This window comes from Sphingobacterium sp. CZ-UAM (assembly GCF_002000245.1).
Taxonomy (GTDB): Bacteria; Bacteroidota; Bacteroidia; order Sphingobacteriales; family Sphingobacteriaceae; genus Sphingobacterium.
Genome location: NZ_MTCM01000003.1, coordinates 403,700 through 461,370, shown reverse-complemented (window position 1 = coordinate 461,370; position 57,671 = coordinate 403,700). Strand labels below are relative to the sequence as shown.

Genomic DNA, 57,671 nt, shown 5'->3' with positions numbered 1-57,671 from the left:
TTCATTGGGTGTTCATCTTACTGAACTCGGCCATGAAGTGATTGGAGCAGATAGAAGTTTAAATATAGTGGAACAGCTCAAAGATAAAATCACGCATACCGTATGTTTGGATACAACTGATCGGGAGGCTGTATCTTCACTGCCCTTGAAAGATGCGCATGCTGTCATTGTCGCTATTGGGGAAGATGAGGGGGCTTCTCTTATGACTGTTGCACTTTTAAAGCAATTAAAAGTAAAGCGTATAATTGGTCGTATTGTCTCCGATTTGCAAAAAACGGTTCTGGAAGCCATGGAGATCAATGAGTATATTATGCCGGAAGAAGAGGCGGCTGAGCGCTTGGCGATGCGATTGGACAATATTGATATCGTTGACTCCTTTAAGGTTTCAGATCGATATTCAATTGTCGAAACAAAGGTTCCACAGCGTTATATTGGTATGACGCTGCGTGAGGCTAATCTGACGAATCTTTATAAAATTATTGTACTGACGACAGTAAAAATTACAGAAACGAAAAAAGACGGAATCACCAAGGAACAAAAAGAAGCATCTGGTATTGCCACATCTGAAACAGTAATGGCGGAAGGGGATATTTTAGTTGTTTTTGGCGAATTATCCGATATCAATAAGTTAATTCAAAAAGGAGAATAAAATTATGTTATTAACAACAACAAGTGTTATCGAGGGACACCAGATCGATCGTTATCTAGGGATTGTTTCTTCAGAGGTCGTTTTGGGGGCGAATGCCATTAAAGATATGATGGCTGGCTTTAGAGATTTTTTTGGTGGTCGATCCAATTCCTATGAACGTGCCTTTCAGGAGACTCGTGAGGCAGCATTACGTGAGTTAGAAGATCGGGCGAAGGCTTTGGGAGCAGATGCGGTCGTTGGCGTGAGATTGGATTTCCAGACCGTTGGAACCGGGGGGATGATGATGGTAGGTGCAACAGGAACTGCCGTAAAAATGAAATAACGGAAAGTGAAAGCCCTAAATATTTAGGGCTTTTATTTTCGCTAAGAATGTATGGGACCTTGCCAAAGGTTATATTCGAGGTATTTGTGATTCGGAGCATATCCTAGATCTTGAAATTTCTATGATCGTTCCTCTCGTGATCCAGAAGTGGTACCTTGAAATAGATTGCGTATAATTATAATTGTATATAAAAACAAATTTATCTAAGTTTGGCTTTTAAGACTTTTAAACAACCTAAGAGGATAAATGAAAAATTGGTTTAAGGCGAATTCAGCACATTTGATCGTTATTGCGGTATTTATTGCGCTCGTATTTTTTTATTTCACACCTGTTTGGCAGGGAAAGACACTTGCCCAATCGGATGTAGTACAGGCGCAAGCTGGACAAAAGGAATTATTTGATTATAAAGCCAAGGATGGCAAGGCGCCTTTATGGACGAATTCCATGTTTGGAGGAATGCCGACCTATCAGATCTGGCAGGCGAACGAAAATAACATTGGTACCTATGTGCTAAAAGCTGTCAAATTTGTTTTTCCGAGCCCGATGGATACGGTATTGTTTTATCTTCTGGGCGCCTACTTTCTTTTTAGCGTATTACGCATCAAACCCTGGCTTGCAGCAGTGGGTGCGGTTGCGATCGCATTTACCTCATATAACTTTATTTATATAGAGGCAGGACATATCACGAGAGCAAATGCGATCGCCTTTATACCACCTGTTATTGCTGCGGTGGTCATGTGTTATCGGGGGAGCAGGTTGTGGGGGCCAGTGCTACTGGCGTTATTCCTTTCCCTGGAAATTCGTGTCAACCACTTACAAACGACCTATTACTTGTTAATGGCGTTGATGGTATACGTTATTTTTATCTTGGTTGATGCAGTCAAACAAAAACAATTAAAGGAGTTTTTTGTCGCGTCAGGCAGACAGGTGATTGCAGTTATCATTGCTTTGATGGTAAACGCCTCTATTTTATTACCTACCTGGGAGTACAGTAAGTTGAGTACCCGAGGGCATGCTAATATTACGAAAGTTGATAATAATAGTACAAAGGAAAAAGGGCTTGATAAGGAGTATGCCTATGAATGGAGCCAAGGTATTGGCGAGACCATGACCTTCATGATCCCTAATGCTTATGGCGGGGCCAGTGGCGGACAGTTGGGCGAAAAGTCTCATGTGGCGAAATTCTTTATGGAAAAAGGAGGGGCGTCTGAAATTCAGGCTGGACAGATGGCGCAAGGCATGCCAACCTATTGGGGAGACAAACGCTTTACATCGGGGCCATGGTATTTTGGGGCCGGTGTTTTTTTCTTGTTTATATTAGGACTTGTCATTGTTAAAAACCGTTTTAAATGGTGGATATTAACGACTACAATATTAGCATTGCTTTTGTCTTTTGGAAAGAATTTCACGTTGGTCTCTGATTTATTCTTTGATTATTTCCCAATGTACAATAAATTTAGGGCTGTTGAATCCATCCTGGTTCTTGTTTCAATCACGGTTCCAATGATGGCTATTCTGACGGTAAACGAATTGTTGACACGGGCTAAAGAAAATCCAAATCTAGAGAAGAAAGTGCTCTATACTTTTGCAGGTGTGGGCGGCGTCTGTCTATTAATCGGCGTAATGCCGGATCTGTTCTTAAACTTCAGAAATGCTGGTCATAATAATTTAATAGAGTCATTCACCCAACAGATTGGCGACAAGTCTTTTGCTACAGAGCTGGCCAACCAATTGGTTTTGGATCGTAAGGATATCGCAAGTAAAGATGCTTACCGCTCCTTTGTGATTATTTTGCTTACATTCGGACTTGTTTGGTTTTACCTTAAGAAAAAGCTTAATGAAGGTGTTTTATTGGGTACCCTGCTTATCTTGTTCTTATTCGATTTGTGGAGCGTAGATAAACGCTTTTTGAATGATAAATCCTTTATGGAGAAAGGCGCGACTGCACAGCAGGTGTTTCAGCAACGCGAAGTTGATCAATTGATCTTGATGGATAAAGATCTGAGTTATCGCGTCCTTGATTTGACGACTGATCCATTTTCTGATGCCCGCCCTTCGTATTTCCATAAATCGTTAGGAGGCTACCATGCGGCTAAATTAATGCGTTTTCAGGAAATCTTGGAGAACCAATTCAATGGAGCGCTCAATGAAGATGTGCTGGATATGTTCAATGTACGTTATTTGATCACAACAGATCCTCAGAATCAATCGCAACGTATTGTGCGACGGAGCACTGCAGCTGGAAATGCTTGGTTTGTAGACAAGGTGACTTTTGTAAAAGGAAATGCGGAGGAAATGCAAGCGATCAGCTCTTTTGATCCACGTAAAGAAGCTTTTGTGAATCAACAATACCAGAATGAAATCAAAGCAAAAACTTCGAGCGCGGCTACAACAGGGGAAATTAAACTGACATCGTATCATCCTGATAAAATGCAGTATGAATATACGGCTACCAATGACGCATTTGCGGTATTCTCTGAAGTGTTTTATGATAAAGGATGGAAGGCTTATGTCGATGGAAAGGAAATTCCAATTATCCGGGCAGATTATTTGTTGAGAGCCTTACAGTTGCCATCAGGAACACATAAAGTCGAATTTATCTTTGATCCAGAATCACATAAAATGGGTAATCTTTTGACTCTAATATCGTCGATTATCCTTGGATTAGGAGTAGCAGCAGCAGCGTATTTCTCACTACGGGAGACAAAAAAATAAACAGCTGCATAGCAAGCTGTTTATTTTAAAGGTTGAAGCTTTAGAATAATTTGAGCTGTGGATCAGTTATTCTAAAGCTTTTTCTATGGTGCGGTGTTGAACCATACTCGAGGACTGCAGTCCGATGCTTTACAGTCGGATAACCTTTATTGTTGAGCCAATCATAAGCCGGGTAATCCGAAGCAAGGTTGTCCATATATTCGTCACGGTAGGTTTTTGCCAGAATGGAAGCTGCTGCAATAGATAGATATTTTCCGTCCCCTTTGATAATGCAGGAATGCGGAATGGCCTGATAAGGAATAAATCTGTTCCCGTCCACAATGATATATTCCGCTTTTATTTGTAGCATATCCAGCGCTTTGTGCATGGCAAGATAACTGGCATTGTGAATGTTGATGCGGTCAATTTCTTCCGCTGAGACACTAGCTACCGCATAGGCAAGTGCTTCTCGTTCAATAATTGGGCGTAATGCCATCCGTTTTTTTTCGCTTAATTTTTTCGAATCGTTGAGCAGCTCATGATGGTAATCAGCAGGGAAAATTACCGCTGCGGCAAAGACTGGTCCTGCCAAACAACCTCTGCCTGCCTCGTCACATCCAGCTTCGACCTGTCGATTTTGATAATAGGATAGTAGCATCTTCTAGTTCTGTAAATGAACGAAAGTACAAATAAAATTAGAGTTATGCATTGTAACTTCTGTGTGAATAATGCCCTTTTACATTAATTAACACTAATAATATCTTCTTTTGTAAAGATTTAGGATGTGCTCGTGTGTACATGGTGAAAGCGTGGAATGGGTTAAACGAAAACGAGATCATTCGGTCAAATAATTTGTCAATTATAGAAATATAAAAATAGATGTTATGAGAGGCTATATGCTTTTTTTGTTGAGTATGTTAACTGGATGGACTGTATATGGCCAGACGAGAAGCGTACAAGGAATGTTAAAAGATGATAAAAACCGCGTTATTGCAGGAGCGACTGTTAAGTTGACTTCAAAACTGGATTCCATGGTTGCGGGTTCAAATATGGCTGGGGTTTTTATATTCGATAAGATCAAGGCGGATACGTTTAAGATTACTGTTTCTAATTTAGGATTTGAACGTTTTGAAAAGGAGTTTGGCTTTCCAAAGGGGGAGACAAAATACATTATTCCGAGCCTGACTTTACAGCAGAATTCTCAGATGCTTGAAGAGGTCGTTGTGGATGGCGTGCCGACAGTGGTCGTGAAAAGTGATACGCTGGAGTACACGATGAAGGATCTGAAGTTGCGCGAAGGATCCGTTGCGGAAGATGCATTAAAAAAATTGCAGGGCGTGGAAGTTGATAAAGATGGGAATGTTACCGCACAAGGAGAATCCGTAAAACGGGTACGTATCAATGGAAAAGATTTTTTTGGTGGCGATGTAAAAACAGCCACGCAAAATCTCCCGGCTAATATTATCCAAAAAATGCAAATCATTGACGATTATGGTGATATGGCTAATGTAACGGGGAATAAGAACGGAGATTCCGAAAAGGTTCTGAATATTCAGATTGACCCCAAATATAATCAGGGGCATATGACAACGCTTCGTGCCGGTTATGGTACTGAAGACCGTTATCAGGCAACAGGAATGTGGATGGGGATGCGTGAAGGGGAGCAGATTTCTGTGCTCGGAAATTTAAACAATACCAATGCACCCCTGTTTGATTTCAACACAACAGGCGGTGGAGCTCGTCGAGGTCAAGGCGGTGGAGGACGTCGTGGCGGTGGTATGTTTGGTGGCTCTGATGGTCTTACAAAAATAGGCTCTATTGGATTGAATTTTCGCAAAGATTTTTCAGATAAGCTGACCGCGTACGGAAGTTATAGTTATAGCCATAGCAATAACACGACGCTTTCACAAAGATATATCGTGAATGCAACACCGGGCCGATCGCAAGCCGACAGCGCGGATGCAAATTCCAATACGATTGGGGGGAACCATCGTTTTGAGGCTAACGTGGAGTGGAAACCGACTGCGAAAGACTATATTAAGATTGTGCCGCAATTTGGTTATGATGAGGGAGATAATAATGCGATAACCAATTCCATTACTTATTTAAGTAATGTTTTGGATAATAAGCAAGAACTAACAACTGGAACAAACTCCACCGCGCCAAGGTTTGGGATCAGTGGTTTATATAACCGTAAATTGAACGATAATGGACGCAATTTATTTTTCAATTTCAATTACAATAATGCCAAAACAGATAAAGACGTAAATCAGATACTCGATAGGTACATTTCTGATCCGTCCAATATCAACCAACCCATGAGTAACATTTACCAACGTACGGTTCAGGATGCGATAAATAAGAGCTGGAATGCAGGAGCTTCGGTAAATTATACTGAACCGCTATCCAAAAATGGAAAACTAGAGGTAACTTATGATTTTAACAAAAATAAATACGATAACAATATTACTCAAAAGGGATATGATAGAGATAACAATATTATTGAAAATGCATTTGAAAACGCAAAGTTAAATCTGGACTACAGCTATGATTATGCTTTTGTAACCCATAAGATTGGAGCCAACTATTTATTTAGCAATGATAAGCTGACCTACTCAGTCGGTGTGGCTGGGCAGCCCTCTCATTTAAATGGATCAGCGATTAACTCGGGAGAGATTATTCCGATTTCCCGTAATAATATGAACTGGATGCCAATTGCGCGTTTTGAATATAAATTCTCTCGTCAATCGAATCTAACAGTGAACTATTCTGGATCACCTACAGAACCCAGTGTATCGCAAATATTGCCTTATAATCTGAGTACAAGTTCGACCAATATCGTTTATGGAAACGCGAATCTAAACCCAGAATTTAATCATCAATTGAATTTAAGATTCCGTAAAAACGATTTTCAAAAGGGGAATAATTTCTTTGTATTCCTCAATGGCTCAATGGCGGATAATAAAATTGTTAGTTTAAACAAATCATACTATGGTCCTATCCAGAAGGATCCAACCACTGGAAAAATTGACTCGGCATTAATCTCAGAGACACGTTATCTGAATGAGACCGAAGATCGTCCGTATGCGATCAACTCATTTTACCATTATGGTAAATCGTGGAAGGAAAAAACGTTTAATGTCATGTTGATGGGAGGAATTTCGGTGAATAAAACCATTGGCTATTCTTCTATCGATGAGAATGATAATATCGGACAGAAAAATGTTGCCCGTAATTTTGTCCTGACCCAAGGACTAATGTTTCGTTACAACCCATCCGAGAATTTGGAAATTAATCCGGGTGTTCGTTACCAATTTACGCACACGCAAAATAGTTTATTACAGCGGAATAGCGATATTCAGACATGGACACCAACGTTGATCGGTTCATACAATATTTTGAAGAATACGATTTTTGGGGCCGATCTTTCTAAATCTTTCAATCAAGGTTATGGTCAAGGATTGTCTTCCAACCCGTTCATTATCAATACCTATGTGGAACAAAGATTTTTAAAAGATCAGCGCGGTACATTGCGCTTGCAAGCATTTGATTTATTAAACCAACAAACGAATCTGTCTCGTACTGTAGATGGCTTCTTAACGACGGATAGCCGCACCAACCGTTTGGGACGTTATTTTATGGTCTTGTTTACCTATAAATTCCAAAAATTTGCGATGGGCAATCCGCAAGGAGGGGATGATTTTCATGGTGGGATGAGAAGACCCCGGATGTAAGTAGAATAAAAGCTAACTAAAAAACGGTTATAGTGATTTCGCTATGACCGTTTTGCGTTTAAAAATCCCTAGTTTTGCTAAAATTGTAACAAGGGGTCAGTTTGACCAATAGTATAACTATACTAGGAAACTATTGTGGCAATAATGCGCGAATTGTAGCCCATATAGGATCTTTTTGCTAATTAACATAAACAGGAAAAGATTGGTCGGTCTGGGGGGTGGGAAATAAATGAGGATGAGCGATCAATGAGAGAAATTTCAAAAACTGAATGGAGTACGAAATCATCAGACTTTCAAATGGAATCCGTGCGGTATTCCAATATCAAAATTTGCCAGTGACGCATGTGTGCATGGTAATCAATGCAGGCTCCCGCGACGAATCGGAGGGCAAGTTCGGCGTTGCTCATTTTATTGAACATCTTTTATTTAAACGAACTGAGACGCGTTCAACGAAACAGATTATCGATCATCTGGAGTCTGTTGGCGGAGACCTGAATGCTTATACAACAAAAGAATATACCTGTGTCCATGCGTCTGTACTGCGACCGTATCTCAATCGAGCGCTGGATCTATTTGAGGATATTTTCTTCCATTCTACTTTTCCTGAAGTGGAGATGGATAAGGAAAAATCGGTAATTGTTGATGAAATGGCCTCTTATCTTGATAGTCCAGAAGAATCGATTGTCGATGATTTCGAAGATCTTGTGTTTAAGGGGTCGGGTTTAGGACATAATATATTGGGGCTTGAAGATCAGCTCCTGGCGTTACAGAAAAACGATATTACGGATTTTATGCGGTCCAACTATGACACACACGAGATGGTCATAGGAATCACGGGCAACTACAGTCTAAAGGAGGTTGAAAAGTTGCTACAGGAGACATTTGGAGGAATCGTGCAACATACTGTTTCTCGTTTCAGAAATGATGTAAAACCCCTTGTCGCTGAAGATATTGAAATTCCCAAACCCATTAATCAGGTGCACTATATGCTCGGATCATTGGCTTACGATTATCGTGATGAGCGTAAGACAGGGTTATTGCTCTTAAATAATATGCTAGGCGGTATGGGAATGGGGTCGGTCCTGAACCTCTCCATCCGAGAAAAATACGGAATTGCCTATACCATTGAATCCAATTACACAATCTTTTCGGATACTGGACTATTTAGCATCTATCTGGGGACCGATGAGGAAAAGGTTGAAAAGGCGAAAAAACTTGTTTTTAAAGAGCTTTACAAGATGTGTGAACAGCCACTTTCCGAAATCAAATTGAAGAAAGCTAAACAGAAATTTATTGGCCAAATTGCCCTGACAGAGGAAAATAGGATGAGTATGATTATTTCGGCGGCGAAGAATGTGATGGATTATGACCGCGTTATATTATTGGATGAGGTAATCGAGAAAATACAGCATTTAGATAACACTAGTCTTTTAGCCATTGCCCAGGATGTTTTTGACCCTCGGAAGATGCTGTCACTGAGTTTTGTCCCCGAAGATTAATATTTGATAGAATTCTATATATTTGCGGTTACGTAATTCTTAACTATGAAAACGGTCTTACGAGTTCTCATTCGCCATTAAAGAAAAAAATATAATAATGAAAACAGCATATGTATTTCCTGGTCAAGGAGCCCAATTTGTTGGGATGGGTCAAGACCTATATAATTTAAATGAAGAAACAAAAGCTTTGTTTGAGAAAGCCAACGATATTTTAGGTTTTCGTATCACGGATATTATGTTTTCCGGTACGGACGAAGAGTTGAAACAAACTAATGTAACGCAACCTGCAATTTTTCTGCATTCTGTTATTTTAGCCAAAGCTTTGGGAGACTCATTTCAGCCAGATATGGTGGCAGGACACTCCTTAGGTGAGTTTTCAGCATTGGTTGCAGCAGGAGCTTTGAGTTTCGAAGATGGATTGAAATTGGTATCCCAACGTGCGAATGCCATGCAAAAGGCCTGTGAACTGCAACCTTCAACAATGGCCGCAATTTTGGGCTTAGAAGATGCTGTTGTAGAAGAAATTTGCGCTAAAGTGGATGAAGTGGTTGTCGCGGCGAATTACAATTGTCCTGGACAATTGGTTATTTCGGGATCGATTGAAGGTGTAGATAAAGCCTGTGCCTTGTTGACCGAAGCTGGAGCAAAAAGAGCTTTAAAATTAAATGTTGGTGGTGCATTCCATTCGCCATTGATGGAATCAGCTAAAGTAGAGTTACAAGCTGCCATCGAAGCGACTGATATTTTATCTCCAAGATGTCCTATTTATCAAAATATTGATGCAAAGCCACAAACGGAACCTGCTATTATTAAACAAAATTTGATTGCGCAGTTGACAGGTGCTGTCCGTTGGACTCAAACGGTGCAGTATATGCTGGCGGATGGTGCTACTGCATTTGTGGAAGTTGGGCCGGGCAATGTTTTGCAAGGTTTAGTGAAGAAAGTCGATCGTCAGGTACAAACTTCGGCAGCTTCCGTAACAGCTTAAGAGTTATCCTAGCTAAAAGATATCAAGGGTCGATTATTCGGCCCTTTTTTATACTTAAAATTTTACCGTGTCTTCCTTACGAAATGCGAATTGAGGGCGGATAAATCTGGCCTTCTAACGGTGCTCGTTCGGTACTTCTTCGGTGATTGTACGTTGCTTGTTCGGTTGCTAGCGTGTAAAATCCGTTGTATTTCCGGCTAGTATCCATTGTTTACCCCAGTAAAGGCCAAACTTAATAGTCTATTATACCGACTATTTATCCTTAAACATGCTGTAATGATCTTTCATGACCTGTAAAACGAAATCATTAGGTGTCATTTTTTCGGGATGTTTAATTTCCATAACCGCTTCGAGACGTTGTACCAAGGCTGTCAGTATTCCTACATCTCTCCTGTCAAAAGCCGTCTGATAGACCTCTTTGATGATATTTGCATCTTTGTCGCTCAACTTAATTACCTGCGGGAATAAAATAGGATGATTTTCAAAGGTCTCTTCATAAATTGTATCACTGAGTTTCAAACTAGGTTTCAAACTGATGACGGATGTCTCTCCGGCAATGTCTCCAATCCGTTGACCATTTTTGGATAAGACAATAGCGGTAATTGCAACACCACCCATTGTCATCCATATATCTACTATTGATAATGTCCATCTTGATAGGTATTGATAAAAGTCGGCACGAGAACCATCGAGCTTCACCACTTTTATTTTCATGATCTTTTTACCGATGGTCTGTCCGCCGAAGGCTGTTTCGGCAATCAAGGTATAAAAAAACGCAGGTAAAGTCATTCCCATAATAATACCGTAGAAAAGATAGGGATCCCTACTCGTGATATCTAAGGCATCCAACAGAAACATACAGAAGAAGAAGTAACACACGATAATAAAATAGTCTATTGCAAATGCGATCATCCGCGAACCTAGACTAGCAAGATTATACTGGATTTTTACATTTTGTGCTGTGTTTATCTCAAGCTTATTCATATATTTGGTTTAGCCAGTTAAAAAAATTAATGAGAGAAGCATCATTTGTAGAACGAAATAAAGAAAAATGGACGTCAATTGAAAATAATTTGTCAACTAATATGCAGGTTGATCCAGATGAGCTGGCTTCAAATTATATTGAGTTGACAAATGATTTGGCTTACGCGCAGACATTTTATCCCGATAGTAAGGTTCGCAGTTACTTAAATGAACTAGCAGTAACAGCTCATCAGAAAATCTATAAAGACCGCAAAGCTTCTAACAATAGATTCAAATCTTTTATAAACGAAGAGATTCCGCAGGCAATTTGGTCAATCCGTCGGCCACTCCTTTATTCGCTTTTGATTTTTGTGTTCGCATCGGCGATAGGTTTTCTTTCAGCGGTGTATGATTTGGATTTCATTCGATTAATTTTAGGCGATGTTTATGTTGATTCGACGATAGAGAGCATTAAAGCTGGGGATCCTGCTGCGGTTTATGGAAAAGGAAGTAGTTTTGGCTCGGCGATCTGGATTACGATCAATAATGTTCGCGTGGCTTTTATGGCTTTTGCTTTTGGATTGTTTCTGAGTATTGGTACTGGCTATATATTGTTTAGCAATGGCATTATGTTGGGGGCGTTCCATCAAATGTTTTTCCAATATGGCGTGATGGGAAAGGCAATGTCAGCGATCTGGATCCATGGAACTATCGAGATCTCAGTGATCATTGTTGCAGGAGGTTGTGGACTGGCGATCGGAAATAGCATTTTGTTTCCCAAATCGTATACTCGGATGGCCTCTTTTGTTCAGACAGCAAAGATTGCCATGAAAGTACTGATTAGTACAATACCATTTTTTATTGTCGCGGGTACATTAGAGGGCTTTGTAACGAGATACTATGCTATTTCGATATGGCTCAGTTTATTCATCATACTTTTATCGTCGATCGCGATCTTATTCTTTTATGTTATTAACCCCTATCGATTAGCAAAACGGTTTCAATGGAAGTAGAATTTGAATTTCAGAAAGAACGAAAGATAGGCGATTTTGTCCAGAACTTTATAGACCTTTTTAAGTTGATCTATAAACATTTTGTGACAACAATATTTGGCCTATCTGCATTACCGTTAGCTGGCATAGCATTAGTATATTATTTTCTCTCTACAAAAGTTACCTTTTCTGCAAACAGTAGCTCATTCGAAGATATTGATGGGTTTACTTGGACCTCGTTACTGATTCTGGCATTAATCGGACTTGGCTTATATGTCTATGGAATTTCTATTGAATATTTTATTCTTCTGAAAGAACGTAAAAACACATTATTTACCGGCAAAGAGGTCTTGCAAAATTTTAGAGCAAATATAGGTCGGTATTTTATGTTCTTATTTGCGATGGTTTTGGCCTTGATCGTTGTTTCTATACCGCTCGCTATTGTTGCGGTCATCTCCGCTTTTATTCCTTTTATTGGGAGTTTTGCGATTGGTATATTGATGTCAATTGTGGGAATCTGGTTATTTAGCTCATTCTTATTTTATCGTGAGGGATATTCTGATCTGGGGGGCTGTTTCACTGATTCGTATGTTATGCTAAGTAAAAAGCTGATCCAATATGGGGTTGCAGCTTATATCGTCAATTTTATCTTCCAAATGGCCGTTATGATGATTTCTGTAATTCCCTTAATAATTATTTCCCTTATATCATATAATTTTTTAGGATTGGATGCAGCTTTTTTTGATTCATCCTGGGGCAAATTGTTGATGACTTTGGGTGGGATATTTATTACATTGTTTACTCTTTTCCTATATATGGCAGGTGTGTTGGCCAATGGTATAATTTATGAAACGGCAAAGGATCTTAAATTTAGCGAACGTATTTATGGTATGATTGATCGGATTGGAGGTAGTGATGAATAGAATAATAATTGTTGTTTCTTTTGTATTTATGCTATTGCTCGGTGCCTGCGACCCGAAACCGAAAGCGAAGGAATCAGAAATCGATACAGCGGACTCGGTTGCAGTTGATTCTATTTCCTCCCTGTTGGATTCTGCGAACATTGCCTTAGACTCCGCAGCGATGGATTCCGTAGCTGTAGCAAAAGCTGATAATAGTGACAGTACGCTTTGGGATCCTCAATTATTTGATTCTATTCCCAGATATAGTCATGATAGAGCGTTTAAGATGGATCCCTATCCAGAAATTATCAAGCGCTATGAACAGGACGATTTTGTTTATTCCGAGAATATTAAAGATAAAATAAGCCTATTGCAACGTATTTTATCCCGTATTTCTGAATGGTTGGGCGATATAATGCCCGATAATCGGTATAAATTTAACAAAGAATTTGGTTATGTCTTTGCTTTTTTAGCGTTAATCGCACTGGCTTTTATTCTCTATAAAGTGCTGTATAATAAAAATCAATATTTCATTAAGCATGAAAGAGAAGAAGATGCCTTAGATACATTGGCCTATGTAGAGCGAAATTTGATGAACAGCGATCTCAAAAAATATATTAAGGATGCTATTGAACAAAAAAATTATGCTTTGGGCATTCGCTATCTGCAATTATTGAATATTCAAAAGCTGGCACAAGCGGGTCACATTCAGTGGAAGCATAGTAAAACAAATGCTGAATTTGCTAATGAGATCCAGAACAATGCGCTACGCGGGGGATTTGAGGAATGTACCCGGATATTTGACTACGTCTGGTTTGGGCAATTTGAATTAAATACCTCAGATTTTAGTCAGTATGAACAACTGTTTAATCAATATCAAAATCAAATTAAATGAAGGGATCAGTAAAATTTGGATTGATATTATTGGGAGTCGTCCTGCTATTGATCGGTATCATAGACATGACGAGCAAGAAACCGATTATTTGGGATCGGACTTTCGATGCGAAAGATAAAAACCCTTTTGGGGCTTATGTGGTCAGAAATGAATTAAAACATATTATTGATCAGCATAATGAAGATATTAAGCGTCCATTGTATCAATATCTTGATAGTATGAAAGGAAGGGATAAGAACCTTTTATTTTATACTTCCTATTTTTCCTTAGGCGAAGCCGCGGAAAATAAATTACTTGACTATGTGTCCCGAGGAGGAAAAGCAATGATTATTGCTGAGGCGATTGATCATTATCTTTTGGACTCCTTGGACATTAAGGTGTTTGATTTCTACGGATATAAAAAGGGCGTTGATATTAAAAACCATTTAAGAGTCAAGCTGACTAACGATAATAGTAAAATTCATTATGCAAAATCAGATTTAAGTACTGTTTTTATTAAGCTACCCAAAAATGTGACCATTTTGGGAGGGATCAGTTATCAGGATTATTTGCTGCCTAATTTTGTTGAGGTGCAGATTGGCAAAGGCAAACTTTATTTGCACCTGACACCCGACTTGTTTGGAAATTATTATCTATTGAATTCAGCTTCTCAATATGCTTATGCCGCAAAATCATTATCTTATTTAAATGACAAACCGATTGCATGGTATGATTTTAAGGCGAATACGGCTCAGTACAGTACCCCATTACGGGTTTTGTTGACCAATGCAGGTTTAAGACAAGCGTGGTATGTACTTTTGGGGGGACTTGTTCTTTTGCTTGTGTTTAAAAGTAAAAGGGAGCAACGTGCAGTGGAAATTGCTAAACCGGAACCCAATCTTTCTAAAGAATTTTGTGAGACAATTGCAACATTATACTACGAAAATGGGACGCCAGGTAATATGGTTGATAAGAAAATAGACTATTTCTTACACGATATACGAAGCCGTTTTCATATGGACACCTTAGCGTTAAGAGAAGAAGGCTTTTCTGAAGAATTGGCAGAAAGATCGGGTGTCTCTTTGGCTGAAACACAGCAGCTGATCAGATTAATCATTCGAATGCAAGGGATACAGCAAAATAAAGTGGCCGGATTAAAACAGGTTAATGAAACAATAGAAGATTTTAAACATAAAGCAAAAATGATATGAGTGACTTCGATAAATATATATCTTTTGAAAACCGGATCGATATATCGGTTTTATATGATAAAATGGCTCAAGTAAAGTCGGAGGTAAAAAAGGTTATTGTTGGACAGGATCAATTAATTGATCTGTTACTGATTTCGATTTTAGCATCTGGACATTCGCTAATAGAAGGTTTACCTGGTGTTGCGAAGACTTTATCAGCAAAATTGATAGCCAAGACAATTAGTAGCGACTTTAAACGAATTCAGTTTACCCCAGATTTGATGCCTTCCGATGTGACGGGATCATCGATTTTGGATCTAAAAAGCAATGAATTTGAATTTCGAAAAGGGCCTATTTTTGCTAATATTGTTTTGATCGACGAGATTAATCGTGCTCCTGCAAAAACACAGGCTGCACTTTTCGAAAGTATGGCTGAACATCAGGTCTCCGTTGATGGAAATACCTATATTTTGCCGACTCCATTTATTGTATTTGCTACGCAGAACCCGATCGAACATGAAGGAACCTATCGATTGCCAGAAGCGCAGCTGGACCGTTTTCTTTTTAAGATCAATGTGAACTATCCGGAACTTGAGCAGGAGCTGGAGATCTTGAAAGAGCATCATGCGCAGAAAGCATCGAATAAAGAGGATCAAGTAAACAGTGTGGTTTCAGCGGAAGAAATTTTCTCATTTCAGCGGCTTATCAAATCAATTTTTGTACACGAAGAATTGTTAAGCTATATTGCTCAGGTGATTATAAAGACGCGTACTAATCCGAGTTTAACTTTAGGGGCGTCACCGCGGGCTTCTATTGCCTTATTGGAATCTGCCAAAGCTTCTGCAGCATTGAGTGGAAGAGATTTTGTAACGCCTGAAGATATTAGAAGGGTTGCATCCGCGGTCTTGGGGCATCGTGTGATGCTGACTCCTGAACGGGAAATGGAGGGTTTTACAACTTCTTATGTTATTGACCAAATCATTAATACGGTAGAAATTCCAAGATAATGAGGAAATTAAAGCAGCTTTTTCTAACCAATCAGTTTTTCTATTCTCTATTGGGGATAGCAACATTTTTTGCAGTTTCTTTTTTTATTAAGGGATTGTTTATTGTTGCATGGATTGTATTTTGGCTATGGTTGGCTGTGCTGATTTTTGATTTCGTTGTATTGTTTGCAGGTAAAGGGCGTATTGAAATCACTAGGATATATCCTGAGAAGTTATCCAATGGGGATGAAAATCCGATGAAGTTAATAGTCAATTCCTTCTATCCATTTCCTACTATTATTGAAATCTTAGAGGAATTTCCGATACAACTTCAAATTCGTAACAATGAATTTTCTACCCGTTTAACCGCACATCAAAGTTCTGAGATTTCTTATTTGATGCGGCCAACACAAAGGGGGGTATATCAGTTTGGACGATGTATGGCACTTGTGCAGCGGTTTGGATTTTTCAAACGGAGATTTGTGACCAATCAGGTTCAGGAAATTCCATGTTACCCTTCTTATATTCAATTAAGAAAGTATCAGCTCTTAGCAACAAGCAATAGGTTAAATGAATTGGGTATAAAACGGATCCGTCGTATTGGCTCTGCAATGGAGTTTGACCATGTTCGGGAATATGTCCAGGGCGATGATTATCGTCATATGAATTGGAAGGCTACAGCAAAAGCCAAAAAGCTAATGGTCAATCAGTATGAGGAGGAAAAGTCACAACCGGTCTATTCATTTATTGATTTGGGACGAGCAATGCGGATGCCTTTTGAAGGACTGACATTATTGGATTATGCAATCAATGCCTCCCTAGTTCTTTCAAACGCAACAATATTAAAGCAGGATCGTGCTGGATTATTGACCTTTTCGAAAGATGTGAATGTTTTTATTCCAGCTGAAAAAAGAAATAACCAGATGCTCAAAATTTCGGAAGCCTTATACCAGGTGGCTACAAAATTTGACGAGCCTGAGTTAGGCAAACTTTATAGTTATGCGAACGCACATATCAATAAACGTTCGCTTATCTTTCTTTATACAAATTTTGAAACACTGGACTCCCTGAGAAGGCAGATGAGTTATCTGTCGATGTTAAACCGGAGTCATATCATCGTTGTTATTGTCTTCAAAAATGTTGAAGTTGAAGATTTGGCTAAAAGCTCGCCTAAAAAGACTATTGAGATCTATAATCAAATTATTGCGGAGAAATTTATCTACGAGAAGCAACTTATTGTGCAGGAGCTGATCCGTAACGGATTTCAGACCATCTACACTGCACCAGAAAATTTGACAATAAATTCAATCAATAAGTATCTAGAAATAAAGGCACGTGGACTTATTTAATAATGGTTGTGTCTTTAACCATTACTTTGGTCCAAAAGTGCTTGTATTTTTCAATAGCTTTTAGATGAATTGGATGTGTTTCATAAATGCCAATATCTTTAAGATCTTTGAATGTGACAATCAATGTATAGTCAAAACTATTATCGACGACTGCTCGCTTATTTGTCGGTGCAGGAACACCATAGTTAAGTGTTTTGATTGTTTCAATTTTTCTAAGTTCTTCGAAAAATCCGACGAAATCCTTTTTATCTTTTTCACTGATATCTTCTTTCAGCCAAAAATTCACAACATGTATAATTGTGTTGGGGTGCAAGTCATGATCTGACTGCGTCGGATTTGCCCATGCGGGCGCGGTGACGAGCACCATAGGTGCAAGTAAAAAATTGCGTCTTTTCATTTATGATACGGTTTAGAGAGAGTAAGATACAAAAAAAGGGATACATTTGCTGTATCCCCATCATTATTTTGGTAGGTGAGTCCATTACAGACCAAATTCTTCTTTCACCTTCTCGATGTAATCTAACTTTTCCCAAGTGAATAACTCCACTTCGATTTGTTTCTTTTCTCCAGTAGAACTTTCGAATTCTTTAGTTACTTTTCTCGGTGTTCTTCCCATGTGACCATAAGCAGCGGTTTCAGAGTAGATAGGGTTTCTTAAACCAAGACGAGTTTCAATGCCATAAGGGGTCATATCAAACAATTGTGCTATTTTATCAGCAATCTGGCCATCTGTCAGGTTTACCTTGCTTGTTCCATAGGTATTTACATAAATTCCCATAGGGTCTTTGACACCAATTGCATAGGATATCTGAACGAGGATCTCGTCTGCCACCCCTGCAGCAACCAAGTTTTTGGCAATATGACGGGTGGCATAAGCAGCGGAACGATCCACTTTCGATGGATCTTTCCCAGAGAAAGCCCCTCCTCCATGTGCACCCTTACCTCCATAAGTATCTACGATGATCTTACGGCCGGTCAGCCCGGTATCTCCATGTGGACCACCGATAACAAATTTTCCGGTTGGATTAATATGGAATTTAATTTCATCATTAAATAACAATTGGAGTTCTGGTTTCAATTGTGCTTTAACACGTGGAATTAAAATTGTTTTTATATCCTGTGTGATTTTATCCAACATGACCGGCTCACTGTCGAAGTCATCATGCTGTGTCGAAATTACGATTGTATCAATTCTTTTTGGTTTATGATCATCACCATATTCCAACGTTACCTGTGATTTTGCATCCGGTCGTAGATACTTTATTTCGTTGTTTTCTCTACGCAACTCTGCCAGTTCATATAAAAGACGATGAGAAAGATCTAATGCCAGAGGCATGAAGTTTTCAGTTTCATTATTAGCATAGCCAAACATGATACCTTGGTCTCCAGCTCCTTGCTCTTGTCTTGTCTTGCGGTCTACACCTTGATTAATATCAGCAGATTGCTCATGGATTGCAGATAAAACACCACAGGAATTTGCTTCAAACATATATTCGGACTTGGTATAGCCAATTTTTTGGATAACAGAACGGGCTATTTTCTGGACATCTAAATATATGTTTGATTTAACCTCACCTGCGAGAACGACCTGACCAGTCGTTACTAAAGTCTCAATAGCAACACGAGAGTCTTCATCCCATGCTAAGAAATTGTCTATTAGTGCATCTGAAATTTGATCCGCAACTTTGTCTGGATGTCCTTCAGAAACAGATTCTGACGTAAATAAATAAGCCATGCTTTTACGTAATTTTAATATTGGATTTGCGCTTGAAATGAAATTACAGCAAAGTGATAAGAGCCGTGATAGCGAAGGGTTTTTAGCACTTTTTTACTGTGGTTGCAATCTCCTTGTCGTTGCTTTGTGTATGCAACAGCACGCAAATCAGTCCACATTCTATTTTTTGTTGCGACAAAGCTACGATACTTTGTGGGATATTTAAAATCAAATTTGTCTTTTAATTTTAAAAAGCGTAGAAAGCGAAGCTAAAACGGCATAAAGATTACATTATTTTAAGAAATTGGTAATTTCCGCTATCTTTGGATATGTCAGAACGTAAACAAATATTGTTTGTCATTAACCCTATTTCAGGAGGAAAACGTAAAACTTCCTTTAAAAAACAGGTATTGGATGTGCTGGATTTGCAGAAATTTGATCCTACTTTTCAGCAAACAGCGAGACCCAACCATGCCTATGAAATCGGATTGCAAGCTATTCAGGAGGGGTATGATGCGGTAATCGCCGTCGGCGGGGATGGGACGATCAATGAGTTGGGCTCTGCTTTGGTTGGTTCAGGGATACCATTGGGGATTATTCCGGAGGGCTCAGGTAATGGTCTGGCACTTTATTTAGGCATTCCAATGAATGAAGCTGCAGCTATTCGCCGTATCAATCGTTTTGAATCGATCGAAGTGGATTGTGGTGTCATTAACGACCGCCGTTTTTTTAATATCGCGGGACTGGGCTTCGATGCTTCTGTAAGTGAAAATTTTGCCAATGAAAACATCCGTGGCCCGCTGGGTTATATGAAATCAGTTTTTAATGTACTCAGTAAATATCAGCCAGCACATTATAAATTAACGATAGATGGGCAGGTGTATGAAAGACAGGCTTTTATGATCAGCGTAGCCAATTCTCCGCAGTACGGAAATAATGCTTATATCGCGCCACAAGCTTCAGTCAATGACGGTATATTGGATGTCTGCATTGTACATAAGTTCCCCTTGTATATCTTGCCTAAAATGATTTTTCATTTGTTTAATAAATCTGCGGACCAATCAAGCTATGTAGAAATTATACCTGGAAAGCATATCGAAATTGAGGTAGATTCAAGTTCACCGGTGCATGTAGACGGCGAACCTATTGAACTGGGGGATAAGCTTAATATTTCAATTATGCCGAAAGCGATAAAAATTATTTGTTAAAATCATGAGTAAAAATAAGAAACAGTCCTACGAAGGCGTTGTATATTCGACAGATGACAGTTATAACTATCAACTTGCGGATTCTTTGCAGGAAATGGAAACATTGCCCGTGAATCAGCAGAATCTTAAAGTACAACTCGACCGCAAAATGCGGAAAGGAAAGGTTGTTACTTTGGTAACTGGCTTTGTGGGACAAACGGCAGATCTTGAAGTTCTGGGTAAATTATTAAAACAAAAGTGCGGTGTAGGGGGAACGGTTAAAGATGGAGAAATTGTGATCCAAGGTGAATTTAAGCAAAAGATCTATGAGTTGTTACTTAAAGAGGGGTATCGCGTTAAATTGGTTGGTGGTTAAACAACTATATCTATACGAATCGTATTAAATCTAATGAATTGTTTATTAGGTAAATATGATCCGTAATAGAGGCGGGGAGGTTGTAAAAAACATGAGTAATCACTTACTTTTTGTCGCTTAAATTCCTCGTTTTTCTTGCATATCAAAAAAAAAATGGTTTTCATTGTAAAATAATTATTGCTACTAAGCGATTTAGCTGATAGTAATAAGGATTATATAACGGGAACTGCTGAGAAAAATGACACTAGAATGGTGTATTCAGTTTGAAAAAACAAATTTGATTTTTTTTATATATTTGAGATGAATATTTTAAATTTGACATTAAATATTAAATTTGCTTTGCAAAATTGATTTCAAAAGCGAATAAGAGTGCATATAATTTAAACAACATTATATATTTAAACAACAGTAAAAAACTAAAAATTAGAAAAATGGCAAACGCACCTAAAACTGCTGCAAAACAAGAGAGCAACAACGGAGGATCTTTCTTTGCTCAAGCTGCAATCATCATCTGTTTCATCGTGGGTTTCTGTGTATGGAAATTTGTGATGGGTAATCCAACTAACTTCGTTGACAACAACCCTGAAAATGCTCCTAATCCAGGTAACTACTTAGGAATGGTTTACCATGCTGGGGCTATCGTACCTGTTTTGCTTGGTTTATTCTTAATGGTTTGGGTTTTCTCAGTAGAACGTTTAATCGTTATCAACAAAGCTTCTGGTACTGGAAATGTAGGAAACTTTGTTAGAAAAATTCAATCTTTGATTAATGGTGGAAACATCGATTCAGCTATCGCTGAGTGTGACAAACAAAAAGGTTCAGTTGCAAACGTAGTAAAAGCTGGTTTATTGAAATACAAAGCAGTATCAGCTGACACGAATGTTGACACTGAAAAAGCTACTATCGCAATTCAAAAAGAAATCGAAGAAACTACAGCATTAGAAATGCCAATGTTAGAGAAAAACTTGAACGTAATCGCAACATTAGTTTCTATCGGTACATTATGTGGTCTATTAGGTACAGTAACAGGTATGATCAAAGCTTTCTCGGCGTTGGCAACCGGTGGCGCTCCAGATTCAGCTAAATTGGCGAACGGTATCTCTGAGGCCTTGATCAATACAGCTACAGGTATCGCGACTTCAACATTCGCTATCGTATTGTATAACATCTTTACTGCAAAAATCGATAAATTAACTTACTCTATCGACGAAGCTGGTTTCTCAATCGTACAAACATACGCTGCAAACCACAAATAAGAACTGTGATGAAAATTTTTGATTTTATTTTATGGAAATCAAAAATGTAAAGCATCATAGGATAGAAGATTGAGTTTTTAATTTAAAAAGAAGAATTTAAAATGGGTAAAGCAAAAGTAAAAAGAGCCAGTACGTCAATCGACATGACAGCGATGTGTGACGTATCGTTCTTGCTGCTTACGTTCTTCGTATTAACGGCGACAGCGCGCCAACCGGAAGCATTGACGGTGGATACCCCAGCATCAACTACGAAAGATAAATTACCTGACTCTAATGTGGGTATGATTACGATCGGTGATGGTGGAAAAGTTTTCTTCGGAACGACAGATCAACAAGTTCGTGTAAAAGCTTTAGAAAGAATGTCTGCAAAATATGGCATCGGCTTTTCGCAAGAGGACTATGATCATTTCAAACTGATGGAAAATTTCGGTGTACCAATGTCTAAGTTGAAAGGGTTATTGGCTCTGGATGGCAGCAAGCGCACTGAAAAAGGTGTACAGACTGGTATTCCAATTGACAGTACAGAGAATACTTCTAACGAGTTGTATTACTGGGTACAAAACACACGTTTAGCTGCTGAAGAAGTAAATAAAGAAAAGGAGTCTGCGGATAAGAACTTTGTTCACCCAGGGCCTTTGAAAATTGCTATCAAAGCTGATGCGAATGAGAAATATCCTTCTGTAAACCAGGTGATTGAAACATTGCGTAATCAAAAGCAAAACAAATTTAGTTTCATCACTGGCATGCGTGCTGAGGAAAAATAATTGACGATTTAATAAGAACAAAAAATGGCAGAATTAAATCAGGATAGTGGTAAAAAGGGCAAAGGCGGGAAAGTTCGGTCCAAGAAAAATGGTGGTAAGGTCGACCTTACAGCCATGGTGGATTTGGCCTTCCTATTGATTACCTTTTTCATGTTGACCACATCTTTAAATAAACCACAAGCGATGGACGTGGCGATGCCAGATAAAAATAAAGTTAAGGATGAGCCTCAGCCCGATTTGTTGACAGCTGACAACCGTTCATTAACAGTTTTATTGGGATCTGATAACAAAGTCTCTGTGATTTACGGACAAGTAAAAAATCCTATCGAAGGACCAACAACTGTTGGTTACGGAGCTGATGGCATTCGCAAGGTATTGATGGAGAAAAAAGCCTATGTACCACGCGTTGCTGGCGGTAAAGACTTGATCGTTATCATTAGACCGAGTGATAAGAGCACGCAACGTAACTTAGTTGATATTCTTGACGAAATGAAAATCGTTGATATCAAGCGTTACATGATTGCTAAGATCAGTCCAGAAGAAGTGGAGGTTTTAAAACGTGACAATATCTACAATGATTAATCATTATTAGGTAGCACGATAAAGTATAAAAATATGATAGGGTCAAAATTAGATATTTTTAAGAAAGAATGGCTTGAGGTCGTTTTTCAGGGACGAAACAAGGAGTATGGAGCTTACGAGCTACGTAAACTTGCCCCTAAAGCGACTAATAGAGGATTGCTCGTCGTTATCGGCGTGGTAGTTCTTGCAAGTCTTCTTCGTCTTTTCGGAGATAAAATTTTTCCGAAGAAAGCTGTTGAAGCACCTCCAGCGGTAACTGAAGTTACTTTGGAAGACCTTGAAGAGATCAAGCCACCTGAGCCGCCAGAAGAGGAGCCACTTCCGCAAGAACCGGAAGAAAAACCTCAGCAAGTGGCAATGGACGTGCCGAAAGAGGATTTGATTCGTTTTCCTGAGCCTAAAGTAGCTCCCGCTAATAAAGTTGTAGAGGAAGTTGCTTCTCAGGAGGAGCTGAAAGATCCAAATAAAACTCCAGCACGTATCACTTTGAAGGGTAGCCCAACAGGGACTTCAGTAGCACGTGGTGAGTTCGGTTCTAAGAAACAAGATGGCGGAATCACTGGTGTTTCAAAAGGTGATCCAAACGGTGATCCAAATGGAGATAAAATCTTTACAGCAGTAGAGGTTAATCCTGAGCCAATTGGCGGGATGGCAGCTTTTATGAAGTGGGTGTCTTCAAACTATGATTATCCGCAAGCGGCACAGGAAAGTGGAGTTAATGGTGTTGTGGAAGTTTCCTTCGTTGTGGAGAGAGACGGTAGTTTGACAGATATCAATGTAAAACGTGATTTGAAATACGGTACAGGAGATGCAGCTGTTAAGTTGTTAAAGAAAGCGAAGAAATGGAAACCAGGTATTCAAAATGGTCGTCCAGTTCGTGTAGCTTACACCTTACCAATTCGTTTGAATCTTCAGACACAATAGAATGACAGATTTTAATTCGAATAATAATTCTAATTATAGACAGAAATCGCCTTTAAAGCGATTTCTGTCCATTTTAGGACTATTTATGTTTGGTTTTTATTTTGTTTTGGGCCTCCTAATTATTTTTTGGGATAATTTTCCCATAGAGATCAATCCAACTTACAAAACAGTTTTCGGCGTTGTGTTGATTCTTTATTCTTTTATGCGATTTGTGAGGCTTTGGCAAAACAATTTTAATTAACCGCCAGTAGCTTTTTAAATTTCAAACAACTCTCTTCAAAAATTAAACTATTCTTTTATTTTAGTTGTCTTATTATATGATGTATCGTATGAGAAAATATAGTGTAATTCTTGTGATGCTAGGTTTTTGTATCGGAGCATTGGTTTCCTGCAAAGATGGAGCAAAGAGCAATAGAGGGAGTGAAGATATTCTTACCGGCAAATTGCCGGTCTTGGTTGATCAGACGTTGCTGCCGATCATCAAAGAGTCTGCTGATGTTTTTGAAAGCTCATATCCGAACTCCAGTCTTGAAATCATGGCGAGACCGGAGATCAAAGCTGTTAATGCTTTATTGTCGGACTCAGCTTATGTGGTTGTCTTGACTAGAAAATTAAATAGCCAAGAGGATGAATATTTTAAGAAGCGCGGTATCCAACCTAAAATATTCCAAATGGCTTCTGACGCTGTGGTATTAATTAATAATCGTAACAGTGCCGATACTATAATGTCCCAAAAGAGCGTTAAGTCTTTGTTGGAAGGTAATTTAGCTGGCCAGCGTCTGATTTTTGACAACGCAAATTCAAGCACTTTACGTTTTTTAAAGGACTATTACAAATTGCAAAAAATTGATCCGAAGGCTATTTCCGCGATGAAAGATAACGAGGAAGTGATAAAGTACATCAGCGAAAATACTAATGTCGTGGGGGTTATCGGTTATAACTGGTACTTGAAGGCAGTTGAAAAAAATTCGCAATTATTGGATAAAATTCGTACATTGAGCATCGAAAATGTTAGTGAGGAGGCGGACAAGGCACATTTTTATAAGCCATCACAGTCAACCATAGCCGACGGATTGTATCCGTTCATAAGACCGGTTTACATCATGAATTACCAACCTAATATGGGATTGGGGCTAGGGTTTAGCGCATTTTTGACGGGAGATCGCGGACAGCGCATTGTGCTAAAAGCAGGTTTGGTGCCTGCAACCATGCCGGGACGGGAGATCATTATTAGAGATGAGAGTTATATTAAATAGATAATAAATAGTACAAAAATAGATTATGACAAACAGTAAATTATTATTTAGTCTTTTATTGGCTGGATCTGTGGGCACAGTAAGTGCGCAAAGTTTGAAAGATGCTAGAGCAGCCATCGAGGCTGAAAACTATGGTAAGGCGAAAACTATTCTTCAACAGTTAGTGACTAAGCAGCCTAAGAATGGAGATAATTATTTCTATTTGGGTCAAGTTTATTTGGTAAACGACAGAGCTGACTCTGCCGCTGCGATTTTTAACCAAGGTTTGACTAATGATCCAAAAGCGACAATTAACAATGTAGGTTTGGGTTATGTTGACTTATTGAAGAAGGATAAAGCTAGCGCTGAATCCAAGTTTGCTTTGGCGACTGCAAAATTAGGTAAAAAGGATTACGAGCCATTATTGGAAATCGGTCGTGCATATATTAACACACCGGAGCCAGATTACGCAAAAGCTCTAGAATATTTAACTCAAGCAAAAGCAAAAAATACCAAAGATATTGCTATTCCTTTGGCATTGGGCGACGCTTACCGTGGTTTGAGAGAAGGTTCATTGGCTTATACCAGCTATGGTGACGCGATGGATATTGATGCAAATTCCGTTAAGGCGAAAGTTGGCCAAGCTATTATCGTTCGTGGGGCACAAGCTTATGACGAAGCTGTAACCCAATTGGAGGCGATAGCAGCCGAGACTCCAGCATATGCACCTACTTATCGTGAGTTGGCGGAGACATACTACCAATGGTCAAGAATGCCTGGAACTAGTGACGAGAAATATGTAGAGTTGAATAAAAAAGGTGTTGCGCAATACAAGAAATACCTAGAAACAGCAGGAGATAATTCGTTGGAGGCAAAAATTCGCTATGCCGACTTCTTGGTTTATTCTCGTCAATATGATGAATTACAGACTGTTTCAGAAGAATTGGCTAAAAATCCTTCGGTAGATCCAAAAATCTATCGTTATTTAGGATACATTGCTTTCCAAAAAACAAAAGATTATCCGAAAGCATTGGAATATTTGAACCAAATGTTCAGCAAAATGGAAAAGGACCGTGTGATTCCTTTGGATTACATGTACTTGGGAATGGCACAAATTGCTGCTAATAGTCCGAAACCTGCTGCTCCAGCTGCAGGCGCGGATAGCACTGCCACTGTTGCTGCTCCTGTTTTGACTCCTGAAAATACAGCTAATATCCAAAAAGGAATTGCAGATATTAAAAAAGCAATTGATGGTGATAAGGAATTGTTAGGTGAGGTTGCTGAATTGGCATTTGCTAAATATCAAGAACAAGAATTGCAGACTGCAGCCTCTTTATTTGAGTTAGTTGGTCAATATAAGGACAATCCAACTTACTTATATGATGCAAACTATTATGCAGGTGAGGCTTATTTCCAAATCGGATCTAAAGAAGAAGCTGCTAGTAAAAATGCAGAAGGTGCTATTGTTAATCAAGCGCAAAAAGATAAAGCAATTGCAACGCTGAATAAGGCGATCGGTTTCTTGACTGTTATTGAAAACACAGATAATAAAGAGGCACAAGATAAATATCTGGTCAATGCGCTTTATTATAAAGCTTTCTCTGCCTTAACTGCGGATAATTTGGAAAATCCAAAAGGTGATTTTGTGCCAATGTTCCAAAAATTAATTGATACAATCAACCAACGTGGTAGTCAAGAAAAGAATAAGACTTATTTGGTGGATGCTTATACTTATATCGGTCTTTTCCATTATATGAAACAAGATATGGTGAAAGCAAAGCAAAATTTACAAAAAGTGCTTGAGATAGATCCAGCAAATGAAGGCGCGAAAGCGTATTTGGACGCTATTAAGTAAGCTTAACTAAAATCATTCTAAATTAGGCGCAGATCGTATGATCTGCGCCTTTTTTGTTTTGAATTTAGTCTTGGAATTTCTATATTTAGAGACAGTTACCAATATAAATTCTGATTGAGATGGAGCACGCCAATAGTATGCCGATAGACTATTTACCTATATTCATACAGCTGATTGTAGCCGTAGGATTCGGAGTAGGTACCATAATTATTACCCACCTTATAGGTCCTAAAGTTAGGACGGAAAATAAGCTCGGAGCATTTGAGTCCGGTATTGAAGTCGTAGGGAACGCTAGGCAGCCTTTTTCAATTAAATATTTTCTGGTAGCAATCTTGTTTGTCATTTTTGATGTTGAGGTTATTTTTATGTATCCATGGGCCGTCAACTTTAGAGAAATGGGCTTTCAGGGCTTGATCGAGATGTTTATTTTCATGGGGATGCTCTTGTTGGGCTTTATCTATGTCATTAAGAAAAAAGCATTAAACTGGGACTAAGTTGTCCTGTAACATTGGCGTAGTAGCCGATTGTACTTAAACCTTATAAATCGTCTTTTCATGAGTGATATAAAATTGGCAGAAGCTCCTCCGGGAGTAGAAGGCGCAGGATTCTTTGCGACTAGCTTGGATAAAGCTATAGGGCTGGCGCGCGCAAATTCGTTGTGGCCCTTGCCTTTTGCGACATCCTGTTGTGGTATTGAATTTATGGCTACGATGGGTTCTACCTACGACCTGGCTAGATTCGGCGCCGAGCGACCAAGCTTTTCTCCGCGGCAGGCGGATATGTTGCTGGTCATGGGGACCATAGCAAAGAAAATGGCTCCTGTCCTGAGGCAGGTCTATGTGCAAATGGCAGAGCCGCGTTGGGTGATTGCGGTCGGTGCCTGTGCTTCTAGTGGGGGGATCTTCGATACCTATTCTGTGTTGCAGGGTATTGATGAAGTGATTCCGGTGGATGTGTATGTCCCGGGCTGCCCTCCGCGTCCCGAGGCGATTCTAGATGGTGTTTTGCGTTTGCAGGACATCGTCAAAAACGAGTCGTTAAATAGACGAAATACACCTGAATATAAAGCGCTTTTGGAAAAATACGGTATACATACTAATAAATAGGAGATGGAGAATAGCTTTTTATTGGAGAAACTCCAGGAAAATTTTCCTGATAAGATCGTAGAAATTCCCGATGCACATCATCTCTTGACGGTCCTTGTGGATGTAGAAGATGTCATCGATATATTGCGCTTTCTGAAGGGCAGTAATGAGTTACAGTTTATTCATTTAACGGATATTACTGCTGCGCATTATCCTCATCTCGAGAAAGAATTTGCTATTGTATACCATATCCATAGTCTGGTCCACAATATCCGTATACGCGTAAAGGTGTTTTTGGATGGACCAAACCCGGAAATACCAACGGCTACAGTTGTTTGGAAAGGGGCAAATTGGATGGAACGTGAAACCTATGATTTTTTTGGAGTAAACTTTTTAGGACATCCGGATTTGAGAAGAATCCTGAATGTTGACGATATGGATGTGTTTCCGATGCGAAAGGAATATCCCTTGGAAGACCCAAACCGAGTAGATAAGAAGGATTTGTATTTCGGCCGTTAATTTTATATGATATGAGCGAGTTTATAAGCAAGATGACATCTAATCAACCTGTTTTCGATGATAATGACCCACAGGATGAGTTGATCACCCTGAATATTGGCCCCACACACCCAGCTACGCATGGTGTATTCCAGAATGTAGTGCAGATAGATGGGGAGCGTATTGTGAGTGGTGTTTCCACCATTGGCTATATTCATCGTGCTTTTGAGAAAATTGCCGAACACAGACCTTTTTATCAGATCACTCCGCTGACGGACCGTTTAAATTATTGTTCGGCGCCCATCAATAACATGGGTTGGCATATGACAGTTGAAAAACTGTTAAAAATCGAAATTCCGAAGCGCGTACAATATATGCGGGTTATTGTGATGGAACTTGCGCGTATAGCAGATCATATCATTTGTAATGGAATCCTAGGTGTTGATACAGGTGCATTTTCAGGATTCTTGTACGTGATGCAGGAACGCGAGTTTATCTATGAGATTTTCGAAGAGATCTGTGGTGCGCGTTTGACAACAAATATTGGGCGTATCGGTGGATTTGAACGAGACTTTAATGCTATTGCTTTTGAGAAAATCCGTGAATTTTTGAATCGTTATCCGCCCGTATTGAAAGAGTTTGAAGAGATGTTTGTGCGTAATCGGATTTTTATAGAACGAACTTCGGGCGTTGCTGCCGTTACTCCGGAGGAGGCATTGGATTATAGTTGGTCTGGCCCTATTTTAAGGGCTACTGGTGTAGATTATGACGTTCGGGTACAAAATCCATATTGCTCCTATGAGGAGTTTGACTTTGAAGTGCCCGTGGGTACAACAGGCGATGTATATGATCGGTTTATGGTCAGGAATGAGGAAATGTGGCAGTCCCTTCGCATTATTGAGCAGGCATTGGAAAAAATTGAGAAGGAACCTAAAGGGGTATTTCATGCCGAAGTCCCAGATTTCTATTTGCCACCAAAGGAGCAGGTCTATACTAATATGGAGGCGCTGATATATCATTTTAAAATCGTCATGGGTGAAGTGGATACGCCTAAAGCTGAAGTGTATCATGCCGTGGAAGGCGCAAATGGTGAACTTGGTTTTTATTTAATCCATGATGGAGGTCGTTCACCTTATCGTCTCCATTTTAGGCGTCCATCGTTCGTCAATTATCAGATGTTTGCGCCAATGAGTGCAGGTATGTTGATTTCTGACGCAATTATTAACATGAGTAGTCTTAACGTTATAGCAGGAGAATTAGATGCTTAGTGTAAAACAACATAATGAAAATGTAACGTTTTCTCCCGAATTGCTAGCCAAGTTTGGGGAAGTGGTAAGCCGTTATCCCGAGGGGAAGCAGAAATCAGGGCTATTGCCCATTTTGCATTTGGTTCAGGCGGAGTTTGGCTGGGTCAGTGCGGATGCAATGGATCAGGTGGCTGTTTATCTCCATATTTTACCCATTGAAGTCTATGAGGTCGCAACCTTCTATACGATGTTTTTGCTGGAACCTAAAGGAAAATATGTCTTGGAAATTTGTCGCACCGGTCCTTGTTGTCTAGTTGGGGCCGAGCGAATCATGGGGCATTTGGAACAAAAACTTGGTGTAAAGGAGGGGGAAGTGACGCAAGATGGGCTCTTCTCCTGGCGAGGTGTTGAATGTCTGGCTGCCTGTGGATTTGGCCCTGTCCTTCAGATCGGACCTGAATACACCTTCTATGAGAACTTGAATGAAGCTAAGGTGGACGAATTGATTGATCATTTAAAAGCTAAAACAGAATAATATGGCACGTAAACTTTTGTTGACACATATCGATGTCCCAGGCATCAATACCTTTGAGGTTTATCGTCAAAAAGGAGGCTATGTAGCTGTTGAAAAAGTAATAAAAAACATGTCTCCAGAGGAAGTGGTGGAGGAGGTGAAAAAATCCGGACTGCGCGGAAGAGGTGGAGCAGGTTTTCCTACAGGTATGAAGTGGTCCTTTCTGGCTAAGCCGGAGGGAGTGCCACGTTATTTGGTCTGTAATGCGGATGAGTCTGAGCCAGGTACATTCAAGGATCGTTATTTGATGACCCATATTCCGCACGCGTTGATCGAAGGAATGATTGTGTCCAGTTTCGCTCTTGGTGCAAATACATCCTATATCTATGTGCGTGGTGAGATGATGCCACAGATCAGAATCCTGGAACGTGCTATCGCTGAAGCAAAAGCGAAGGGATTTTTAGGTAAGAATATATTTGGGTCAGGTTATGATCTAGAAATCTATGTACAGCCAGGAGGCGGTGCTTATATCTGTGGCGAGGAGACCGCATTACTGGAATCTTTAGAAGGTAAGCGTGGCAATCCACGGATCAAGCCTCCTTTTCCTGCCATTGCGGGATTATATAACTGCCCTACAGTCGTAAATAATGTAGAGTCTATTGCTGCAACCGTTCCTATTATTAATCTGGGCGGGGAAGAGTATGCAAAAATCGGTGTCGAACGTAGTACGGGAACGAAATTGATTTCGGCCAGTGGTAATATCGTCAAACCTGGGGTGTATGAAATTGAACTGGGGCTACCAGTAGAAGAATTTATCTATTCGGATGAATACTGTGGTGGCATAGCTAATGGAAAACGGATGAAGGCTGTTGTGGCAGGAGGTTCGTCAGTGCCAATTTTGCCAGCAAACCTTATTCTGAAAACAGCTGCTGGAAATAGCCGTTTAATGACCTATGAGTCTTTATCGGATGGTGGTTTTCAAACAGGTACCATGCTTGGCTCGGGAGGCTTTATTGTATTTGATGAAGATCAATGTGTGGTTCGCAATACCTGGAATTTCGCCCGTTTCTATCATCATGAGAGCTGTGGACAATGTTCGCCTTGTCGTGAGGGAACCGGCTGGATGGAAAAAGTGTTACATAAGATTGAAAGTGGACATGGATCTATGTCCGATATTGACTTGCTTTGGGATGTACAACGCAAGATTGAGGGTAATACGATATGTCCTTTGGGCGATGCGGCTGCTTGGCCTGTTGCTGCAGCAATCAGGCACTTTAGAGATGAGTTTGAATGGCATATACTACATCCGGAGGAGTCACAAACAAGAAATTATGGATTAGCGCATTATGCGGATCCTTTACAACCAATTGTATCATAATAAAAGCTGTAACGATAAATTATAAATATCATGGCAGAAGCGGAAGATGTAAAGTTTAAAGTCACAATCGACGGTATACCAGTAGAGGTCGCGCCGGGGACAACCATATTGAATGCAGCACGGCAAATTGGTGGCGACATCGTTCCGCCGGCAATGTGTTATTATTCTAAACTGGAAGGAAGTGGCGGGAAGTGTCGTACTTGTTTGGTGAAGGTCTCGAAAGGCTCCGAAAAGGATCCTCGGCCGATGCCAAAACTCGTGGCATCCTGTCGGACTACGGTGATGGATGGTATGGAAGTGCAGAACATTACCTCACCAGAGGTAGTGGAGGCAAGAAAGGGCGTCGTTGAGATTCTTTTGATCAATCATCCTTTGGATTGTCCCATTTGCGACCAGGCTGGAGAATGTAAGTTACAAGATCTTGGGTATGAACATGGCAGTGCAGATACCCGTTATGAGTTTGACCGCCGTACTTTTGAACGAATCGATCTTGGGGACAAAATCCAATTGCATATGAACCGCTGTATCTTATGTTACCGTTGTGTTTATGTGGCGAATCAATTGACGGATCAACGTGTGCATGGTATTTTGGGGCGTGGAGATCATTCGGAAATATCTACTTATATCGAAAATGTAATCGACAATGATTTTTCGGGGAATGTGATTGATGTCTGTCCAGTCGGGGCTTTGACTGACAAAACTTTCCGTTTCAAAAACCGGGTCTGGTTTACAAAGCCGATAGACGCGCACCGTGATTGTCCGACATGTTCTGGCAAAGTGACTTTATGGTATAAAGGAGAAGAAGTTATCCGTGTGACTGCACGGAAAGATGAATTTGGTGAGGTAGAAGAATTTATCTGTAATACCTGTCGCTTTGATCAGAAAAAAACAAGTGATTGGATCCTGGATGAACCGACAGAAATTGATTCGCAATCTGTTATCTCGGCCAATCATTATGAACTATTTAATCCGCCAAAAGTAGTGAAGGAGAACCCGATACTCCAACAACAAAACCGGGAACAGTTGGCTAGAACAGAAAAATTGAAATAAGCACGCATCATGGAGTGGTCTTTTGTTATAGAAAAATTAATATTGGTGTCTGTGATCTTCGTGATTACCTTGGTGATTGCGATGTATTCGACACTTGCCGAGCGTAAAATAGCAGGTTTTATGCAAGATCGATACGGTCCGGACCGGGCAGGTATATTTGGAATTCTGCAGCCCTTATGTGATGGCGGAAAGTTCTTCTTTAAAGAGGAGATTATTCCAGCTGGCGCACATAAGGTCCTCTTTATTGTTGGACCGACAATTGCGATTATCACGGCCTGTATTAGTTCGGCTGTTATCCCTTGGGGGCAGGAATTACAGATTGGAGATCGTGTGGTATCGCTACAGGTGGCAGATGTCAATGTCGGTATATTATACATGTTTGGTGTGATCGCATTGGGAGTATATGGCATCATGTTGGGTGGATGGGCATCCAATAATAAATTTTCGTTAATGGGCGCAATTCGTGCGGCATCACAAAGTATCAGCTATGAAATCGCGATGGGCCTTTCCATTATCGCATTATTGATGGTGACACAAAGTCTCTCGCTTAAAGAAATTGTAGCGCAACAGTCTGGCTTCGTCAATTGGAACATCTGGGCACAGCCACTTGGATTTATTATTTTCATGGTCTGTGCCTTTGCGGAGTGTAACCGTGTTCCTTTTGATCTACCCGAATGTGAAACTGAATTGGTCGGCGGTTATCATACTGAGTACTCTTCCATGAAATTGGGACTCTATATGTTCTCCGAATATATTAATATGTTTGTTTCTTCGGCACTGATGGCATCACTTTATTTTGGAGGGTATAATTTCCCTTTTATGAATGATCTGGGGCTGTCAGCAAACTGGATCACCATTATTGGTGTCATCGTGTTTTTCCTTAAAATATTTGGATTTATCTTTTTCTTTATGTGGGTACGCTGGACTTTACCACGGTTCCGTTATGATCAATTGATGAATCTGGGTTGGAAGATGCTGATTCCATTGGCTATTGCCAATATTGTACTTACAGGCGTATTTACATTGATAAAAGATACTTATTTCTCATCATAAGAAAGGATTTTATGCAACTAAGCAATCGTAAGAAAGTAATCGAACAAAAGCCAATGACCTTTTCGGAAAGAATCTATTTTCCAGCAATTGTCAGAGGGCTGCGGATTACATTGAGGCATTTTTTTAAGAAAATCCCCACTGTTAAATATCCCGAAGAAATAAGACCTTATTCCAAAAATTTTCGGGGACAGCATTCGTTGAAGCGTGATGAGGAGGGACGCGAGCGCTGTACCGCATGTGGATTATGTGCGTTGTCATGTCCTGCGGAGGCCATTACTATGACTGCTGCTGAGCGTAAAAAAGGTGAAGAACACCTTTATCGCGAAGAAAAGTACGCATCAGTTTATGAAATTAATATGTTGCGTTGTATTTTCTGCGGTCTTTGTGAAGAAGCCTGTCCAAAAGAAGCTATTTATTTGGATGGTCCACATGTGACGGCAGATTACCTACGTAAGGATTTTATATATGGGAAGGATAAGCTGGTCGAGCCAACCTTTGATATTACCAAATTAAAGAGCTAATTCAAGAAATTATGACAGTATTTTATTTTGTAGCCTTCTTGTCTATTTTCTTTGCGCTGATGACCATCTTTACAAAGAACCCTGTGCATAGTGTATTGTACTTGGTCATTACCTTTTTCACATTCACAGTGCATTACATTTTATTGAATGCCCAGTTTTTGGCTGTGGTCAATTTTATCGTCTATATGGGGGCGATCATGGTACTCTTTTTATTTGTACTCATGTTGCTCAATTTAAATAAGGATACCGAACCGATGAAATCCAATATGGTCAAATTTATGGGAGTAATTGCCGGTTGTTGCTTATTGGTAACCTTTTTTGGAGTTTATCGTGTGTTTGAGATCTCCAACCCCTTGACTGTCGTTAATCCTGAAATTGGATTGGTGAAAAACCTAGGCAAGGTATTGTTTAACGAATTTTTGCTTCCGTTTGAATTGTCTTCTTTATTGTTATTGACGGCCATGATAGGAGCAATTTTATTAGCTAAGAAAGAACCTAAACAAATCTAATGGAAACAGTTGTTCAACAGTTGCAGGGTGTACCGATAAATCATTATTTGATTTTTTGCACTATTATTTTTGCTATTGGTGTGATCGGTGTATTGATCCGTCGTAATGTAATTATTATTATGATGTCCATCGAATTGATGCTTAACGCTGTCAATCTGCTATTAGCGGCTTTTTCGGTGCAGCATGGCGATTCATCGGGGCAGGTGTTTGTCTTCTTTATTATGGCACTTGCAGCCGCGGAAGTAGCGGTCGGTCTGGCTATTATTATTATGGTATATCGGAATACGAAGTCTGTGGATATCGATTCCTTGAATAAACTTCGTTGGTAGAACTTAAGAAATAAATACGATGAGTGAATTAATTTGGTTGATTCCCCTTTTGCCCTTAATCGGGTTTATAGTGAATGGATTGGGCAGAAATGCATTTTCCAAAGGTATGATCGGTGCTTTGGGCAGTGCCGTGGTTCTTATTTCTTTTATCTGCAGCTGCATCCTTTTTTCTGAAGTATATCAATCAAGACAGGCAGGACAAGCAGGAATTATCGAACAACATCTATTTGACTGGATTTCAGTGGGGCATCTCAAAATAAGTCTGTCCTTTTTAGTGGACCCATTAAGTGCGATTATGTTATTAATAGTCACTGGTATCGGTTTCTTGATCCATATTTATTCTATTGGGTATATGCATCATGATAATGGATTCGGTAAGTTTTTCGCCTACTTGAATCTATTTATCTTTTTCATGTTGCTCTTGGTGTTGGGTTCTAATTACCTTGTCATGTTTATTGGTTGGGAAGGTGTAGGACTCTGTTCTTACCTACTCATTGGATTTTGGTATAAAAACACGTCTTATGCAAATGCTGCGAAAAAGGCATTTGTGATGAATAGAATAGGTGATTTAGGATTTTTGTTAGCCGTATTTTTGATACTGGGGACTTTCGGATCACTTGAATTTTCCACGGTATTTGCTGGGGCAAAGAATTTTGCTGTTGGTGACATCGCTGTGGTGAGTATAACCATATTACTATTTATTGCCGCAACAGGTAAGTCCGCACAAATCCCATTATTTACCTGGTTACCGGACGCTATGGCTGGTCCTACACCTGTTTCGGCCTTGATACACGCTGCGACTATGGTGACAGCGGGGATCTATATGATCGCTCGATCCAATGTATTGTTTGTGCTCTCACCGATCACATTGCAGCTGATTTCCATTATAGCAATCTGTACTGCTTTGTTGGCCGCTGCAATCGCAATAACACAAAATGATATTAAGAAAGTACTGGCTTATTCTACAGTTTCTCAATTGGGTTATATGTTTCTTGGTCTAGGCGTGGGAGCATTTACGGGTGCATTTTTTCACGTATTGACTCATGCGTTCTTTAAAGCCTTATTATTTCTTGGTGCAGGATCAGTTATCCATGGTATGAGTGATGAGCAAGATATGCGAAAAATGGGTGGATTAAAGAAAGCAATGCCGGTTACTTATATCACTATGCTAATTGGAACGATTGCAATTGCAGGTATCCCTCCATTTTCTGGATTTTTCTCTAAAGATGAAATATTGGCCAATGCATTTGCTGCCAACCCAATCTTATGGGGCCTCGGATTTTTGGGAGCGTTAATGACAGCTTTCTATATGTTCAGAATGTTATTCATGACATTTTCCGGCTCATTTAGAGGTACTGACGAGCAAAAATATCACCTGCATGAATCACCAAAAAGTATGACAATTCCTTTAATGGTATTAGCGGTGCTTTCTGTTGTTGGTGGAGCAATCAATTTGCCTACGGTGCTAGGTGGAAACCATTGGTTGGAGAATTTTCTTGCGCCGGTATTTGCTGAGGGGAAGGCATTGATTCCTGCTGCACATCATTTGGAGCATAGCACCGAATACATGTTAATGGCGGTTTCTGTATTTGGTGTATTAATTATGGTTGGCCTTGCCTACAACGTTTATGTGAAGCGCCAACAGATGCCTGTTGAAGATGAAGCTCCACGGGGCTTTCTGGCAAATCTTTCCTACCATAAATTTTATGTGGATGAACTTTATGATGCGGTCGTTGTACGCCCGATCAACTGGTTGTCGACTTTCTTTGGTCAGGTCGTGGATCAACGCGGTATTGATGGTATTGTTAATGGGGCTGGTAAAGCAACATTCGATACCGGAAAAGTACTCCGCTTGCTTCAAAATGGAAATGTTGGGTTTTATTTATTGATGATGGTAATTGGAGTGATTGCTATTTTCGTTTATGGATTTTTGAGTCTTTAATATTTAGTATAATCGATGGATAACCTTTTCTTACTTATTTTATTGCCGTTAATCAGCGCATTGATTTTAGCTTTATTAAAGACCAATGCCGCCAAGTCAATAGCATTGATTTTATCAATCGTATCGCTCGCATTGACGATCCCATTCCTTTGTCAATTTGATCCAAATGGCGGGATGCAATTCGAAAAAAATTGGGAGTGGATTTCGGCCTTGCATATTCATTTTCATCTTGGCGTAGACGGGATTAGCTTACCGCTGATACTGTTGACCAATGGATTGATGCCTTTCATTATTGCGACAACTTTTTCTAAAGACTATAAGGGCAATTTTTATGCATTGATGGCTTTTATGCAAGCTGGATTGTTGCTTGTATTTATGGCATTGGATGCTTTTACATTCTATGTGGGTTGGGAAATCGCTTTGATCCCGATTTATTTTATCTGTGCACTCTGGGGCGAAGGTGACCGTATTCGGGTTAATCTAAAGTTCTTCATTTACACTTTTTTGGGAAGTCTTTTGATGTTGATCGGAATTCTTTATCTCTATCAACAGGTGCCAAATCACGATTTTGAATGGACTTCTTTTATCGCTTTGGAGCTGGGGGATGACACACAACGTTGGTTATTCTGGGCATTTTTTATCGCCTTTGCGATTAAGATTCCCATCTTTCCGTTTCACACTTGGCAGCCGAATACGTACACGAATTCTCCAGCTGCTGGCACGATGTTATTGGCGGGTATTATGTTGAAAATGGGGGTATATGGTTTAATGCGTTGGCTATTGCCTGTGGTTCCTACGGGAGTTGCTTTGTATGGGCAATTTGCCATGATCTTATGTGTCATTGGAATTGTTTATGCTTCTATCATTGCAATTAAGCAGGACGATGCCAAACGGTTGATCGCGTACTCTTCAATTGCGCACGTTGGATTAATCAGTGCAGGAGTCTTCTCTTGGAATACAAATGGTCTGAGTGGTGCAACAATACAAATGTTAAATCACGGTATTTCGGTCATTGGACTTTTTTATGTACTGGATATCGTGCAACAACGTACGCAAACACGTAGTCTTTCAGAACTTGGCGGAATTGCGAGCAAAGCTCCGAAATTAGCGATCTTTTTTATGATTATCTGTATGGGGGCAGTTGGACTGCCACTAACCAACGGTTTTATAGGTGAGTTTCTGTTATTGAAAGGTGTATTTCAATATGGATTCTGGTTTGCAGTTTTCGGCGGACTAACGTTAATATTAGGGGCTGTCTATACGCTTCACCTTTATCAGCAGACGATGTTGGGGGAAACTACGGACAAAACCATGCAGTTTGAAGATGTAAAAGGGGGAGAACTCGTTGTATTGAGTCTGATTTCCTTCTTGATTCTTTATATCGGTATATTCCCGAATTTCTTATTGAATCTTTCTGCGGGTTCAGTGGAGGTTTTAAGCACATTTTTAGGCAGATAAATAGATATATCAATTTGTATGGGAGCTATAATTACACTTTCAATATTAGCATTAGTTGTTCTTTATCTTGGCTTGTTCAAAGCGAAAACCTTGCTTTTGCCGGTTTCCATCCTTGGATTCTTGGCAGCGATTGGTTTTCTACTGAACGATTGGACAGTTGACAAAGGGCCTCTTTTCAGCGGGATGGTTCATTTCGATCATTATGCGATTGCATTTTCAGTCTTATGCATCGTCGTTACTTTGTGCATATTTATTATTTCAAAAGGGTATTTTGATGAGGGGGGACAGGTTGCAGAGTATTATTCATTGTTGATATTTTCACTGACTGGAGCTGTTTTGGTAAATAGTTATCACAATTTCTCCATGCTCTTTTTAGGGATAGAAATTATGTCCGTAGCGCTTTATATCCTGGTAGGTATCCGTAAGCGGGATAAGGCGTCAAATGAAGCGGCGCTGAAATATTTTTTGATGGGTGCATTTTCTACCGGATTTTTGTTATTTGGAATCGCATTATTATATGGAGCTACAGGTTCATTTGATCTGGATGAAATAAAAGCCTATGTCGTAAATAATCCGCATGCAATTTCACCTTTATTCTATGGTGGTATCCTATTACTGATTGTTGGTCTGACCTTTAAAGTTGGTGCAGCTCCATTTCACTTTTGGACTCCGGATGTGTATGATGGAGCACCTATTCTGATTACAAGTTATATGAGTACTGTCGTTAAAGTAGCTTCCTTCGCGGGACTATTACGATTATTTAGCTACAGTCTACTTCCTTTACAAGATTTTTGGGAACCGGTATTCCTGATCATCGCGATTATTACATTGTTTATCGGAAATATTTCCGCTGTCATGCAATCTTCTTTCAAACGCATGCTGGCTTACTCGAGTATTTCTCATGCAGGTTATATGCTGTTTGCCATCATAGCTGTTGGGGCAACTTCGGCAAATGGTATTTTTGCTTATGGACTTGCCTATTCACTTGCAACTATTGTTGCATTTACTGGGTTGATCCTCGTAAAGAAGACAACAGGATCAGAACATTTTGAAGCGTTTAATGGATTGGGAAAACGAAATCCCATGTTGGCATTCGCAATTACCGTAGCCATGCTTTCTCTGGCGGGTATCCCATTGACGGCTGGATTCATCGGTAAATTTATGATGTTCTCCTCGGTCATGGAGAGCTATCATATCGTATTATTGATTTTAGCAGTTATCAATGCCGCTATTGCAGTCTATTATTATTTAAAAGTGGTGGTTGCAATGTATTTTAGAGACAGCGAAGAATCCTGTGTAAATGTGCAATGGAATTACTCATTCGTCCTTTTGCTTGCTGTTGGATTGACTATCCTTATTGGGGTGTATCCGGACTGTCTATTAAAGTTAATATAAAGTTTCTGTTAAAATACTTGTTGTTTACTAAAGCATAGCGATTTCGTTATGCTTTTTTTATATTTATTGACATAACTCTTGAATACAAATTGTATATTGTAAAAAAGAAATCCTATCAGTTTGAAGATGCTGTTTAAAGTGTGTGTTAAATCTTTTTCAATAAGCTTTTTTAGTGTGTTACTATTCCTGTTGTTCGGGGGGAAAGTGATTGCGCAGGAATTTATACGTGGAAAGGTTGTCGATGCACAGACAGGGAAAGGGATTAGTCGTGTTTCCATCAACTGGGTAGGGGAAGATAGTGGTGGCGTTAGTGATACGCTGGGTTACTTTAAAATTTTGGATAAGAAGCAATACAGGCAATTGGTATTTGGGTCTGTAGCTTATGAACGAAGAACAGTTGATGTACGTCGTGAGCGTGATTCGTTGATGACCGTACGGTTGACCGCAAAAGATAATACCTTGGATATCGTCGTGATCAATCGAAAAAATAGGAAGCCCAAAGATCCTGCGATCGCGCTAATAGAACAAGTTATCGCCCATCGTCCGCAAAATCATTACAGCCGTATTCCAGAGATTCGTTTTGACGAATATGAGAAGACGCAGTTTGGGTTTGTGAATCCAGAGGATAAGGCCAAGAAATTTCCCAAGCCGTTTCGATTCCTTTTCGAAAATATAGATTCGACAGTATTTAGGGGACTTACGATTGCGCCATTCTATCTAGAGGAAAATTTTGCGAATGTTTATTCTTCATATGATCCTAATCGAAGCAAGAAGATTATTACCAGTCACAATCAAACCGAACTAAACCCACGTTTTTTCAATAATGATAATTGGCAGACCCGTTTTCAAACCATACTTCGTGATGTCGATCTTTATGAAAATACCATACAGGTTGCAAATAAGGGCATATTGAGTCCGATAGCGACAGGTGCAACAGCCTTTTACAGATATCGAATACAGGATACTGTTCAAATAGCGGGAAAAGATTATATCAAACTTCACTTTGAAGGCAAATCAAAGATCGATTTATTGTTCTACGGTGTACTTCTCATATCAGATGATACTCGCTATGCTGTTCATCAGGCAACCCTAAATATTGGAAAGGCTGCAAATATCAACTGGATCAACGATGTACAGATTGATCTGAGCTACAGCGAATTTAAAAATGGTAGTATGCTTCCGGTACTTACAGATTTGAAAATGTTGTTTGGAGGAAGTAAAACCGATGTTTTATATGGGCGGCGGGAAACGCGATATCTTGGGCATCGAACAGATTCAATCTCAAATGACAATTTTGTTGGCGTGCCGGTTGAAAAAAGATACTTGCTTCAATCCGGTGCAAAGGTTCCAATCGTTCAGGTCAGACCGACGCCATTAAGTAAAGCCGAAATGGGAGCCTATCAAAAAGTTGATTCTGTTCAGAAAATGCGGTCTTTCAACCAATTGGTTGCATTGGGCTATCTATTGGCTAAGGGGTATTATAATGCTGGGAAAGTGGAGTTTGGCCCATTAGAGTATCTCTATAGCCGGAATAATTATGAGGGCAACCGTATTCGGTTGAGTGGTCGGACAACGCGATTATTTTCTGAGAAGGTTTTTATGGAGGGATATACCGCCTATGGTGATAAGGATAAGGAAATAAAGTATTATCTGAGTACAGCATTTACATTAAATGGAGAGCGTATTGTGCAATTTCCCGCGAACTATCTCCGCTTTACAGTCCAGCATGACGTTATGGAACCCGGGCGCAATCTGGGCTTCTTAAAAGGTGACGGATTTTTCAGGTCTTTTGGAAAGAACAGACCAAATAAATGGCAATTCAACGATATATACCGCCTCGATCATTTGATTGAATTTGGTAATCACGTGAGTATTGGAACGGCATTGACACATACCCGTAGACAACCTAAGGGCGAGTTATTTTATGTTAATAGTTTACCTCATCCTGATACTATCCGTGCGGTCAATACCAATGATTTTCAGGTTCTTTTGCGCTGGGCTCCTAATGAAGATTTCACCTATCATAATCTCGATCGTGGAACAGTCGAAAATAAATATCCAATTTTTACACTTCAATATAACAAGGGTTTGAAAGGTTTTTGGGGAGCAGATTATAGTTATGATGCTTTGCGATTTAGTGTGTTCAAAAGACTGTTTTTATCTCCGGCTGGTCAGGCCGATCTTCAGTTTTCAGGTGGAAGAATCTGGGGAAAACATTTACCATATACTCTCTTGGAACTTCCTGAAGTTACGAGAGATAAATCGGGTCCTTTGGTAAATTTTGATTTGATGGCTGCTTCGGAATTTGCATCGGATCAGTTTTTAAAATTGACCTATTATCACAATTGGAACGGATTTTTCTTCAATAGAATCCCTTTATTTAGAAAACTGAAATGGCGTGAGGTGACAGGCTTCAAAGCTTTCTATGGAAAATTAAGCGATGTGAATAATCCATTTGTTACCCCTGAGAATATACAATTTGAAGCAGATAAAAATGGTATCGTTCAAACAAAAGCAGTCCGAGATAGACCTTACGTTGAAGGTTTGGTGGGCGTGGATAATATTTTTAAATTGCTTAGATTAGAGTATAAAAAGAGACTGAGCTACAAAGGTGGAGAAGGTGTACCATCGGATACCTTCACCGCATCCATACATTTTAATTTTTAGCTGTATGATCCAATATTCGAACTTAAAATATGAGGTTAAAGATAGCATAGGCTATATTATAATCGATCGTGAACCTCAAATGAATGCCCTGAATCAAGAGACGCTCGATGAATTACAGGAAATTTTTAAGCAGTTTAATGCGGATAATCATGTGCGTGGTATTATTTTGACAGGAGCTGGACACAAGGCTTTTGTCGCCGGTGCAGATATCAAGGAGTTTACCGACCTTTCTGTCGTTCAGGCACGTTGGTTGAGCGAGCGCGGTCATATTATCTTTACAGATCTTATTGAGGGGGCTCCAAAACCTGTTATTGCCGCTATCAATGGTTATGCTTTAGGAGGAGGGCTTGAAATGGCATTGGCTTGTCATATGCGTATCGCTTCTGAGAATGCAAAAATGGGACTCCCCGAAGTTTCATTGGGATTAATACCGGGTTACGGAGGTACGCAGCGTCTGCCAGCTTTGATAGGAAAGGGACCTGCAATGCAAATGATTTTGACAGGCGATATGATTGATGCGCAAAAGGCGTATGAAATCGGCCTGGTTAACGAAGTGGTCCCACAGGAAAAGCTAATCGGGAGGGCAGAAGAAATCCTCCAAAAGATATTTACACGTTCACGAGTTGCGGTAGCAAGTGCCATCGATGCTATTAATGCGGCTGGAGATAAAAGACGGGATGGTAGTAAGGTGGAGATGGATACATTTGGTCATTTGTTCGGAACAGATGACTTCAAAGAAGGAGTTTCCGCTTTTCTAGAAAAAAGAACGCCCAAATTTCCCCTTTAAAAGCAGCTTAAACTGTGGATAAGGCGAGCTGTTCGCCCTAAGAATTATTAGTTGGTCTTCTTTCGCCGAAGCGTAAACTTTAGATAGGAACCTATCTGAAATGGGCCTCCTTTTAATGGAATGCTATCAGAAATTGTTATGCCTGTTGCGTATGAGATATGGTCTTTCAAAGAAAGTCGTTTTTTGTGAAGGGGTCAACCGCTAACAGGAAGACTTGTGAAATTTAATCAATCTATTTCTGATACTTTTTACGGTAATCTTGAGGAGACATTTTCATCTCTTTAGTAAAAGCTTTGGAAAAATGAAATGGATCATAAAAGTTCAATTTGAAAGCGATCTCTTTAATTTTCAGTAACGTAAATTGTAAATAGGAGCAGGCCCTTTGCATGCGTAACTGATTGTAGTATACCATGGGCGGATAGGATGTTTTCTGCTTGAAGAGGCTAATCATGTGTGATTTTGAATAATTAAAATGTGCTGAAATTTCATCTAAACTAATGTTGCTCTCCAGATTGTCCTTCATAAACATGATGATATCCTGAATGATATTATCATGTTTAATTCGATTGCTCTCCTCGTATTGAGCTGCATATTTGATAGATGCCAAAAAATATTGGAGACAGAAGCTTGTGTATTCTAAATTTTCTGGACTATAGCCCATTTCTAAATTTTTGTAGATACTTTCGAACAGCTGAAAACGATCAGTATGTTTATTTGAGTCCGTATCATTGATATGAATGATCTGTCCGATGATGTTTTCAAAAAGGGAAGCCTCGGTACCCTGAAAGTGGATCCAATAAATACTCCAGGGATCATTAGCCTTGGATCCATAGGAGTGTGTTGTATTTTTGGGAATGATATATAAGTCGTTTCTGGAGAGATTATATAGCATTTCATCCTGTTTGATCCAGCCACGCCCTTTCTCGCAATAGATCAAAATATATTCTGTACAACCTTCCTGTCGATCGCGGTAATGCTTTTTTGCTGTCGGATAGTAGCCTATATGTGTGATGTGCAATTTTGAAGTGATATTACTCTGTGCTTGATAGTTGCACACGGAATAAGGAAGTACAATAGCCTTCTCGCCTTTGAATCCTTCTGCAATTACATCCGTATTTGGAATCATAAGTTAGGAAATTTGGTTTATGCTGTAAAAATAATAATATTTTACATGTTTATCGTGCTCACTTACATGATTCTCATGCAGTATTCCTGTACTTTTACGTCAATAAATCTAAATATGTAAATTCTTATGCAAAAGACCGCGACGACGTATTTGCTGCTAATTACTTTTGTGGCCGCTATTGGGGGGTTTCTTTTTGGCTACGATTGGGTTGTCATTGGAGGGGCGAAACCTTTCTATGAGGCATATTTTCATTTGGAATCTGACCCAGCGCTTCAAGGCTGGGCGATGTCGTCGGCGATTGTAGGCAGTTTTATCGGCGTATTGCTTTCGGGAGGCATGGCAGATCGTTATGGACGGAAGCCGCTGATTTATACAGCCGCGATTCTATTTATTATATCCGCTGTGGGAACGGGCATGGCTGCTAACCTCAATGTTTTTATTATCTATCGAGTGCTCGGAGGAATAGGTATAGGTGTAGCTTCCAATTTGGCTCCAATGTATATTGCCGAGATAGCTCCTGCGGAAAGTCGTGGAAAATTTGTCTCGATCAACCAACTGACGATTGTATTAGGTATTCTCGCAGCACAAATTGTCAACTGGCTAATTGCAAAACCTGTATTACCTGACGAGATTATAGCTACAACATGGAATGGACAGCAAGGCTGGCGATGGATGTTTTGGGCAGGAGCAATTCCAGCAGTTATTTTTTTATTACTGCTTTTTCTGATCCCAGAAAGCCCCAGATGGTTATACAACAAAGGAAAACATGAAGCGGCCAGACGTATCTTTTCGCGGATGGGGGGTGATTATTATGCAGACGAAAGTATGGCCACTATCGATGCTACCAATAAAAATAATGATAAACTAAAGAAAAGGAACCTATTTAAGGGAAAATTATTGCAGTTGTTGCTGCTCGGAAGCTTTATCGCCGTCTTTCAACAGTGGTGTGGCATCAATGTGATCTTTAACTACGCGCAAGAGATTTTTACAGCTGCAGGGTATACGGTTTCGGGGATGCTCTTCAATATTATTATAACAGGCGTTATCAATGTCATATTTACTTTCGTAGGGATGTATATGGTCGATAGGGTCGGACGTCGCGCATTAATGTTGTTTGGTGCAGCGGGACTTTTTGGTATTTATGCAGCTTTGGGCGCTTGCTACTATCTCAATTGCAGTGGAATCTTTGTACTTCTTCTGGTATTAGCCGGAATTGCGGTTTATGCAATGACATTAGCGCCGGTGACCTGGGTTATCATTGCAGAAATTTTTCCTACAGCGGTTAGGGCCCAAGCTATGGCTATAGCTACCTCGCTGTTATGGATAGCATGTTTCGTCCTTACCTATACCTTTCCGATGTTAAATCAAAGCTTAGGAGCGGCAGGGACATTTTGGTTGTACGGAATAGTCTGCTTGATCGGCTATGTCTTTTTGTGGGGACAATTGAAAGAAACCAAAGGTAAAAGTCTTGAGGAAATTGAACAGGAGTTGTCTAACGAGGCACAGCATCCTCATGTTTTAAAATAGGACTCGCTTTTATTAAATGAATCAACTTACAGTATATAACCTAATAGCTATTTAAACATGACAGAATTGACACGTTACCTGATTAAATCTACAGTCGATCAGAGCGGCATCGTAAAAGTTTGGGAAGAACCTGTGGCGATACCGACCTATGGGGTTGGTACAATGGAAAAAAATCCGATTTTTGCTGAAAAACGTGTATATCAAGGTAGCTCCGGTGTGGTATATCCTTATCCCATTATTGAAAAAATTAGTGATGAGAAACAGGATAAGATCTATCAGGCACTATTTATTGAAAATGAATATATCAAAGTGATGATTCTGCCTGAACTCGGGGGAAGGATCCATATGGCCTATGATAAAGTCAGAGAACGGCATTTTGTTTATTATAATGAGGTGATAAAGCCAGCGCTGGTAGGACTTACCGGCCCCTGGATTTCTGGCGGGATCGAATTTAACTGGCCTCAGCATCACCGGCCGACGACCTTTATGCCGACAGAATATTTAATTGAGCATAATGCAGATGGCAGTGTGACCGTATGGTGCAATGAAATCGAACGGATGTTTCGGATGAAGGCGATGCAGGGATTTACACTTTATCCCGACAAAGCCTTTATTGAAATAAAAGTGCAGGTCTACAACCGCACAGCTTTACCACAGACCTTTCTTTGGTGGGCCAATCCAGCTGTTGTCGTCAATGATGACTATTATTCTGTTTTTCCACCCGATGTAAACGCCGTGTTTGATCATGGAAAAAGAGAAGTCTCAACATTCCCGATTGCGACAGGAACTTATTATAAATACGATTATTCCGCAGGAGTCGATATTGCACAATACAAGAATATTCCTGTTCCTACATCTTATATGGCCATTCAATCAAAATATAATTTTGTGGGCGGTTACGAAGCCGGAGATACCAATGCGGGAATGTTGCATGTTGCGGATCACCACATTTCTCCGGGAAAGAAACAATGGACATGGGGTAACGGTGATTTTGGTTTAGCCTGGGACCGGAATCTGACGGACGAAAATGGCCCATATATCGAATTAATGGCGGGAGTTTACACCGACAATCAACCCGATTTTGCCTGGCTACAACCCTATGAAGTGAAATCATGGTCGCAATATTTTATGCCCTACGCGGCTGTTGGTCATGTGAAGAATGCAACGAAAGATCTTGTCCTCAATATGGAGGTCCATCAGCAGCGAGCCGACATTATTCTATATGCAACAGCTGTATTTAATGGACTTAATATTGTTCTGAGAGATAAGCAAGGACGAATTTATCTGGAGGAAAAGATTGATTGTTCCCCCCGTGATATTTATAAACAAACTGTTTCCGATTTGCAGAGTGATCCATTGGAACTGATCCTTTCGGTTTATGATAATGATCAAAATGAAATGCTACATTATCAATTGGAGAAACAAAAAGATATCACAGATATTCCAGAACCGGCTCAAGCTGCGTCAATACCAGAGGACGTTCAGTCCATGGAGGAATTGTTCCTGACAGGGCAGCATCTTGAGCAATACCGGCATGCTACCTATAACCCAATGGATTACTATCTTGAGGCATTGCGACGGGATCCGAATGATGTACGATGTAATAATGCAATGGGTGCTCTTTTATTGCGGAATGGAAAGATAGCCGAATCCATCCCCTATTTCCGTACCGCTATTGTGCGACTTACCGAACGTAATCCAAATCCTTACGATGGCGAGGCCTATTATAATCTAGGCTTAGCTTTACAATTATCCGGTGAACTGGAAGTTGCCTATGCCGCTTTTTACAAGGCAACCTGGAATGCTGCCTGGCAGGATGCCGGTTATTTTGGCCTCGCACAAATAGATGCAACACGTGGACAGTGGGATGTTGCTCTGGAAAAAATAGACCGTTCAATAAACCGAAACTGGAAGCATCATAAAGCCCGGCAATTAAAAGCTTCGATTTTAAGAAAATTGGGACGGGTAGATGAAGCGCTGGGTTACATTAAAAATTCGCTGGAAATAGATCCATTTAATATGGGGTGTCAATTTGAATGGTACCTTCAGACAAAGGACGAAGTTATATTATCGCCTATTCTCGATTTATGTCAAGTCAATGTGCAGAGTGTGGTGGAATATGCGTTGGATTTTGCTCAGGCAGGTCTGTATGAAGAAGCTATCCAGTTATTGGAAAAAACAATCGATGACCCGCAAACAGTATATCCAATGATCTATTATGCGCTGGGCTATTTTAACGCTTGCATCGGGCAAAATGATCAAGCAAAAGCCTATTATGACAAAGCTCGTATCATGGACCCGACTTATTGCTTTCCAAATCGCTTGGAAGAGATCGTTATACTTCAGGATGCAATCCTGCACAATAATGACGATGCAAAAGCATATTACTACCTGGGGAATCTATGGTACGGCAAGAGACAACATCAAGATGCGGTTGACTGCTGGGAACAGGCAATACGATTGGATCAACAATTCCCTACCGTTTTTCGGAATCTGGCTCTGGCCTATTATAATCGAATGAACCGAAAGGCGGAGGCTGTTGTTTTGCTTGAAAAAGCATTTGCATTGGATGAAACAGATGCACGTTTGTTGATGGAACTTCACCAGCTCTATAAGAAACAAGGATACAATTATACGGAAAGACTGACGCTATTGGATCGCTATGCAGATCTTGTTGTCAGCCGAGATGATCTTTTCTTGGAACGGATTACACTTTTCAATCTGTTGGGGCGATACGAAGAGGCTCGACAATTACTGGCTTCGCGACAGTTTAAACCGTGGGAAGGCGGAGAAGGGAAAGTGTCCCGTCAATATACAATCTGTCATCTGGAACTGGCAAAAGAAAGATTAAAAGCCAATGATCCAAAGGGTGCCTTGGCCCTGTTAACAGCCATTGATAGCTATCCGCATAATCTTGGTGAGGGTAAACTGATTACAATGGAAGAGAACGATATTTATTATTACAAAGGTCTTGCACACCGTTCGTTGGGAAATGAGGGGGAGGCAACCGCCTATCTCATCAAAGCTACGCAGGGAACTCAGGAACCCCAACAGGCTCTTTTTTATAATGATCCACAACCCGACAAGATCTTTTTTCAGGGACTGGCTTGGTTTGAACTTAAAGAGGAAGAGAGAGCTGAGCAATGTTTCCAAAGTCTAATTGATCATGGAAAAACCTTTCTGAACAAATCTTTTAAAATCGATTATTTCGCGGTTTCATTGCCGGATATGGATATTTGGGAGGATGATCTCGATTATAAAAACAAGATTCATTGCCTATATGTAATGGGCTTAGGTTATCTAGGCAAAGGGGACCTGGAGCTCGCTAAGGGATACCTCATGCAGGTACGGGAGCTTGAACCAAACCATCAGGGCTGTTTATCCATACTGCGTTCATTTATAGCGGAAGTTACCCTAAATAATTAATTACAGTTATGCATCGTTATCTCATTTTATTACTTCTTCTCCTACAGAGCTACTATGTTTTGGCAACCGGAGAGAAAAATCAGCTTGATCTGGCTGGAGAATGGAGCGTACAGCTTGATCCAGAGGATACGGGCATGAAGAATGGATGGACTAACAGATCTTTCACAACAGCCATTAAGTTACCGGGGACAACGGACGATGCTGGACTAGGCATAGCAAATAGCTTGACACCTGCGCTCGCGAAGCCTCAACTTTCACATCTGACAAGGAAACATCGGTATGTGGGGGCAGCTTGGTATAGCAAGGATGTGTTTGTTCCGCAAGGCTGGGCGGGTAAAGAAATGATCCTGAAACTGGAGCGGATTATATGGGAGTCCAATGTCTGGGTTGACGGAATAGAAGTTCCGCAAAAACAGCGCAGTCTTGTAGGTTCACATGAATTTGATTTAAGCTCTTTTTTAAAGGCTGGAAAAAAACATCGTCTGACTATTCGCATTGATAATAGCAAGAAGTTGGCAATCAGCGTCGATAATATGGCACATGCTTACACCGACCATACCCAGATTATGTGGAACGGGATACTCGGTTCGATGTACATTGAAGCGATGGATCGAGTTCATATCAAACAAGTAAGTACTTTTCCGGTGTTGACAGCAAAACGTGTAGACCTGCAGGTAGTACTTTCGAATAAAACACAAAGAAATACCAATAGTACACTCCGGATAAGAGCCAAATTTAAGAGTGATAGCAAGTATCTTCCGACAATGGAAAAGGAGGTTTTATTAGCCCCAGGTGATTCCACCATACAATTAAGCTATGATCTGGGCGCAAATATCCGGTCATGGAGCGAATTTTCACCAAATCTCTATGATGCAGAAGTAGTGTGCCAATCGGGTGAGGGAGTCAATGTGATGAGTACATCATTTGGTATGCGTGAATTGTCAAGGGAGGGAACAGTGATGAAAATCAATGGGCAGCCTCTGTTTCTTCGGGGGACCTTGGAATGCAGCATTTTTCCATTGACAGGGCATCCCCCAATGGACAAACCTGGATGGAAGAAGGTATTTTTGACAGCAAAGCAATGGGGACTCAACCATTTGCGGTTCCACTCTTGGTGCCCTCCGGAAGCTGCTTTTGCTGTAGCTGACGAAATGGGGTTCTATCTTCAAGTCGAATTGCCTATCTGGGAAAATAATGCCGGTAAGGATGATGCGGTGCTGGGTTTTTTATATGAGGAAGCTGATAAGATGATCAGGCAATATGGCAATCATCCATCGTTTTGCTTTTGGAGTATGGGAAATGAGCTGAGTGGCGATTTCGATGCCCTTAACGCACTGGTAAAAAATCTAAAAGAGAAAGATAAGAGACATCTATATACGGCAACATCATTTACTTTTCAGCAAGGACATGGAATTGTCGGCGAACCCTTTGACGATTTTTTGATTACGCAATGGACGGCAAAGGGATGGGTGAGAGGGCAGGGGGTCTTTAATAGTGAACCTCCTGTCTTTAATAAAAATTATAGCGCTTCATTGGATGGCGTTTCGATTCCTGTGGTTACGCATGAAATTGGACAATATGCTGTTTATCCCAATTTAGAGGAGATCAAAAAGTATACAGGTGTTTTAAAGCCGTTAAACTTTATGGCTGTAGCCGAAGATCTGAGACGTAAGGGTTTATTGCATAAAGCGAAGGCATATACCATGTCTTCAGGCAAGCTGGCAGCAATTCTGTATAAAGAAGAGCTGGAACGGGCCCTAAAAACACCGGGTATCAGCGGCTATCAACTCTTGGATCTCCACGATTTCCCGGGACAGGGAACGGCTTTGGTGGGCTTGTTAGATGCTTTTTGGGATAGTAAGAATATTCTTTCGGCAGCTGAATTTAGACAGTTTTGTGCACCGGTAGTACCCTTACTCCAATTCTCGAAAGCAGTATATACCAATGACGAAGTATTTGTGGGGATGTTAGACATCAGCAATTATGGTGCTGCAACATTGAACAATCAATTGGTTGAGTGGTCTATGAAAGATGATACAAAAATTATTGCAAAAGGTCACTTTCAAACCGTCGTCCGCCAGGGATACAATGGGAATGTAGGTCGCTTTGAAGTGCCGCTGCAGGCAATACAACAGGCCAAAAAGTTGACAGTTCATATTAATCTAAAGAGTACCAGCTTTGAAAATCATTGGAATATATGGGTGTATCCAAAAGAAAATCAAATTGATTTTGCGGATGTAAGCTATACAAGAGAGCTGGACGAAGCTTTACGGCTGTTGCAGGCAGGTAAAAAGGTCCTTTTAAATCCTGACTGGAAAAAAATTACAGGTATTGAAGGCAAGTTTGTTCCAGTATTTTGGAGCCCGGTACATTTTCCGAAGCAGGCTGGGACAATGGGATTGCTCTGTAATCCAAAACACCCAGTATTTGCTGATTTTCCGACAGCAGGACATACCGACTGGCAATGGTGGGACTTACAGATCAAATCGACAACAATGTTGATGGATCAGATCAAAGGCGGCGAAACCCTTGTCGAGATGATCGATAATTTTGCAAACAATAGAAAATTAGCTTCACTATTTGAGGGGGCAGTGGGGAATGGCAAACTGATGGTAGCCTCATTTGATCTCGCGACTGATTTGGACCAGCGACCTGTCGCAAATCAGATGTTGCAATCCATACTCACTTACATGAAGAGCTCGAAATTTGCACCAAAAGTTATCGAAAATCCTGAGGTATTGCAGCAGATTTTACACTATAAAGAATTGCAAGAAAAAGCTGCTCCCGGTGCTATTTATTAGTTTGATTTTTTTAAAACCTGTATATCAATAAGTTAAATTAAAAAAAACGGGCGTTGCAGGACTTAAACGAAACCAAAAGTTTAATATACAAGCTGATGCGCATACAATTTATTTTTATGAGAATATGAAACTTTAAATGAAAAAAAAGTGCTATTGAAATCATTGCTAGATTGTTTCAATAAACTGATTTTTTACCGGAAAAGAAAAACGACCAATAATACTGAAGAGCAGGGGGCTCGGGTTATGAAAAAAGAATTTAATGAAGCGAATTTGATTCAGGGTCTTGCTATGGGAAGTGAGGCCGCTTTGCTACAGTTTTACCGGCTGTATGCAGATCGAATCTTTGATGTTTCCTTTCATTTGTTGAAAGATACCGGTTGGAGCGAGGATATCGTGCAGGAAGTGTTTGTTAAGCTGTGGACCAATCGTATGAGCATAAGACAAGATGTTGATCTTTGGCCATTTCTATATGTTTTGACCAAAAGAGAGTGCTTTAACAAACTAAGGAGTATTAAGCGCTCGCATGCTGCTTTTGAACTATTGGCATATCACATCGACAGTCAATCCGAAACCGCAGATCGGGTGGTCGAACGAAAAGAGCTGTCCGAGGAAATTGAGAGTTACCTTTCCCAATTACCGGCTCAACAAAAACTTATATTTACCTTGAGTAGGGTCGATGGAGTTCCCTGTCAACAAATAGCTGAGGAACTAAACCTTTCTAAAAACACGGTAAAAAATCATCTTGCCCGAGCGTCGAAATCCCTGAAACAGGCCCGATCTGGAAGAAACCTGTTATTATCCCTATTTTTTTATTTTTTTTAAAAAAAGAATATTTCATGTAGTCCTTTTTTGATTTTGTGGTGTACTGCCTAAAATAAACTTAGAAAGTACGAACCAATTTGACCATGCAAGAAGAAAGACTACGCTATTTGCTGACCAATTATTTCCGAAATACAATCTCGCGGACTGAGTTAAAAGAGATGTTAGATAAATTAGATGGTCTGGATGAATCCCAGTTTTCATCTCTGTTTGAAAGCTTGGAAGAGAAGATCCCCGTTCGTTCAGAACTATTTAACAAGGACAGGGTAGCTGAACAGCTTTCCCATCGTATTAAAGAAGGCAAAGAAGAATCAGCATACAGTGGAAGAGATAGAACAAACTATGTCAAGTGGGGTAGTTTAGCCGCTGCTGTTGTTATTTTTTGTTTTTCAATTGTATACTTTGTAAAGCGTGAATCGGCGCCGCTTACACATCCCAAAAAGGTTTTAACGAATGAGATCGCTCTTCCTGATGGGAGTGCACCCATAGTTACTCTGTCTACAGGTGAACAATACTCGATTTCCGCCGATAATCCCGAATCATTGGAAAAAGGCAATTTGACTATTATCAGGGACAACGATGGAACATTGTTATATCAGCTGAAACATAGTGGGCGTGGTTCTGAAAAACGGACATTTCATAGTCCCAAAGGAAATGCTTTGACCTTACAACTGATTGATGGAACAAAGGTACATTTGAATTCCGGATCCAGTCTTACTTACCCTTTACATTTTGAGACAGCCAATAGAATAGTTTTCCTAGATGGTGAGGCCTATTTTGATGTTGCGCATGACCCTGTTAAGCCCTTTATTGTGGAAACAAAGCAAACACGGATTAAAGTCCTGGGAACACAGTTTAATGTGTCATCCGATTTAACCAAGACCAAGACCCTCACGACTTTGATTAAAGGTAAAGTAGAGGTGAGCTTGGGCAGCAACCATAAAATTCTAGCCCCAGGTATGCAAGCGGAATCAGATCCGCAACAGCAGCATATCGTGTTGAAGCAGGCTGATCTAAAAGAGATCTTGGCCTGGCGTGATGGTTTTTTCCGCTTTACGGAGGATGATATAGAAACGGTGCTTCAAAAAGTAAAAGAATGGTATGATATCAAGGAGATCAAAATACAATCTACTTCAACTGACACATTTACTGCTATGATGAAAAGAACCAAGAAGCTTTCAGATTTACTCAAGCAGCTCGAAAAGACATCCAATTATAAATTTAAAATTCAGGATGGGAGGGTCCTTGTTATGTGACAATGCGATATGAGAAGCTAAATGTAATCGGAAGTGCTCGCAACACTCCCGATCGATGCTTAGCAATTAAATAGACCTAATTGAATTATAAACCATTTAACACCAAACCTATACAAATGTATAAAAGGAATAGCAAAAGTTGCTTTTTTAAACAGAAATTCTTTGTAAAAGCATTTATCAGGATGAAAGTATGTATACTAATCCTCATTATCTCCATGGTGCATGTCCATGCAGCTAGTTTTGGTCAACAAGTAACCTTGGATATAAAAAACGGACATTTGGTGGATGTCCTGGATGAGATTCAAAAACAAACGGGGTACGAATTCTTGTACAATAATAAATTAGTCAATAAACAGAAGCGGGTGACCATTAAAGTAAAGAATAGAAACTTTAAGGAAGTCCTGCACGAGTTTTTGAACGAAAGAAGCCTTACTTATGAGCTAAATCTGAATACGGTTTTGATCGTTGCAAAACCATCATCGTCTACCCTGCCACTAAATGTCGCTCGGTTACAGAAAAAAAAGATTACCGGGGTCGTTTCAGATGCAAAGGGAAATGCATTGGAGAGCGTCACCGTTGCGGTCAAGGGGACAAATGTAGCTACAAAAACCGATGCACAAGGGCGATATACCCTAGAGGTAGAAGATCAGCACAAAATACTTATATTTTCCTTGGTGGGCTACCAGTCAATTGAACATACAATAGGTAGTTCCAACCAAATCGACATTACCTTAGTGACGGCGGTAAGTGATTTGGAGGAGGCGGTAGTTGTCGCTTATGGAAAACAACGAAAACTCAGTGTAATAGGCGCAATATCCTCGGTCTCGCCAAAGCAATTGAAGACCCCAGTCGCAAAAATCAGTAGTGCTTTAGCCGGACAGATGGCTGGGGTGGTCACTGTACAGGGTTCTGGAGAACCCGGATCAGGTACATCTTTCTGGATTCGGGGAGTAGCGAGCTTCGGCGAAAGCACTGGCCCATTGATCTTAGTAGATGGTATCGAACGGCCCATGGACCTTGTGGATCCCGAAGATGTGGAGTCCTTTTCCATTCTAAAAGATGCAACAGCAACGGCCGTTTATGGGGTGCGGGGGGCAAATGGAATCGTACTTATTACAACAAAGAGAGGTAAGAAGAGCGATAAACCACTTATCAATGCACGTATCGAACGAGGTATATTGCAGCCTGGAGTTTTACCTAAATTAGCCAATGCTGCACAGTGGCTGGATTATTATAATGATATCAACTACGAAGCTTCGGGCAAAATTCAACTTTCTCAGGAGGAAATTGACAAGTATGTGAACAAAGTGGATCCAGATGTCTATCCTAATGTGGATTGGATGCAAGAGATATTCAAGAAAAGGACTTCCAACGAACGATTGAATGTAAATGTTACTGGAGGTGGTGATTTCATTAAATATTATGTGTCGGGCTCTTATATGAAGGAAAATGGTATCTTTCAGCCTAGGAGGACATCAAACTATGATCCTTCGGTAAACTTTGATCGGATCAATTTTCGTTCAAATGTAGATATTAGACTTTCTCGTTCCACAGAGGTAAATTTAAATCTTTCAAACCAGTACGAAACAAAAAATAGACTGGGGGTAGACCTTTGGCGAATGTACGAGATGGTATTACACACAACGCCAGTAGCGACTCCAATCCAATTTTCTAATGGTGCTTATGCTCAGCCTCAAGGCGGGAATAATCCATATTATGCCCTTAATACAACGGGCTTTTCAAAAGACTTTTGGAATAACGCGCAATCCTTGATCGGGGTAACACAGGACTTTTCTGAATTGATAACACCTGGACTAAAAGCGAATGTTAAATTTTCATGGGACGCTAAAAATTCTTCTACATTGGATAAAAGGAAGAGCCCGACAACCTATTATGTTGATAAGGCCAATCCCAGAGACAGTGAGGGGAACCTGATTTTAAAGGATAATGGCAATGGCAGTGATTATTTAAGTTTGGCAGATTGGCATTCGGGTGAAAGAGCGACCAACTTCGAAAGTTCGCTAATGTATGATCAGTTATATGGTGGAAAGCATAGAGTAGGCGGACTATTTCTTTTTTCTATGCGCGAACGGACGAATAACTTTCCTAGTAATGATTACATCGCCGCTTTCCCTTATCGGAATACAGGTATTGCCTCTCGTCTGACCTATTCCTATCAGGATCTTTATTTTATTGAGGGCAACTTTGGTTATAATGGTTCCGAAAATTTTGCTCCAAAGAAACGTTTTGGTTTTTTCCCTTCCTTGGCTTTAGGTTATATTCTGAGTAATGAAAATTTCTTTCAGCCCTTATTACCTGTTGTCAATTTTATGAAGTTACGGGGATCTATCGGTCGGATCGGTAGTGATAAGATTGGGGGAAGCCGTCGATTTGCTTACAATTCCGAGATGAAGTTGGAAGGAGCTTATTCTTTTGGTATTGGCGGGAAAAACTGGATTCAGGGGATCGCTACGGGTTATCCAGGGAATCCGCTTGTAGCTTGGGAAAGCGCTTTAAAACGAAATATTGGTCTGGAATTAGGACTATTCAACAAACTGACGATTCAGGCGGATTATTTTGCGGAGAAAAGAGACGGGATTTATATCGTTCAGGAAAGCGTCCCTTCGATTGTAGGTATTAATGTAAAACCTTATGTCAATATCGGTCAAATGGAAAATAAAGGTATTGAAGGCTCTTTTGAATTTAATCATCAACAAGGAGAACTGGGTATACAGGCTAGGGGTAATATTACGTATAACAGAAATAAAAAACTATTCGACGACAAACCTACTCCAAGATGGCCATATTTATCGGAGGTAGGGCAACGTTGGGGACAGCAGCGAGGCCTGATTGCTTTGGGGCTTTTTGAATCCGAAGAGGAAATTGCACATAGTCCAATTCAGCGGTATGGTGACGTTATACGCCCCGGTGATGTGAAATATAGAGATATCAATGGTGATGGAGAAATCACAGATGAAGATATGGTAGCAATCGGTGACACTGAAATGCCACAATTGAATTATGGGTTTGGGGCAAGTGTCTCCTGGAGAGGCTTTGACCTCGCTGCTTTCTTTCATGGTGTGGGTCAAATAACTCGAATTATAGCTGGAGGTCCTTTATACGGACAAACAGGAAATATTTGGGGATATGGACAAATTTATGCTGATGTGGCAGATAACCGCTGGAGTGCCGATAATCCAAATCCAAATGCAGCTTATCCGCGATTGTCATTTAATATTGCAAATAAC

47 protein-coding genes (2 of these 47 running past the window's edge) are annotated in these 57,671 nt (G+C 40.1%); 42 read left to right on the top strand and 5 right to left on the bottom strand.

What is annotated here, in order from left to right:
- From BWD42_RS15755 to BWD42_RS15745, 3 genes are all read left to right on the top strand, one after another.
- Positions 1-649 carry the 3' portion of a potassium channel family protein gene (locus BWD42_RS15755; protein ID WP_077437340.1) on the top strand. It extends 38 nt beyond the left edge of the window, so 649 of the gene's 687 nt are visible here — the last part of the coding sequence; its start codon lies beyond the left edge, outside the window; the stop codon is at positions 647-649.
- A 4-nt stretch (positions 650-653) separates the two neighbouring features.
- Positions 654-971 (top strand): YbjQ family protein, encoded by a 318-nt coding sequence (locus BWD42_RS15750; RefSeq protein ID WP_077437339.1) that lies wholly within the window; start codon positions 654-656, stop codon positions 969-971.
- A 246-nt stretch (positions 972-1,217) separates the two neighbouring features.
- On the top strand, positions 1,218-3,686 hold the full coding sequence (locus BWD42_RS15745) for a YfhO family protein (protein WP_077437338.1): 2,469 nt from the start codon (positions 1,218-1,220) through the stop codon (positions 3,684-3,686).
- A gap of 40 nt (positions 3,687-3,726) precedes the next feature.
- Here BWD42_RS15745 and BWD42_RS15740 read toward each other — a convergent pair whose 3' ends face one another.
- Positions 3,727-4,323, bottom strand: a complete 597-nt coding sequence (locus tag BWD42_RS15740; RefSeq protein WP_077437337.1) for a ribonuclease HII — start codon at positions 4,321-4,323, stop codon at positions 3,727-3,729.
- A 226-nt stretch (positions 4,324-4,549) separates the two neighbouring features.
- Between BWD42_RS15740 and BWD42_RS15735 the strand changes: the two genes are divergently transcribed.
- The 3 genes from BWD42_RS15735 to fabD all read left to right on the top strand — a co-directional run bounded on the left by BWD42_RS15735 (position 4,550) and on the right by fabD (position 9,886).
- Positions 4,550-7,399 carry a TonB-dependent receptor gene (locus BWD42_RS15735; RefSeq protein ID WP_139351182.1) on the top strand — a complete coding sequence of 950 codons (2,850 nt, stop codon included), beginning with the start codon at positions 4,550-4,552 and terminating at the stop codon, positions 7,397-7,399.
- Positions 7,400-7,668: 269 nt separating this feature from the next.
- Positions 7,669-8,898, top strand: a complete 1,230-nt coding sequence (locus BWD42_RS15730) for a M16 family metallopeptidase (protein WP_077437335.1) — start codon at positions 7,669-7,671, stop codon at positions 8,896-8,898.
- Between the two features lie 97 nt (positions 8,899-8,995).
- The gene (gene fabD / locus BWD42_RS15725; protein ID WP_077437334.1) at positions 8,996-9,886 is read left to right on the top strand and encodes an ACP S-malonyltransferase; all 891 of its coding nucleotides are present in this window, start codon (positions 8,996-8,998) and stop codon (positions 9,884-9,886) included.
- A 252-nt stretch (positions 9,887-10,138) separates the two neighbouring features.
- On the opposite strand, the gene BWD42_RS15720 is transcribed toward fabD, so the two are convergent.
- The gene (locus BWD42_RS15720; protein WP_077437333.1) at positions 10,139-10,870 is read right to left on the bottom strand and encodes an RDD family protein; all 732 of its coding nucleotides are present in this window, start codon (positions 10,868-10,870) and stop codon (positions 10,139-10,141) included.
- A 29-nt stretch (positions 10,871-10,899) separates the two neighbouring features.
- Here BWD42_RS15720 and BWD42_RS15715 point away from each other — a divergent pair, with 29 nt between their 5' ends.
- The 6 genes from BWD42_RS15715 to BWD42_RS15690 are packed head-to-tail and all read left to right on the top strand — an operon-like array spanning position 10,900 to position 17,142.
- Positions 10,900-11,862 carry a stage II sporulation protein M gene (locus BWD42_RS15715; protein WP_077437332.1) on the top strand — a complete coding sequence of 321 codons (963 nt, stop codon included), beginning with the start codon at positions 10,900-10,902 and terminating at the stop codon, positions 11,860-11,862.
- Positions 11,853-12,764, top strand: a complete 912-nt coding sequence (locus BWD42_RS15710) for a hypothetical protein (protein ID WP_077437331.1) — start codon at positions 11,853-11,855, stop codon at positions 12,762-12,764. The genes BWD42_RS15715 and BWD42_RS15710 overlap by 10 nt, the downstream gene beginning before the upstream one ends.
- The gene (locus tag BWD42_RS15705; protein ID WP_077437330.1) at positions 12,757-13,638 is read left to right on the top strand and encodes a DUF4129 domain-containing protein; all 882 of its coding nucleotides are present in this window, start codon (positions 12,757-12,759) and stop codon (positions 13,636-13,638) included. Before BWD42_RS15710 ends, BWD42_RS15705 begins: the two co-directional genes overlap by 8 nt.
- Positions 13,635-14,828, top strand: coding sequence for a DUF4350 domain-containing protein (locus tag BWD42_RS15700; RefSeq protein WP_077437329.1), 1,194 nt, complete (start codon positions 13,635-13,637; stop codon positions 14,826-14,828). The genes BWD42_RS15705 and BWD42_RS15700 overlap by 4 nt, the downstream gene beginning before the upstream one ends.
- Positions 14,825-15,814: an AAA family ATPase gene (locus BWD42_RS15695; RefSeq protein WP_077437328.1), complete on the top strand. Its 990-nt coding sequence runs from the start codon at positions 14,825-14,827 to the stop codon at positions 15,812-15,814. Before BWD42_RS15700 ends, BWD42_RS15695 begins: the two co-directional genes overlap by 4 nt.
- On the top strand, positions 15,814-17,142 hold the full coding sequence (locus BWD42_RS15690) for a DUF58 domain-containing protein (protein WP_139351181.1): 1,329 nt from the start codon (positions 15,814-15,816) through the stop codon (positions 17,140-17,142). Before BWD42_RS15695 ends, BWD42_RS15690 begins: the two co-directional genes overlap by 1 nt.
- On the opposite strand, the gene BWD42_RS15685 is transcribed toward BWD42_RS15690, so the two are convergent.
- Entirely contained in the window at positions 17,135-17,539 is a 405-nt protein-coding gene (locus BWD42_RS15685) for a Dabb family protein (protein WP_077437327.1), read from the bottom strand. The two genes, BWD42_RS15690 and BWD42_RS15685, sit on opposite strands and share 8 nt — an antisense overlap.
- Positions 17,540-17,623: 84 nt before the next feature.
- Positions 17,624-18,877, bottom strand: coding sequence for a methionine adenosyltransferase (gene metK / locus BWD42_RS15680; RefSeq protein WP_077437326.1), 1,254 nt, complete (start codon positions 18,875-18,877; stop codon positions 17,624-17,626).
- Positions 18,878-19,185: 308 nt separating this feature from the next.
- Between metK and BWD42_RS15670 the strand changes: the two genes are divergently transcribed.
- The 24 genes from BWD42_RS15670 (at position 19,186) to BWD42_RS15550 (ending at position 43,468) form a co-directional block, all read left to right on the top strand.
- Positions 19,186-20,064: a diacylglycerol/lipid kinase family protein gene (locus BWD42_RS15670; protein ID WP_077437324.1), complete on the top strand. Its 879-nt coding sequence runs from the start codon at positions 19,186-19,188 to the stop codon at positions 20,062-20,064.
- A gap of 4 nt (positions 20,065-20,068) precedes the next feature.
- On the top strand, positions 20,069-20,419 hold the full coding sequence (locus BWD42_RS15665; protein WP_077437323.1) for a translation initiation factor: 351 nt from the start codon (positions 20,069-20,071) through the stop codon (positions 20,417-20,419).
- 431 nt (positions 20,420-20,850) lie between these two features.
- Positions 20,851-21,675 carry a MotA/TolQ/ExbB proton channel family protein gene (locus tag BWD42_RS15660; RefSeq protein ID WP_077437322.1) on the top strand — a complete coding sequence of 275 codons (825 nt, stop codon included), beginning with the start codon at positions 20,851-20,853 and terminating at the stop codon, positions 21,673-21,675.
- A 101-nt stretch (positions 21,676-21,776) separates the two neighbouring features.
- A complete protein-coding gene (locus tag BWD42_RS15655; RefSeq protein WP_077437321.1) occupies positions 21,777-22,439 on the top strand; it encodes an ExbD/TolR family protein in 663 nt (220 codons plus the stop codon).
- A 24-nt stretch (positions 22,440-22,463) separates the two neighbouring features.
- On the top strand, positions 22,464-23,021 hold the full coding sequence (locus tag BWD42_RS15650) for an ExbD/TolR family protein (RefSeq protein ID WP_077437320.1): 558 nt from the start codon (positions 22,464-22,466) through the stop codon (positions 23,019-23,021).
- A 33-nt stretch (positions 23,022-23,054) separates the two neighbouring features.
- A complete protein-coding gene (locus tag BWD42_RS15645; RefSeq protein ID WP_077437319.1) occupies positions 23,055-23,945 on the top strand; it encodes a TonB family protein in 891 nt (296 codons plus the stop codon).
- Between the two features lie 329 nt (positions 23,946-24,274).
- The gene (locus tag BWD42_RS15635; protein WP_175992074.1) at positions 24,275-25,201 is read left to right on the top strand and encodes a PstS family phosphate ABC transporter substrate-binding protein; all 927 of its coding nucleotides are present in this window, start codon (positions 24,275-24,277) and stop codon (positions 25,199-25,201) included.
- 25 nt (positions 25,202-25,226) lie between these two features.
- Positions 25,227-27,035 carry a tetratricopeptide repeat protein gene (locus tag BWD42_RS15630; RefSeq protein WP_077437316.1) on the top strand — a complete coding sequence of 603 codons (1,809 nt, stop codon included), beginning with the start codon at positions 25,227-25,229 and terminating at the stop codon, positions 27,033-27,035.
- A 119-nt stretch (positions 27,036-27,154) separates the two neighbouring features.
- Positions 27,155-27,529 (top strand): NADH-quinone oxidoreductase subunit A, encoded by a 375-nt coding sequence (locus BWD42_RS15625; RefSeq protein ID WP_077437315.1) that lies wholly within the window; start codon positions 27,155-27,157, stop codon positions 27,527-27,529.
- Between the two features lie 60 nt (positions 27,530-27,589).
- Positions 27,590-28,141 (top strand): NADH-quinone oxidoreductase subunit B, encoded by a 552-nt coding sequence (locus BWD42_RS15620; protein ID WP_077437314.1) that lies wholly within the window; start codon positions 27,590-27,592, stop codon positions 28,139-28,141.
- 3 nt (positions 28,142-28,144) lie between these two features.
- Entirely contained in the window at positions 28,145-28,639 is a 495-nt protein-coding gene (locus BWD42_RS15615; RefSeq protein ID WP_077437313.1) for an NADH-quinone oxidoreductase subunit C, read from the top strand.
- Between the two features lie 11 nt (positions 28,640-28,650).
- Positions 28,651-29,886: an NADH-quinone oxidoreductase subunit D gene (locus BWD42_RS15610; RefSeq protein WP_217700085.1), complete on the top strand. Its 1,236-nt coding sequence runs from the start codon at positions 28,651-28,653 to the stop codon at positions 29,884-29,886.
- Positions 29,879-30,400 carry a complex I 24 kDa subunit family protein gene (gene nuoE, locus BWD42_RS15605; RefSeq protein ID WP_077437312.1) on the top strand — a complete coding sequence of 174 codons (522 nt, stop codon included), beginning with the start codon at positions 29,879-29,881 and terminating at the stop codon, positions 30,398-30,400. Before BWD42_RS15610 ends, nuoE begins: the two co-directional genes overlap by 8 nt.
- 1 nt (position 30,401) lies before the next feature.
- A complete protein-coding gene (gene nuoF, locus BWD42_RS15600; protein WP_077437311.1) occupies positions 30,402-31,757 on the top strand; it encodes an NADH-quinone oxidoreductase subunit NuoF in 1,356 nt (451 codons plus the stop codon).
- A gap of 30 nt (positions 31,758-31,787) precedes the next feature.
- A complete protein-coding gene (locus BWD42_RS15595) occupies positions 31,788-32,807 on the top strand; it encodes a 2Fe-2S iron-sulfur cluster-binding protein (protein ID WP_077437310.1) in 1,020 nt (339 codons plus the stop codon).
- A 9-nt stretch (positions 32,808-32,816) separates the two neighbouring features.
- On the top strand, positions 32,817-33,860 hold the full coding sequence (gene nuoH, locus BWD42_RS15590; RefSeq protein WP_077437309.1) for an NADH-quinone oxidoreductase subunit NuoH: 1,044 nt from the start codon (positions 32,817-32,819) through the stop codon (positions 33,858-33,860).
- Positions 33,861-33,871: 11 nt separating this feature from the next.
- A complete protein-coding gene (locus tag BWD42_RS15585) occupies positions 33,872-34,381 on the top strand; it encodes a NuoI/complex I 23 kDa subunit family protein (RefSeq protein ID WP_077437308.1) in 510 nt (169 codons plus the stop codon).
- Between the two features lie 11 nt (positions 34,382-34,392).
- Complete coding sequence (locus BWD42_RS15580) at positions 34,393-34,890, top strand: NADH-quinone oxidoreductase subunit J (RefSeq protein WP_077437307.1); 498 nt, start codon at positions 34,393-34,395, stop codon at positions 34,888-34,890.
- On the top strand, positions 34,890-35,219 hold the full coding sequence (gene nuoK, locus BWD42_RS15575; protein WP_077437306.1) for an NADH-quinone oxidoreductase subunit NuoK: 330 nt from the start codon (positions 34,890-34,892) through the stop codon (positions 35,217-35,219). The genes BWD42_RS15580 and nuoK overlap by 1 nt, the downstream gene beginning before the upstream one ends.
- Before the next feature lie 19 nt (positions 35,220-35,238).
- Positions 35,239-37,161 (top strand): NADH-quinone oxidoreductase subunit L, encoded by a 1,923-nt coding sequence (gene nuoL, locus BWD42_RS15570; RefSeq protein WP_077437305.1) that lies wholly within the window; start codon positions 35,239-35,241, stop codon positions 37,159-37,161.
- A 15-nt stretch (positions 37,162-37,176) separates the two neighbouring features.
- Positions 37,177-38,619, top strand: a complete 1,443-nt coding sequence (locus tag BWD42_RS15565) for a NuoM family protein (RefSeq protein ID WP_077437304.1) — start codon at positions 37,177-37,179, stop codon at positions 38,617-38,619.
- 18 nt (positions 38,620-38,637) lie between these two features.
- Positions 38,638-40,014 carry an NADH-quinone oxidoreductase subunit N gene (locus BWD42_RS15560; protein ID WP_077437303.1) on the top strand — a complete coding sequence of 459 codons (1,377 nt, stop codon included), beginning with the start codon at positions 38,638-38,640 and terminating at the stop codon, positions 40,012-40,014.
- A gap of 174 nt (positions 40,015-40,188) precedes the next feature.
- Positions 40,189-42,681: a DUF5686 family protein gene (locus tag BWD42_RS15555; RefSeq protein WP_175992073.1), complete on the top strand. Its 2,493-nt coding sequence runs from the start codon at positions 40,189-40,191 to the stop codon at positions 42,679-42,681.
- A gap of 4 nt (positions 42,682-42,685) precedes the next feature.
- The gene (locus tag BWD42_RS15550) at positions 42,686-43,468 is read left to right on the top strand and encodes an enoyl-CoA hydratase/isomerase family protein (RefSeq protein WP_217700084.1); all 783 of its coding nucleotides are present in this window, start codon (positions 42,686-42,688) and stop codon (positions 43,466-43,468) included.
- Positions 43,469-43,700: 232 nt separating this feature from the next.
- Here BWD42_RS15550 and BWD42_RS15545 read toward each other — a convergent pair whose 3' ends face one another.
- Positions 43,701-44,594, bottom strand: a complete 894-nt coding sequence (locus BWD42_RS15545) for an AraC family transcriptional regulator (protein ID WP_077437301.1) — start codon at positions 44,592-44,594, stop codon at positions 43,701-43,703.
- 126 nt (positions 44,595-44,720) lie between these two features.
- Here BWD42_RS15545 and BWD42_RS15540 point away from each other — a divergent pair, with 126 nt between their 5' ends.
- The 6 genes from BWD42_RS15540 to BWD42_RS15515 form a co-directional block, all read left to right on the top strand.
- On the top strand, positions 44,721-46,121 hold the full coding sequence (locus tag BWD42_RS15540; RefSeq protein ID WP_077437300.1) for a sugar porter family MFS transporter: 1,401 nt from the start codon (positions 44,721-44,723) through the stop codon (positions 46,119-46,121).
- Between the two features lie 57 nt (positions 46,122-46,178).
- Positions 46,179-49,547: a DUF5107 domain-containing protein gene (locus BWD42_RS15535; RefSeq protein WP_077437299.1), complete on the top strand. Its 3,369-nt coding sequence runs from the start codon at positions 46,179-46,181 to the stop codon at positions 49,545-49,547.
- An 8-nt stretch (positions 49,548-49,555) separates the two neighbouring features.
- Positions 49,556-52,348 carry a glycoside hydrolase family 2 gene (locus BWD42_RS15530; RefSeq protein ID WP_077437298.1) on the top strand — a complete coding sequence of 931 codons (2,793 nt, stop codon included), beginning with the start codon at positions 49,556-49,558 and terminating at the stop codon, positions 52,346-52,348.
- 243 nt (positions 52,349-52,591) lie between these two features.
- On the top strand, positions 52,592-53,170 hold the full coding sequence (locus tag BWD42_RS15525; protein WP_139351179.1) for an RNA polymerase sigma factor: 579 nt from the start codon (positions 52,592-52,594) through the stop codon (positions 53,168-53,170).
- Between the two features lie 83 nt (positions 53,171-53,253).
- Positions 53,254-54,423: a FecR family protein gene (locus BWD42_RS15520; RefSeq protein ID WP_077437296.1), complete on the top strand. Its 1,170-nt coding sequence runs from the start codon at positions 53,254-53,256 to the stop codon at positions 54,421-54,423.
- A gap of 182 nt (positions 54,424-54,605) precedes the next feature.
- Positions 54,606-57,671 carry the 5' portion of a TonB-dependent receptor gene (locus BWD42_RS15515; protein ID WP_077437388.1) on the top strand. It continues 249 nt past the right edge of the window, so only the first 3,066 of its 3,315 coding nucleotides appear in the window; its start codon is at positions 54,606-54,608; its stop codon lies off the right edge, out of view.

Bases quoted from the DNA above. Each gene is read 5' to 3' on its own strand.
- BWD42_RS15530 (WP_077437298.1), top strand. From the start codon at position 49,556: ATGCATCGTTATCTCATTTTATTACTTCTTCTCCTACAGAGCTACTAT.
- BWD42_RS15635 (WP_175992074.1), top strand. From the start codon at position 24,275: ATGAGAAAATATAGTGTAATTCTTGTGATGCTAGGTTTTTGTATCGGA.
- BWD42_RS15565 (WP_077437304.1), top strand. From the start codon at position 37,177: ATGGATAACCTTTTCTTACTTATTTTATTGCCGTTAATCAGCGCATTG.
- BWD42_RS15560 (WP_077437303.1), top strand. From the start codon at position 38,638: ATGGGAGCTATAATTACACTTTCAATATTAGCATTAGTTGTTCTTTAT.
- BWD42_RS15740 (WP_077437337.1), bottom strand. From the start codon at position 4,323: ATGCTACTATCCTATTATCAAAATCGACAGGTCGAAGCTGGATGTGAC.
- nuoH (WP_077437309.1), top strand. From the start codon at position 32,817: ATGGAGTGGTCTTTTGTTATAGAAAAATTAATATTGGTGTCTGTGATC.
- BWD42_RS15710 (WP_077437331.1), top strand. From the start codon at position 11,853: ATGGAAGTAGAATTTGAATTTCAGAAAGAACGAAAGATAGGCGATTTT.
- BWD42_RS15535 (WP_077437299.1), top strand. From the start codon at position 46,179: ATGACAGAATTGACACGTTACCTGATTAAATCTACAGTCGATCAGAGC.
- BWD42_RS15750 (WP_077437339.1), top strand. From the start codon at position 654: ATGTTATTAACAACAACAAGTGTTATCGAGGGACACCAGATCGATCGT.
- BWD42_RS15630 (WP_077437316.1), top strand. From the start codon at position 25,227: ATGACAAACAGTAAATTATTATTTAGTCTTTTATTGGCTGGATCTGTG.
- nuoL (WP_077437305.1), top strand. From the start codon at position 35,239: ATGAGTGAATTAATTTGGTTGATTCCCCTTTTGCCCTTAATCGGGTTT.
- BWD42_RS15690 (WP_139351181.1), top strand. From the start codon at position 15,814: ATGAGGAAATTAAAGCAGCTTTTTCTAACCAATCAGTTTTTCTATTCT.
- BWD42_RS15650 (WP_077437320.1), top strand. From the start codon at position 22,464: ATGGCAGAATTAAATCAGGATAGTGGTAAAAAGGGCAAAGGCGGGAAA.
- BWD42_RS15670 (WP_077437324.1), top strand. From the start codon at position 19,186: ATGTCAGAACGTAAACAAATATTGTTTGTCATTAACCCTATTTCAGGA.
- nuoF (WP_077437311.1), top strand. From the start codon at position 30,402: ATGGCACGTAAACTTTTGTTGACACATATCGATGTCCCAGGCATCAAT.
- nuoE (WP_077437312.1), top strand. From the start codon at position 29,879: ATGCTTAGTGTAAAACAACATAATGAAAATGTAACGTTTTCTCCCGAA.
- BWD42_RS15595 (WP_077437310.1), top strand. From the start codon at position 31,788: ATGGCAGAAGCGGAAGATGTAAAGTTTAAAGTCACAATCGACGGTATA.
- BWD42_RS15655 (WP_077437321.1), top strand. From the start codon at position 21,777: ATGGGTAAAGCAAAAGTAAAAAGAGCCAGTACGTCAATCGACATGACA.
- BWD42_RS15545 (WP_077437301.1), bottom strand. From the start codon at position 44,594: ATGATTCCAAATACGGATGTAATTGCAGAAGGATTCAAAGGCGAGAAG.
- BWD42_RS15730 (WP_077437335.1), top strand. From the start codon at position 7,669: ATGGAGTACGAAATCATCAGACTTTCAAATGGAATCCGTGCGGTATTC.
- BWD42_RS15525 (WP_139351179.1), top strand. From the start codon at position 52,592: ATGAAAAAAGAATTTAATGAAGCGAATTTGATTCAGGGTCTTGCTATG.
- BWD42_RS15615 (WP_077437313.1), top strand. From the start codon at position 28,145: ATGGAGAATAGCTTTTTATTGGAGAAACTCCAGGAAAATTTTCCTGAT.
- BWD42_RS15645 (WP_077437319.1), top strand. From the start codon at position 23,055: ATGATAGGGTCAAAATTAGATATTTTTAAGAAAGAATGGCTTGAGGTC.
- BWD42_RS15720 (WP_077437333.1), bottom strand. From the start codon at position 10,870: ATGAATAAGCTTGAGATAAACACAGCACAAAATGTAAAAATCCAGTAT.
- BWD42_RS15660 (WP_077437322.1), top strand. From the start codon at position 20,851: ATGGCAAACGCACCTAAAACTGCTGCAAAACAAGAGAGCAACAACGGA.
- BWD42_RS15625 (WP_077437315.1), top strand. From the start codon at position 27,155: ATGGAGCACGCCAATAGTATGCCGATAGACTATTTACCTATATTCATA.
- BWD42_RS15745 (WP_077437338.1), top strand. From the start codon at position 1,218: ATGAAAAATTGGTTTAAGGCGAATTCAGCACATTTGATCGTTATTGCG.
- BWD42_RS15665 (WP_077437323.1), top strand. From the start codon at position 20,069: ATGAGTAAAAATAAGAAACAGTCCTACGAAGGCGTTGTATATTCGACA.
- BWD42_RS15550 (WP_217700084.1), top strand. From the start codon at position 42,686: ATGATCCAATATTCGAACTTAAAATATGAGGTTAAAGATAGCATAGGC.
- BWD42_RS15705 (WP_077437330.1), top strand. From the start codon at position 12,757: ATGAATAGAATAATAATTGTTGTTTCTTTTGTATTTATGCTATTGCTC.
- BWD42_RS15540 (WP_077437300.1), top strand. From the start codon at position 44,721: ATGCAAAAGACCGCGACGACGTATTTGCTGCTAATTACTTTTGTGGCC.
- nuoK (WP_077437306.1), top strand. From the start codon at position 34,890: ATGGAAACAGTTGTTCAACAGTTGCAGGGTGTACCGATAAATCATTAT.
- BWD42_RS15520 (WP_077437296.1), top strand. From the start codon at position 53,254: ATGCAAGAAGAAAGACTACGCTATTTGCTGACCAATTATTTCCGAAAT.
- BWD42_RS15735 (WP_139351182.1), top strand. From the start codon at position 4,550: ATGAGAGGCTATATGCTTTTTTTGTTGAGTATGTTAACTGGATGGACT.
- BWD42_RS15580 (WP_077437307.1), top strand. From the start codon at position 34,393: ATGACAGTATTTTATTTTGTAGCCTTCTTGTCTATTTTCTTTGCGCTG.
- BWD42_RS15620 (WP_077437314.1), top strand. From the start codon at position 27,590: ATGAGTGATATAAAATTGGCAGAAGCTCCTCCGGGAGTAGAAGGCGCA.
- BWD42_RS15585 (WP_077437308.1), top strand. From the start codon at position 33,872: ATGCAACTAAGCAATCGTAAGAAAGTAATCGAACAAAAGCCAATGACC.
- BWD42_RS15715 (WP_077437332.1), top strand. From the start codon at position 10,900: ATGAGAGAAGCATCATTTGTAGAACGAAATAAAGAAAAATGGACGTCA.
- fabD (WP_077437334.1), top strand. From the start codon at position 8,996: ATGAAAACAGCATATGTATTTCCTGGTCAAGGAGCCCAATTTGTTGGG.
- metK (WP_077437326.1), bottom strand. From the start codon at position 18,877: ATGGCTTATTTATTTACGTCAGAATCTGTTTCTGAAGGACATCCAGAC.
- BWD42_RS15610 (WP_217700085.1), top strand. From the start codon at position 28,651: ATGAGCGAGTTTATAAGCAAGATGACATCTAATCAACCTGTTTTCGAT.
- BWD42_RS15695 (WP_077437328.1), top strand. From the start codon at position 14,825: ATGAGTGACTTCGATAAATATATATCTTTTGAAAACCGGATCGATATA.
- BWD42_RS15685 (WP_077437327.1), bottom strand. From the start codon at position 17,539: ATGAAAAGACGCAATTTTTTACTTGCACCTATGGTGCTCGTCACCGCG.
- BWD42_RS15700 (WP_077437329.1), top strand. From the start codon at position 13,635: ATGAAGGGATCAGTAAAATTTGGATTGATATTATTGGGAGTCGTCCTG.